Origin of the sequence: Bacillus sp. RC252 (genome assembly GCF_044909215.1) — a bacterium.
In the GTDB taxonomy this organism is placed as follows: domain Bacteria; phylum Bacillota; class Bacilli; order Bacillales; family Bacillaceae_G; genus Bacillus_A; species Bacillus_A mycoides.
Genome location: NZ_JBIYDV010000026.1, coordinates 1 through 57,671 on the forward strand (window position 1 = coordinate 1; position 57,671 = coordinate 57,671).

The window sequence follows — 57,671 nt, forward strand, 5'->3', positions numbered from 1 at the left end:
CGGGTCACCACTTTTGGAGGATTAGCTCAGCTGGGAGAGCACCTGCCTTACAAGCAGGGGGTCGGCGGTTCGATCCCGTCATCCTCCACCATATATTTTTAAATGTCGGAGGGGTAGCGAAGTGGCTAAACGCGGCGGACTGTAAATCCGCTCCTTTGGGTTCGGCAGTTCGAATCTGCCCCCCTCCACCATTTTCTTTAAAATAACCTGAGAGGGTTTATTTTTTTGAAAAGATAACCATACTAGTAAATATTAATGGGCTATAGCCAAGCGGTAAGGCAACGGACTTTGACTCCGTCATGCGCTGGTTCGAATCCAGCTAGCCCAGCCATTTACGAGCCATTAGCTCAGTTGGTAGAGCATCTGACTTTTAATCAGAGGGTCGAAGGTTCGAATCCTTCATGGCTCACCATTTTCGCGGAAGTAGTTCAGTGGTAGAATACAACCTTGCCAAGGTTGGGGTCGCGGGTTCGAATCCCGTCTTCCGCTTAATTACTAAGGGGCCTTAGCTCAGCTGGGAGAGCGCCTGCCTTGCACGCAGGAGGTCAGCGGTTCGATCCCGCTAGGCTCCATATAAATAGGGAAAGCTTACATCAAATGATGTAAGCTTTTTTGTGTTTAAATTTCACTCAAAAAGGAAACTTTTCCGTATATCGTTTAAAATGAAAAAAAGGGATTGAATAAGGGGGGGGATAATTATGAAAGTTGTCATTGCATCGGATTCATATAAAGAAAGCCTGAAAGCTATAGAGGTATGTGAAGCTATTGAAAGGGGCTTTGCAGCAGTTTTTCCTAAAGCAGAGTACGTTAAAGTACCAATTGGAGATGGAGGTGAAGGAACGGTCGAATCTCTTGTTGGTGCTACAATGGGGGAAATTATATCACTTAATGTGACAGGGCCGCTTGGAGAGAGCGTGCAAGCCTATTATGGTATGTCTAAGGATAGGGAGACAGCATTTATTGAAATGGCGGCAGCATCAGGATTACAACACGTTCCAATTGAAAAGAGAAACCCACTTATTACAACTACAAAAGGGACAGGTGAACTGATATTACATGCATTAGATCAAGGAGCTAAACACATTATTTTAGGGCTTGGAGGAAGTGCTACAAATGATGGTGGGGCAGGTATGTTGTCTGCTTTAGGCGTAGAGTTTATTAATAGGAAAGGTGAAGTAATTGAGCCCTCTGGAGGAACATTACATTTGATTACTGCTCTTAACCTTTCTCGTATGGATACACGTTTGAAGGATATAAAGCTAGAAGCAGCATGTGATGTCGACAATCCATTAGTTGGACCAAAGGGAGCGTCTTTTGTATTTGGGAGACAAAAGGGTGCGAATGTAGAGATGATGAAAGAGCTAGACGGGAATTTAAAACATTATGCTAATATACTTAAACAGTACGTATCTTTTGATGTGTCCCTAATACCTGGTACAGGGGCAGCTGGAGGAATGGGAGCGGCTGTCGTTGCAGTACTAAAGGGACAGCTAAGAAAAGGGATTGAAATTGTATTAGATTATACAAATTTTGATAAGTGTATAGAGGGTGCCGATCTTATTGTAACTGGTGAGGGAAGGATAGATGAACAAACAGCTTATGGAAAAGCTCCTGTTGGTGTCGCGAAGCGGGCGAAATGTCGTCATATTCCTGTAATTGCTATTGGTGGATCTGTATCCTCGAATTATACGACTGTTTACGAAAAGGGAATTGATGCAGTGTTTAGTATTACGGCTAGCCCAATGACATTAGAAGAAGCATATAAAGCGGCAGAAGAGAATATCGAAATGACAGCAAAAAATATTGCAGCAGTGTGGAAACTAGCATCAAAAAAACGCTTCTAAATGTAGAAGTGTTTTTTTTATCCAGTTATTTGAGGGTATCTTGTGTAATCCTAGGTGGTGATGGAGAAAAGCACTGATAAAAATATTAGCTGATAGAAAAGTTAGTTGGTTCATTAAGTTAACTTAACTTTATACATAGAATGGTTTAAAAATTGGGATTCTAACGTAAATATAAGTGAATAAAATGTATATCCATGCAGAAAAATGTCGAGTTGAGTCAGACTATATAAAAGATTTAAAATATTTAGTGAAGGCATAAAAGGGGGATACTATCTATGAAAAAAGAAATCTCAGTTATTGGAGTTCCAATGGATTTAGGACAGATGCGTCGTGGGGTTGATATGGGACCAAGCGCGATCCGTTATGCAGGGGTAGTTGAAAGAATTGAACAAATTGGATATGACGTAAAAGATATGGGAGATATATGTATAGAGAGAGAAAAAGAAGTAGATGAAAATACAAAATTACGAAACCTTACTCAAGTTGCAACTGTATGTAACGAACTAGCGACTAAGGTTGATCATAGTATAGAAGAAGGTCGTTTTCCACTTGTATTGGGCGGCGATCATAGTATTGCTATCGGTACGTTAGCTGGTGTGGCGAAACATTATAAAAATTTAGGTGTTATTTGGTATGATGCACACGGTGATTTAAATACAGAAGAGACTTCACCATCTGGAAATATTCACGGTATGTCACTTGCTGCAAGTTTAGGATATGGACATTCTTTACTTGTAGACTTATACGGGTCATATCCAAAGGTGAAGAAAGAGAACGTTGTAATTATCGGTGCACGTGCATTAGATGAAGGAGAAAAGGACTTTATTCGTGAAGAAGGCATTAAAGTATTCTCAATGCATGAAATTGATCGTATGGGTATGACGGCTGTTATGGAAGAAACAATTGCGTATTTATCTCATACTGACGGTGTTCATTTATCATTAGATTTAGATGGGCTTGATCCTCATGACGCACCAGGAGTTGGAACACCTGTAATTGGTGGTCTATCGTATCGTGAAAGCCACCTAGCGATGGAAATGTTAGCAGAAGCTGATATTGTTACATCTGCTGAATTTGTTGAAGTAAATACGATTTTAGATGAGAGAAATAGAACAGCAACAACAGCGGTTGCTTTAATGGGTTCTTTATTCGGTGAAAAACTAAAATAAATGTAAGAAAAGCAACTGAGAAGTTGCTTTTTTTATTTGAAAATAGGCGTATAATAATGACTTATATTATACTGTAGGATAAGAAAGTTTGACATCTTACCAATTTAAGCTAAAGGGGGGCGTTTGTAATTGTCGTTTGGTTCATGTATGGTATAATTAACTAGTTGTTGGAAATACATACAGATAGAGCATAAAATAATATTTCAATATATGGATAGAATTGCTCGTAAGTAGGAGGAAGGGTTAGCATGCCTTTTGAAGATACGACCATTTTGAAATATCTTAGTACGGCATTAGATATTGCTGTTGTATGGTTTATTATATATAAGCTAATTCTTATAATTCGGGGCACGAAGGCTGTGCAACTTTTAAAAGGTATTACAGTTATTATTGTCGTCCGGATGATTAGTATTTTACTTGAATTGCATACGCTATATTGGCTAACGGAACAAGTATTAACGTGGGGATTTTTAGCCGTTATTATTATCTTCCAGCCAGAATTGAGAAGAGCACTTGAGCAGCTAGGACGGGGTAGCTTATTTTCGCGTGTGGGAAATCAGGGGGAAGATGAACCTGAAATTGTTGCAACAGCGATAGCTAAAGCAACGGAATATATGGGAAAACGTAGAATTGGTGCACTAATTACTTTGTCAAAAGAGACTGGGATGGATGATTATGTAGAAACGGGTATTCCGCTAAATGCAAATGTATCATCGGAATTACTCATTAATATTTTTATCCCTAATACCCCTCTTCATGATGGAGCAGTAATTATGCAGGGAAGTACAATTAAAGCAGCAGCATGTTACCTTCCTTTATCAGAAAGCCCATTTATTTCTAAGGAGTTAGGAACTAGGCATCGCGCTGCAATGGGAGTTAGTGAAGTCACCGATAGTATTACAGTAGTTGTGTCGGAAGAAACAGGCCAAATTTCTTTAACGAAAAACGGTGAGTTACATCGTGATTTGAAGACAGAACAGCTAAAGGATATGTTGTTAGCTGAATTTAGTGGGAACGAAAAAACGACTTCTTCGTCTTTATGGAATTGGAGGAGAAAGCGTCATGGATAAGTTAATGGAGAATCATTGGTTTTTAAAAGGAATCTCATTACTATTGGCGTGTATGCTTTTTATGTCAGCAACTTTAACTGAAAAAAATACGACATCGAGTATATTACCTTTCGTAAATGAAACGAAAGAAACATTAACTGATTATCCTATTACCCTTAAGTATGATGAAGAGAAATATATTGTAAGTGGTATTCCAGCAGGTGGAGTCAAGGTGAAGTTGGAAGGCCCAAAATCAGCAGTTGCTACAGCAAAAGCAAAAAAACAATTTGATATATCAGTTGATTTGCGAGATAGTCAAAAAGGAACTTATGAAGTTTCTTTAAAAGCGAACGGGCTTCCAGATGATGTGAAGGGGACAGTTCAGCCAGCAACAATTAAAGTCACTCTTCATGAAAAAGCGAAAAAGTATGTTCATGTAGATTTAAAATTATCAAATGAAGACCAGATGCCAGCAGGTGCTACCATTGAGAAATCAAGTATTAAGCCTGACACTGTTGAAGTAGTTGGAACAAAAGAAGAAATAGAAAGTATTTCATCTGCTAAGGCATATATAGATTTAAAAGGTGTTAATAAAACAGTTACAAAAACAGCAGACGTTACATTATACAATAAAGAAGGAAAACGTTTAAATGTAAAAACAAGTCCATCTAAAATAAGTGTAACGGTGAATGTAGCGACACAAGCTACAGCAAATAATGTCGAAAAAACAGTTCCTTTAACATATTCGAAAAAAGGGAATCTACCAGAAGGTTTAGCTGTTACAAATATTAGTGTTGAACCAAAAGAAGTAACGATAGCAGGTCCAAAAGACATTTTGGATAATATACAATCTATAGAGGGGGTCGAGGTAGATCTTAGTCAATTGACGGATTCTACAACATTCGATGCCTCTGTTTTATTGCCAAAAGGTGTAACAAGTGCAAAACCAAATCAAGTGAAGGTTTCCATAGGGGTACAAAAGGTAAAACAAACGAAAAGTAAAACTATTGATGGTATCCCGATTCAAAAAAGTGGAATTCCGAATGATGTTACTGCGCAGCTACTTTCGCCACAAGATGGAAAGATAAGCGTTGATATTTCAGGAGAAGCAAGTATAGTAGATAAAATAACAGTTGCTCAAATAACAGCGGCGATTAATCTGCAAAATGTATCTCCGGGGACGAAAGATGTTGCTATTCAAGTGAGTGGTCCTGGTAATATTTCGATAGAAGCAAAACAAAAAAGTGCTAAAGTCACAATTGTGAAGAAAGAAAAGCCGGATAAAGAAGTACAGGGTAATATTGAACAACCAGATTCAAAAAACAATCAAGAAAATCAAACTGAAAAACCAAAAAATCCTGAACCTAATCCAGAAAAGGATCAGGAAAAAGATAAAGACAAAGAAAAAGACAAAGAAAAAGAAAATGGCCAAGAAACGAGCCAAGAACCAACAGTAGATAATCAAAAAGAGCACGAAAAAGGAGCGAATAATAATGGGTAAATATTTTGGTACAGACGGAGTACGTGGGGTTGCAAATAAGGAATTAACACCTGAATTAGCTTTTAAAATAGGACGTTTTGGCGGCTATGTATTAACAAAAGATACAGATCGTCCAAAAGTAATTATTGGCCGTGATACACGTGTATCTGGACATATGCTAGAAGGAGCTTTAGTAGCAGGCCTATTATCAACTGGAGCGGAAGTAATGCGCCTTGGTGTTATTTCTACACCAGGTGTGGCTTATTTAACAAAAGCTTTAGGGGCGCAAGCAGGTGTTATGATCTCTGCATCTCATAACCCAGTACAAGATAATGGAATTAAGTTCTTCGGTTCAGATGGATTTAAATTAACAGATGAGCAAGAAGCAGAAATTGAAGCGTTATTAGACAAAGAAGTTGATGAGCTACCACGTCCAACAGGTACTAACCTTGGACAAGTGAGTGATTACTTTGAAGGTGGACAAAAATATTTACAATACATTAAACAAACTGTAGAGGAAGATTTCTCTGGTTTACATATTGCTTTAGATTGTGCACATGGTGCTACATCTTCTTTAGCTCCATATTTATTTGCAGATTTAGAAGCTGATATTTCAACAATGGGAACTTCACCGAACGGTATGAATATTAACGCCGGAGTAGGTTCTACGCATCCAGAAGTATTAGCTGAATTAGTAAAAGAAAAAGGTGCTGACATTGGTCTTGCTTTTGATGGTGACGGAGACCGTTTAATCGCAGTAGACGAAAAAGGAAACATCGTTGATGGCGATCAAATTATGTTTATTTGCGCGAAGTATATGAAAGAAACTGGTCAATTGAAACATAATACAGTTGTTTCAACAGTTATGAGTAACTTAGGTTTCTACAAAGCGCTTGAAGCAAACAATATTACAAGTGATAAAACAGCAGTTGGTGATCGCTACGTAATGGAAGAGATGAAACGTGGTGGATATAACCTGGGCGGAGAACAATCAGGTCATATTATCTTACTTGATTACATTACAACTGGTGATGGAATGTTAAGTGCACTTCAACTTGTAAATATCATGAAAATGACGAAAAAACCATTATCTGAGCTTGCAGGCGAGATGACAAAATTCCCACAATTACTAGTAAATGTTCGTGTAACAGATAAGAAACTAGCACTAGAAAATGAGAAAATTAAAGAAATTATTCGTGTTGTAGAGGAAGAAATGAACGGAGACGGTCGTATTCTTGTTCGTCCATCTGGAACAGAACCACTTATTCGTGTAATGGCAGAAGCACCGACACAAGAAATTTGTGATGGGTATGTACATCGTATTGTAGAAGTTGTGAAAGCTGAAGTTGGCGTTGAATAATTAGCCGATTTTATTTAAAAGGAGCACAAAAAGTGCTCCTTTTTCATATTTTTTATAGACAATGAAAAAAATTTCATTGACGATTTATATTGTTTGTTATACGATGGTCTTGTTCTTTTTCTCAAAGGAAATATTGTAAATTATAAAAGCGCCAGAACTACAAGTAGTGTAGTTGACGAGGTGGAGTTTATCGAGATTTCGGCGGATGACTCCCGGTTGTTCATCACAACCGCAATCTTTTACTTAAAACATTAAGGTGACTTAGTGGACAAAGGTGAAAGTGTGATGAGAGAAGAGGAACGGATGAATACTAGCTGTATAAGTATATACGGACTTTAACCCAATCGAGAGGAAGGTGAAAGCCGTTACAAGCTTACAGGGCTAGCAATATGTAATCCGTTTTTTAGTATAAATAAAAATGGTATCGGACTATGTCGTTACATGTTCGCAGAGCAGTGTAAGCATTTGTAACGGCGACTAAACATGTGTGGAATCGTAGGATTTATTGGAGAGCAAGATGCAAAGGAAATTTTATTAAAAGGTTTAGAAAAGCTAGAATATCGCGGATATGATTCAGCAGGTATTGCAGTACAAGCAGAGAACGGTGTTATTGTATACAAAGAAAAAGGCCGTATTGCAAAACTTCGCGAAGTCGTAGAAGAGAATGTAGCAGCAAGCGTGGGAATCGGTCACACACGCTGGGCTACACACGGTGTTCCAAGCAAATTAAACGCGCATCCGCATCAAAGTACATCAAAACGTTTTACACTAGTTCATAACGGTGTAATTGAAAACTATGAATTAGTGAAAAAAGAATATTTACAAGATGTAACGTTCGTAAGTGAAACAGATACAGAAATTATCGTGCAGCTTATGGAACAACAAGTAAGTACAGGACTAAGTGTAGAAGATGCGTTCCGAAAAACGTTATCTCTTTTACATGGTTCTTACGCAATCGGACTACTTGATGCTGAAAATCCAAACATGATTTATGTTGCTAAAAACAAAAGCCCGCTATTAGTAGGTGCTGGTGATAACTTTAATGTTATTGCAAGCGACGCTATGGCGATGTTACAAGTTACAGATCAATTTATCGAGTTAATGGATAAAGAAATGGTAATCGTAACAAAAGAAAGCATTACAATTAAAAACTTACAAGGTGAAACGATTGAACGTGCACCGTTTACAGCGGAATTAGACGCAAGTGATATTGAAAAAGGAACGTATCCTCATTTCATGCTAAAAGAAATCGACGAGCAACCACTTGTAATCCGTAATATTATTCAAAAGTACCAAGATGAAAATGGCGGAATTGAATTAGATCAAGATATCCGTAACGCAATTTTAGATAGCGATCGCATTTACATCATTGCATGTGGAACAAGTTATCATGCAGGTCTTGTTGGAAAGCAATTCATTGAGAAATTTGCGAAAGTACCAGTTGAAGTACATGTAGCAAGTGAATTCTCTTACAACATGCCATTATTAACAGAAAGACCATTCTTCATTTACATTTCACAAAGTGGTGAAACAGCTGATAGCCGTGCAGTACTTGTGCAAACAAATGAAATGGGTCATAAAGCATTAACAATTACAAACGTACCTGGTTCTACGCTTTCTCGTGAAGCTGATTATACACTTCCTTTATATGCAGGACCAGAAATCGCAGTTGCATCGACGAAAGCATACACAGCACAGCTTGCAGTACTTTCAATCTTAGCGGCTGACATTGCAAAAGCAAAAGGTGAGGTTCTTGATTTCGATTTAACACATGAATTAGGACTTGTAGCAAATGCAATGGTAGTACTTTGTGATCAAAAAGAAGAGATGGACGCATTAGCAAAACAATTTTTAGCAACAACGCGTAACTGCTTCTTCATCGGACGTAGCGTAGACTTCTTCGTAGGTTTAGAAGGTGCGTTAAAACTAAAAGAAATCTCTTACATCCAAGCAGAAGGATTTGCTGGAGGAGAATTAAAACACGGTACAATCGCCTTAATCGAAAACGGTACACCAGTTATCGCCCTTGCTACACAAGAGCACGTAAACCTTGGAATTCGTGGTAACGTGAAAGAAGTAGTAGCACGCGGAGCTAACCCATGTATCATTTCAATGAAAGGCTTAGAAATGGAAGGAGACAGCTTCGTATTACCAGCTGTACACGAAGCACTAGCACCGCTAGTAGCAGTTATTCCATTCCAACTTATCTCATACTACGCAGCGCTTCACCGCGAATGTGACGTTGATAAGCCACGTAACTTAGCTAAATCTGTTACTGTTGAGTAGGAGATTGGTAGAGTAACTAGATTATTGTAAATTTAAAATAAAGTCACGACATTTATAAAAAAGTTGTGAAGCTTTGCCCCTTTGGATATGATTATCTAAAGGGGCATTTTTGTGTCGAAAAAAAAGAACATCTAAAATCGATAAGTGGATTAAAGAGGGGCAAGGAACTGGCAGTGGGATTTAAAAAGTATAAAAACCGGCAGACAACATGAGGTTTTATCGAATTTGGGACGGAACTACTTTTATTTAACTGAATTTTCTGTTGTTTTTTCGGATATTCGTTGATGGAAAAAAACCACTGATTAAAGTTTCACTTTATTGAACAAATTAGATTACTAGACATTACGAGGGGGTTTATTAATGAAGGTGAAAGAAAAAACATATTTAAGTATAGAAGAGATTATTTCATTACCAACCTTATCAAGTACAAACATAAGTGACGATGGCAAAAATGTAGCATTTGTTAAGAAGACAGCTAACTGGAAAGAAAATACATATAGGAATCATATATGGATATATGAAAAAGATAAGGAGCAGAGTTACCCATTAACAACTGGGGATATAGACAGTATACACCCATTATGGTCCCCAGATTCTAGGGATATCGCATACCTTAACCCAGTTGGTGAGGGGGATAATAAGAAAAATCAAATCTTTGTTAAGTCAATAGATGGTTATAGTGAGTTACAAATTACTGATGAGGAAGAAGGGGTCAGTACATTCAAATGGGAGCCTACTGGTAAAGGTTTTTATTATGTTGCACAGTCAAAAGAATGTGAGGAAATAAAGAAACGTAAAGAGCTATATGGGGACTTCCAACATGCAGGTAAGGAACATCGGAATAATTGTTTATATTACATTGAAATAGAAAAAGTGATACAAAATGATAAAGAGGAGCGAGAGGTTAGCGGTGTTTATCAATTAACTGAGGGTAAGGATTTTTATATACATAACTTTGATATTTCAAATGATGGGAAAAAGGTTGTATTTATGGCTACGCCAAGCCTAAGCGATTATATGAATGGTGATCTATACATATTAGATATTGAAGTTGGCAAACTACAAAAAATGAATATAGATAAGTTGTTAGGAGAGAGCGTTTGCTTTTCTCCTGAGGGCAGCAAAATATGTTACTCAGCAAGCATAAGGGAGAAGGAGTACTATAAGACTCATATACAAGACAGTACATTAGAGATATATGATATGAATAATGGAGAGCTAATTCGACCTTTACTAGATTTTGATAGTACGGTTATGCCATTACAGTGGACAGCTAAAGGAATTTTAATTAGATGGCAGGATAAAACGAATTACCTCACTGGCTTGCTATCTGAGGATGGCACTGTAGAAATGTTAAGTGAAAACGTAGATGGCTTTATAATGGATGCTTCTATAACAAGGGATGGAAAACATATATCCTATAATAAAGCTATTACAAATGAAACCTTTGAAATCTATTTAGACGATAAAAAAATAACGAATGAAAATATCTTTTTCGAAGGAAAGCTTAAAAGTAATAGAGAAATAATCTCATGGAAAAGTAGTGATGGTCTTGAAATAGAGGGTGTTTTATCAACTCCAGTAGAGTTTGACGCAAATGGAAAATATCCCTTATTAGTAGTAATCCATGGTGGACCAGCTTGGGCATCCTTTCCGATATTTTCAGACTGTTTTAATGAGAAATATCCGATTGAACAGTTTGTTGAAAAAGGCTTTATCGTTTTAGAGCCAAACTATAGGGGAAGTTCTGGTTATGGTAATGAATTTTTAAAAGCAAACTATAGAAAACAGGGAATTGCTGACTATGATGATGTTATATCTGGAGTGGATAAACTAGTTGAGCAAGGGATGGTAGATAAAGATAGAGTAGGAGTTATGGGATGGAGTAACGGAGGATATATATCAGCCTTCTGTTCTACGTTTAGTAATAGATTTAAAGCTATTTCAGTTGGGGGCGGAATTACTAACTGGAGTACCCATTATGTAAATACAGATATCCCTTACTTTATTAGAATGCATTTAGGAAATACTCCATGGAATGATCCAGATATATATACAAAAACATCGCCAATGACATATATTAAATCAGCCTGTACGCCCACCTTAATCCAACATGGCGAAAAGGATGCAAGAATTCCAACTCTAAACGCATATGAGCTATATCAAGGATTAAGGGATATGGAAGTGGATGCAGAATTAATTATATTTAAAGGAATGGCATATAGTTCTGACCAGCCCGGAATGAATGTGGCTATTATGAAGCAGAATTTGATGTGGTTTTCACACTATATTCTTGGAGAAAGTATGAAAGATTTTAGGGTTTTATAATGGATATCCTCACAGGATACATAAGGATGAAACAGTCTTCATAAGGAGGGCTGTTTTCATATTTAGCTTGTGATTGTAGCTCTTGCTTCTGGTTCATCTGCAAGTATACGTATTATTAGATTTTCAGATAGATAAACGTTATAAGGTAACTTATAACGTTTATATAAATATAAATTACTTCTATAGATAAGTTTGTATTATATCCAATTGTGAATAGTTTAGGTAATCTATTGTATATCAAAAAACCGAAATCTGATTGTAGATTTCGGTTTCACTTTATGTGAGAGAATGATTGTGTTTCTTATTAGCTTATATTTAAAAGATGAACTGTTCTTATGCAGTCTTATTTAATTTATATGCTTCACGGTTATTTTTTTTGAAAAGTTTTGGGAAAACATAACCATCTAATCCAATACGTCCAGCATTATGTCCTGCAACTAAAATGAACATAGTTAAAATAAGCAGGTTTGGGTTTACACTAACAGTTCCGCTTAATAAAAATGAAAGGTTCATTATGATGCCGAAAAATGCAGCTGTTTTTGTTAATCCACCTAAAATCAAACCTAGCCCTACTAAAATTTCTCCCCATTGAACTAAAAAGCTAAATAGGTCTGCGTTTGGAAGAACAAAATGTTGAAGAAAATCTGCCCACCAACCTTGTACTGCAGGGTGGTCACCTGATGCTTGAGCGATAGCTCCTTTTAGAAAACCACTTGCGTCAAAAGATTGTCCAAAAACTTTTCCTATTCCAGCAGCAAGCCATGCATATCCTATGTAAAGTCGTAAAAATAATAATATGAAAGTAGCGCGTTTATCAGTTCTTAAAAAATTGATAACCATTGAAATCCCTCCAATGTATTGTATTTACATGTTTATTATATATCCATTGTGAATAGATTCACAATGGATATAATGTGAACAAAAATTATGATTTTTCATTTGTACATAAAGTATTTGGAAATTTATTTTTTGGAGGATGAACAATAAATGAGGGATGGGAGCTTTCCACTAAAATAGATAGCTCCCATAGTAAATAGATTAATGCACGTTCTTTTAACTAGTTACTATTAGTTTATCTTTTCTTTATTATTTCTCTGGTTTTATATAAGGAACTACTTGCGCAGTAGCTCCTACAGAGGCACCGCGAATAAAGCCTTGGTTTTCTAACGCCTTAAAATTCTCTGTTTTCCCGGTTAGCATGACACCTAAAATTTTCACTTGATCAAAGGGTTTGTTTTTGTTTGATTTTAAAAACTTCTGAATGCCTTCATCATGTCCATCGTCATCGTATTGTTTAAGTGAATCAACGAACTCTTTGTACGCTTCTTCAGGGGACTTATCTGGATTGAATCCGTAAACCGGCATACCAGCAGGCCCTTTACTTTCATCTCCAATTGGTGATGTCATATATAGCCATACAATGTTTAAGGTATCTGGAATTTTTTCTTTAATTTCTTGTAATGTATAGGGTTGATTGAATGAGAGAGCAACTTCTGCAACATAGTTGTTCATTTGTGAAACTTCGCCTAATTCATTTTGGACACCATCATGATATTCTTTAATAGCTGGATTATAAAATGTCGCGAATTTATTTTTAGTTTGTTTATCGTACTCATAGAACTCTGTATCGGACCAATAAAAGCCGGGCGTTAATTCGTTGGTATCAATGTTGGTACGGAGCCAACCATAGGAACTTGTTAATGTGTTCCACGGGACTACATAACCATTAATATTTTTAGAACGATTTGATATAATATTGCCGCCAAACATGGATGAGTTACTCGTTACTTGAGAATCAATTTGCACATTCGGTTCTGCAATTGCGTTATGTAAAAAGAGATGTTCGTGAAGTTTCGTAGAACTTTTCGCTGCGAAGTAATTACCGATCTTATAAAATATAGGGATAAGTATTATTACGACGATAATAGAAGTAATAATGGTTTTGAGTAATTGCTTACGTTTCGCTTTTTTTAACGCATCTTTTAAAGAAGTGTCCATTAAGTTTTTCCTCCTACTGTAGAATGAATTATTTTACGTGCGCGATGTAATTTTTGTTTGACACTGTTTACTTGAATATCTAATATTAGAGCGATTTCTTCATATGAAAAGTTGTAATAGTACTTTAAAAAGAAGGCTTCTTTATATTCTAGTTTTATATCTTTTAATAGATAGAAAATCTCATCTTTATTTAAAACAGCATCCAATTCTCGGTCTGTATATTGTAATTTTGAATAAATCTCTTCAGTTAAATAGATGTTTTGCTGCTCCTTTTTTCTCTTCAAGTCAATGTATTCGTTTAATGCGACTCTGAAAAACCATGGACGTATGTTACTCTCGGTTAGGTCATCTAGCAACGTGTATACTTTATAGAAAGTATTTTGGATGATGTCTTCTGCATCTTCTTTTATAGCCCCTTTCGCTAGTAATAGTTTGAACACTTCCTCTCCTAAACTGATAAGATAGGAGGTCAATATATTTTCTTTTCCCATCACTTTTCCTCCCTACACTTATACAACGGATAGGTAATGATAAATGTATACACTTTAAATTTAAATAAGTTATTAACTATGGTTTATAGTATAGGATACTTCATAAACAGGAATAGATATTTTATTTGTTGGAATATTAAATCCCTAATGTTAAAATGGAATGTGGAGATATATGGAAAGGAGACAAAGACTGGATATGTGTACGAACTTGTAATGATTAGAAACTAGATAGATAAATTTTTCTCTCGTAAGTGAGGGTTTATTTAACTGTCTGTAAATCATTCAAGGATTGCATATTTGGCTTGTACATCCCTTTTGTAAAGATAATGCGTAGGGAAATTTATATCTCTTATATAAAATATGCGTCCTTTAAACTTGGAGGAGTATAGTATGAATCAATTAAAAAATAAAGTAGCTGTGGTTACAGGTGTTAGTCGTCTAGATGGTATTGGAGCAGCGATTTGTAAAGAATTAGCTGAAGCAGGATACGATGTCTTTTTTACGTACTGGACGAATTACGATAAAGAGATGCCTTGGGGCGTTGATCCAAAAGAACAAATACAATTAAAAGAAGAGCTGATAAAGAACGGTGTTGAAGTATCAAGTATGGAGTTAGATTTAACTCGGAATGATGCGCCGGAACAACTTATAAATAAAGTTACTGAACAAATGGGGTACCCTGATATATTAATTAATAACGCAGCATATTCTACGAATAATGATTTCTCTAATTTGACTGCTGAAGAGTTAGATAAACATTATATGGTAAATGTTCGCGGCACTACATTGTTAAGTAGTAAGTTTGCCCAAGGATTTGATAAAAAATCTGGTGGTAGAATTGTGAATATGACGTCGGGACAATTTAAAGGGCCTATGGCTGGAGAATTAGCGTATGCAACGACGAAGGGAGCTATTGACGCTCTCACTAGTACGTTAGCAGCAGAAGTGGCTCATTTAGGGATAACGGTTAATGCGATTAATCCAGGTCCAACTAATACGGGATGGATGACTGAAGAGATAAAGCGCGGGTTAACACCGATGTTTCCTTTTGGCAGAATTGGTGAACCAAAGGATGCAGCAAGGCTTATTAAGTTTTTAGTGAGTGAAGAAGCCGGGTGGATTACAGGACAAGTTATTCATTCAGAAGGTGGATTTAAGAGATAAATTTATAAATAAAAAGAAGGTATCTCATTTTAGTGAGATACCTTCTTTTTAATCTTTCTTCAATCTTCGTGCAACACCATTCCCTAATGACTGTAATCCTTGAACGAGGATAATCAAAATAAAGACTGTTGCATACATTACTTCAGGTTCGTAGCGTAAATGCCCGAATCGATATGCTAAATCACCAAGGCCGCCAGCACCTACAAGTCCAGCCATTGCTGTTGCACCGATTAAGCCGATCGTTGCGATTGTTAATCCAAGTACGAGAGACGGGCGAGCTTCTTTAACCATAACGTGCCAAATGATTTTTAAAGTAGAGACTCCCATTGCTTGATATGCTTCAATGACACCACGGTCCACTTCTAATAAAGCAGTTTCCATTAAACGGGCAATGTAAGGGGCTGTGAAGACAACAAGTGGTACGATAACACCTTGCACGCCAATGGACGTTCCCATTAGAAACTTTGTAAAAGGTAAAATGAAGAATAATAGAATGATAAACGGAAGAGAACGAATGATATTAATAACTGTATTAAGAATAGGATAGATAATTTTATTTTCTCGCTGTCCACCAGGTCTCGTTAAAACAAGTGTGACACCGAGTGGTAATGCAATAAGAATAGAGATAAGTAGTGAAATAGATGTCATTTGAAATGTTTGAATTGTTGCTTCCCATATTACGTTACCCCACTCATCCAAAAAGGACTTGTTTCCCATAATCTGTTCTACCTCCTTCTACGATGATCCCTTGTTCTTGTAAAAATGATAAGGCACGGTGTACTTCACTTTTTTCACCTTGCATATGAACGATCAGTTTTCCATATGCCCCATGTTTTAACTGCGTAATATTGCCTGATAAAATATTAGGATATACGTGGAAACGTTTTGTAGCGACAGCTAACGCTGGTTCTCCTGAAGCGGTTCCTATAAATGAAAGTGTTACGATTTCCCCGGTGCTTTGTAGTTCTTTCTGTACCTCTTCTGGAATTTTAGCTGCAAACGCGCTATTTACAAATTTCTTCGTTGTTACATGTTGTGGATCTGTAAAAATGTCCTTCACTGTTCCACTTTCAACGACAGATCCATGTTCCATTACAGCAACTTGGTCACAAATACGCTGGATGACATTCATTTCGTGTGTAATTAGCAAAATCGTAATTCCGATTTCTTCGTTGATCTTTAATAATAAATCAAGAATAGAATCGGTCGTTTCCGGATCTAATGCGCTCGTTGCTTCATCACTTAATAAAACTTCAGGCTCATGAGATAGTGCGCGAGCGATTGCTACACGTTGTTTTTGACCACCAGATAATTCACTTGGATAGGCATCTTTTTTATTAAAGAGATCAACAATGCGTAAATACTTTTCTACCCTTTTTTCAATTTCATTTTTGGGAAGACCAGATAGACGTAAGGGTAGTGCGATGTTTTCATAAACGGTAACGGTTTTAAGTAAATTGAATCCTTGAAAAATCATGCCGATTTTTTGTCTCGCTTTTGCGAGTTCTTTCGTCGATAAGGTTGTTAAATCTTGTTCGTTTATAATGATATTTCCTGTCGTTGGTTTTTCTAATAAATTTACACAACGAATTAATGTACTTTTACCAGCGCCGCTATATCCGATGATTCCAAATACTTCACCCTTTTTTACTTTAAGGGAAGTTGGTTTAAGGGCCTCAACATTCCCTTTTTTTGTTGAAAATACTTTGGAGATGTTTTTTAATTCAATCATTATAGTCAGCTCCTACCAAGACGGTAAAACAGAACCATCGAATTTTTTCTCAATGAAATCTTTTACTTCTTTAGATTGATAAGCTTTCTTTAATTTATTTACAACAGCATCATCTTTATTTTCAGTACGCACAACGACCCAGTTCACATATGGTGAATCTTTTCCCTCGCGGAAAATAGAATCTTTTGCTGGACTTAATTTTGCACCTAATGCAAAGTTTGTATTAATCGCAGCTGCCTTCACTTCACTTAGCTGCGTTGGTAATTGAGATGCCTCTAATTCAACAATCTTTAAATTTTTCGGATTTTCAATTACATCTTTTGCAGTCGCTTTTTCTGTAGCTTTTGGATCAACTTTTAAAACACCTGCTTTTTCAAATAGCTTTAAAGCACGCAACTCATTTGTTGGGTCATTTGGGACAGCAATTGCGTCACCCTCTTTTAATTCTTTTACATCTTTTAAGTTTTTAGAGTATATACCCATAGGGAATGTTACTGTGGAAAATACTTCAGTTAATTTCATATTACGTTCAGCTTTAAATACGTCTAAATAAGATTTTGTTTGGTAGCTATTTACATCGAGGCTTTTTTCATCTAAAGATACGTTTGGTGCTACATAATCATTAAATACCTTTATATCGATTTGGAGGCCATCTTTTGCTGCAACTTCTTTCACCCTTTCAAAAATTTGTTCATGCGGTCCGCCTGTTACACCAACTGTAATCTTTTTCTCATCTAATGCTTTTACCTCTTTATCAGAATTAGCACCACATGCGCCTAACAATAATACAGCTCCACTTACAATACTTAATAATATCTTTTTCATCTATAATTCCCCCTTAATATACGTTCCAAAATAAAAAGCACCTCTCAAAAATAAGAGAGGTGCCGAATAGACGAAATAGGTTCCTCTCTTATCTTCCAAAACGAAAATCGTTCTGCAGGAATTAGCACCTTAGCTTATACGTTATAAGCTCGGTTGCCGGGCATCATCGGGCCAGTCCCTCCGCCACTCTTGATAAGAGTATGTGTATGTAGTTTTTAAATATGGTACTAATAGTAAATGTTACAAAAAGAATTGTCAATATTATTTTCTGAATATATTTTATTTTAAGGTAATGGAAACATTCCCTTTTTTATGTCCGGTCTCTACGTACGTATGAGCCTCTGAAATTTCTTCTAACGGGTAAGTTTTATCGATAACTGGCTTTAATTTTTCTTCTTCCGTTAGCATTTTTAGTAGAAGCATATCTTCTTTGCTTACTTTTGCCATCGTTCCGTTGACTGATACGTATTTACCGTTAGCTGTTAATGCGCTCTTGCAATAGGATTTTTTAATTTTTCCAACTGCATCGAATATAATATCGTAGCGTTCATCGCGTTTTGTAAAATCTTCTTTCGTATAGTCAATTACGTGATTAGCTCCTAAAGATTGTACTAACTCAAAATTTGAATTGCTACAAACAGCTGTAACAGTCGCACCGAAATATTTAGCAAGTTGCACAGCAGCGGTACCTACTGATCCGGAAGCGCCATATATAAGTACTTGTTGTCCCTTTTTTATGTGCCCTTTTCTCAGAAAATGTAATGCTGAAGTTCCGCCGAAAGGAATAACTGCCGCTTCTTCATACGTCACATTGGTAGGTTTTAATGCTATCAATCCACTTTCATATACGCATGCGTATTCAGCATAACCACCAACGTTAAGTCCTGTTAATGCAAAGATGTAATCTCCTTTTTTGAATTGAGTTACATCCGTTCCTACTTCCTCAATTTCACCAGATAACTCTACACCGAGTATAGGCTTTCTTGGTTTTCTAAAACCTAATACAAATCGCATAGGAATCCAAAATAAAAGAGGACTAGTGAAGCTTCGCATTCTACAATCTCCAGTAGTTACACTTGTTGCGTGAATCTTAACTAATACTTCATTCTTTTTAGGAGTAGGTTTCTCTACATCTTGAAGTTTGAGAACATTAGGCGGCCCATACTTTGTGCAAATAATTGCTTTCATAATGACCTCCTGAATTTAGTTGTTTTTATTTACAACATATTTAAGTATTTCTTTAAACATGTTGTTATTCGAGAAATAAAGTTAAATAGAAATATTAAAAAGTATATAGATTTCAAAGGAAAATAGATGATATCCTTTTGGAAAGGAGGAGAAATTATGAAAAAACTTATTTTAACTTCTAGTATGATCCTTGCAGTTATTTTAGGTGCAGGGTGTAGTAATGAGAAAACAGCAAAGACGGATGAACCGAAAAAAGAATCAGTTCAAAAAGAAAAGGAATTAGCAGCGAAGGATGTTTTCAAGAAAACGAACGAAGCTTTTAAAAACGAAGAAAATGTAACGATGACATATGATGTAGGGATAAAAGCTGAGGGAACAGAGATGGATATATTAAAGGCTAAAATGCAATTAGAGCCAAAGACAAAGAATTCTCGTTCTGAAATGAATATTTCTGGTACAGATGTTGTAGTGTATACTGTGGATGGTAAAGTTGCTGGTGAGGTGAAAAACCCTAATACAGGAGAAGTTATATCTGTACCGGAGGAGCAATTAAATGCTGGCGGAATGAAAGCCACTCAAGATATTATAGATAATTTAGAAGTGCCAGCAGTAGTTTTAGATAAAATGAAGATGGAGAAAAGCGGAGATAAATATAAGCTGACGTTTATATTAAAAGGGCAAGAAACAGAGAGTATGTTAACTAGCATGGATGAAACGCAGAAGAAAATGCTACAAGCACAAAACGCAAAGATAGAAGAAGTGGATGCGGAATATATCATTACAAAAGATTTTAAATATGAATCAGCGAAGATAGATATGATTATGAGTAGTAATGGTAAGGATAAGGCACACATTATTACGAATGCAAAATATACATCGTACGAAAAGTTTGAGCCAATACAGCTGCCAGCAGCAAAGTAACAGTTTTGATGAGGGAGGGACCTAAAATAAAGGGTCTCTCTCTTTTTTGTTAATACCTTCTTCGTAGGAAAGTAGGTACAATATGAAGAGGAAGAACGTTAGAAGGGGAGAGTGCCATTTGAAAAAAAGAAAGATAGCAGTTGTTATTGTAGCGTATACAGTGTTGCTCGCGACATCTATATATACATACAAAGAGCAACTGGATCATCCTATTATGAGTGATGTAGGAAAGTTGCTTCCAACGAAAATTAAACGTGTTGAAAATGCTGAGGATGAAAGTTCATTAAAAAAGTTAGTGCAAGATGCAAAAGTATCTGGAGAGAAGATTTCTATTGCAGGTATGCAACATAGCCAAGGCGGGCAGACATATTATCCTAACGGTACGATGCTTGATATGAAAGGATATAATGAAATATTAGAATTCGATCCGGAGAAGAAGAGGATTAGGGTGCAAAGTGGTGTCACATGGAATGACATTCAAAAGAAAATCAATCCATATGGTCTTGCAGTTCAAGTGATGCAATCTCAAAATATTTTTACTGTTGGTGGTTCATTAAGTGTAAATGTACATGGGCGTGATATTCGTCATGAAGCATTGATTGATACAGTAGAGTCGTTCAGATTGTTAATGGCAGATGGTACGGTGCGTAATGTAAATAGAGAAGAAAATGCTGACTTGTTTCCGTATGTAATTGGAGGATATGGATTATTTGGTGTGATTTTAGATGTGACGCTACAGTTAACAAACGATGAATTGTATGAAACGGACACGAAGGTACTAGATTATAAAGAATACTCTTCATACTTTAAGAATAAAGTGCGAAGGGACGAGAATATACGTATGCATTTAGCACGTATTTCTGTTGCCCCAAATTCATTTTTAAAAGAAATGTATGTGACAGATTATGTACTGGCAGAAGATCAACAGAAGCTGGGAGAGTACAGCAAATTAAAAGAAGAAAATATTATAGCTGCGCCGAAATTCTTACTTGGGTTATCACGTTATAGTGACTGGGGAAAGGGCGCATTTTGGGATATACAAAGAAGTTATTTTGAACGTACAGATGGTAAGTACGAAACTCGAAATAACGTAATGAGATCTGATAGTGCTTTTATGGAATACGATAATCCAAACTTGACCGAAGTTTTACAAGAGTACTTTGTACCGATAGATGGTTTTGCAGAGTATATAGATGATTTGCGAAGTGTTTTAAATGAAGAGGAATTAAACCTTCTTAACATCACAATCCGCTATGTAGAAAAGAATGAGAATGCGGTGCTATCTTATGCGAAAGATGATATGTTTGCGCTTGTGCTTCTAATTAATCAAGGGCGTTCTGAAGATGAAATAAAGAAAACAAAAGTGGTCATTCAAAAGATGATTGATGTTACGTTAAAGCATAATGGAAGTTATTATTTACCGTATTATTCTTATCCGGAAAAGGAGCAACTAAAGAAAGCGTATCCTCGCATAGAAGAATTCCTTCAGAAGAAGAAGGAAGTAGACCCAGAGGAAAGGTTTGTGAATTTATTTTATAAGGAGTATAGCAAATGACATATAGAAGATTTGTAGCCTCACAAAGCATTATTATGATGGCGGGTAGTATGGTATTTCCTTTTTATATACTATTGCTTCGAAATGTAGGAAATAGTTTCTCGCAATTTGGCTGGGCGTACGGCTTATTTGCCTTAACTTCAGCTCTAGTATATCCGTTAGTTGGAAGAATCTCTGATAGGGTAGGTGATAGAAAGTTATTAATTATATACGCATGGTCCATGGCTATATTAATGCTTTTTTTCCCTATTGCAACAGAAGTTTGGCATGTATACATTCTCCAAATTTTAATGGGTATTTTAGGTGCTGTGCAGCGTAATACGGAGAAGACATCGTTAGCACGAAAGGTAGAACAGAAAAAAGCTGGTTATGAGATTGGAAAATATCATGTGTGGACATCGGTTGGAGGAGCAGTAGCAGTTATTGCAACGGGATATTTAGTAGATTTCTTTACGATTGGCACCATTTTTTATATAGCATCTATTTTATATGCAGTGAGTGGAATTGTATTAAGTAGCAAAAAAATATAATCATACCCATTTTTACCTGATTACCCTTTATTTGTTATACTTATGGAGAAGACAAAAGAAAAGGGGACATTGCCTTTGATGAAATTTATAGTTTTAGCTATTCTCACTTTGTTTTTGATTCCATGGACTAGAAGCGGTAATAAAATTCGCGCGGTGGATAAAGGAGGAAATGAGAAAGTTGTAAAGGGTAAGAAATCATCTATTTTAGTTATTCCTGTTTTATTTTGGATAGGTATTGCAATCTATGAATATTTCTGGCTAATTGATGATCGAGCAGATTCTATTCTTACTCATTATTCTGTTGCAGTAGCGATTTTAATTGGGCTTGTTTTATTCTCACAAGAGCAGGTAGGGAAATTAGAAGGTACGTTAAAGGGACTTCTAATGTTTGTTTTACTCGCAAGTTACAGCTATTTTGGTTATTTGCACGATATAGTAATCACGCAAAAAAAATATGATTCTGTTGTGAAGATCGAGAAAGATATTTCAGAGCCATTTACTGAAAATGATCAGCCGTTTACAGTTCCGCCTAAAACAGCGGAAAATAAAATGAAAAAGGTATTTGGGGATATTCCGAAAGTAGCTTATTTTGAGCTAGGGGAATTAACGCCACAAATGGTAAATGGTGAGGCTTTATATGTAGCACCGATTGAAGTTTCAGGCTTTTTTAAAGCACGTAAAGCTGAGACAATTCCAGGGTACGTAACGATGTCAGGTACGAATCCTGATGCGGAAGCGAAACTGCATCTTGGTTATAAAATGAAATATGTGCCGAGCATGTTTTTCGGTAATAAATTAGAACGTGTCGTTCGAAAAGCAGAGCCAGATTTAGTTTTTAAAGGGAAACCAAAATTTGAAGTTGATGATAAAGGGAAACCGTATTATACAATGACGTATGGTGAATTTATTTCAGGAAGATCTGGATTTGAAGTAGAAGGTGTTGTAGTAGTAGACGCACAAACAGGTGAAGTGAAAAGATACGACAAAGGAAAGGCACCTAAATTCGTTGATGGCGTATTAAATCACGAGACTGCATCTACATTAAATACGTATTTCGGTAAATATATTCACGGATTTTGGAATACAAAATTCTCACAAACGGATATGAAGATTCCGACTGAGTGGGGAACGAAAGAAGGAGTTACACCAATCTTCGGTAAGGATGGAACGTTATATTATTTTACTGATTTCACCTCTCCGAAAGAAGGAGTAGATTCTGCACTAGGCTATTCGCTTATTGATGCGCGTACAGGTAAGTTGTATTACTATAACGGAAAAGAAGTAAAGGGAATTATGGATGGTTCGGCTGCTACAGAAGTAGTGGATAATTCCTTTAAGAGAGAGAAATGGCATGGAACAATGCCGGTTATTTATAACGTATATGGTAAACCTTCTTGGATTGTACCGGTTATTGATGACGGCGGATTAGTACGTGCTCATACTGTCATATATGCTTCTAATGCAAAAGTGTTTGCAACAGGTTCAACGCAAAAAGAAGCACTTGAGAATTATAAAAATGCGCTGAGCGGAAGTGGTGACTCATTTAGACCGACTTCAAATGGGAAAGAAGCGCAAAAAGAAGGTACTGTACAACGTGTGTATAAAGAAAAATCAGGTGAAAATACGATTGTGTACGTACTATTAGAAAACGAGCAAAAAGTATTCATGGTACCGGCGAAGAAATTCCCATATGCAATGTTTACAGAAGTAGGAGATCCAATTCAAATCACATATTTAGACACAGGAGAAATGATGGCATCTGTATCTAAATTTACAAATAGTAATTTGAAAAAGTAAAGCGATAGAGATTCTATCGCTTTTTTTACATTATTAAACAGGAAAATACGGTATACTTGACGTATATTTATGTTGTAACTATAATTGTTACGATTGAGTATTTATATGAAAGGGTGAATGGAAAAAGTGAATGGAGTTAATCACGAAGTATATAAACCTGTAAAGACAAACAGGTTATGGATGATTCTTGTATTAGGGACACTTACGGCAATTGGGCCATTATCTATTGATATGTATTTGCCTTCTTTACCAAAGTTAACGGATGATTTACAAACGGGTGCATCCCTCGCGCAGCTTACATTAACTGCTTGTCTGCTTGGGCTTTCAGTAGGACAGTTATTTATTGGTTCAATCAGTGACATTTACGGAAGGCGCAAACCTCTTATTATCGCTCTTATTATTTATGTTGCTTCTTCGTTACTTTGTGCTGTTGCACCATCTATTTGGAGTTTAGTGCTTTTACGTTTCTTACAAGGTGCTTCAGGATCTGCTGGTATTGTTATATCACGTGCAATGGTACGCGATATGTATTCAGGTTCTGAAATGACGAAGTTTTTCTCATTACTTATGTTAGTAAACGGGGCAGCACCTATTTTGGCACCGATTATTGGAGGACAATTATTACAGTTCACATCATGGCGCGGCGTCTTTATCGTGCTTGGAGCAATTAGTGTATTCATGCTAATATCAGCTACTTTCGTATTACGTGAAACATTACCTCCTGAAGAAAGAGAGACAGGTGGATTATCAGGAACGCTGGCAACATACGGAAAGCTTTTGAAAGATCGTTTATTTATGGGATATGCATTATCGCAAGGGTTAGTAACAGCTGCAATGTTTGCTTATATTTCTGGTTCACCGTTCGTGTTGCAAAATATATACGGGGCATCACCACAACAGTTTAGTTTGTTCTTTGCAATTAACGGTATTGGTATTATTATTGCTAGCCAAGTTACTGGCCGCTTAGCGGGGAAAGTTAATGAGAAAACTTTATTTGTTGCTGGTATTATTATTGCGGCTGTTGGCGGTCTATCATTACTACTTACAATCGCACTTGGAATAGGGCTAATCGGTGTTTTATGCTCGCTATTTCTTGTTGTATCAAGTGTTGGGGTTGTATCAACAACCGGCTTCTCGTTAGCGATGAGAAATCAAAAACAAGCAGCAGGAACAGCATCAGCTTTACTAGGTTTATTACAGTTCATTTCAGGAGCACTTGTTGCACCGCTAGTAGGTATTGGTGGAAGTAATACAGCATTACCGATGGGGGTTGTTATAGCTCTTTGTGAAATTGGTGCTGTATTATGTTATCTATTTATGGCTAGAAGAAGTGAGAAGCAGTTTGAACTGCAACAAAATAAAAAGTTAGAAGCTTAATACAAAAGAGCTGATTCAAACATTTCTTTGAATCAGCTCTTTTTTTCATTTCTTTGAAATAACTCATACATATTATTCATGATCGCATCATATAAGAAAGCAAGTTTATCCCATACCCAGCGGTTACTGTCGACCTCTTTCTCCCCGCAATCAATAATATCAGTATGATCTGTAATTCTATATGCCCTCTCAACGATAATAGGAGCAATCTTCGGTATGCGTGGAATTTCTTTTAAGACATCTGCAAAATTTCCAATGTAGACATGACCGATAATCTCGATTGTTAAAGATTTATCGGATATATTTAGCACAGTATGAAATTGATTTATATGTTGTTTCTTTAAATATTGGGCCAGCTTAAATGGAGCATGCTTCTTCTTTAATACGCGGCGAAGGCTCTCTGTATTTTCAATATGAAGTGACTTTTCGCGAATAAGGACGCGAATATCTTCGCCCATAAAGGGTATTGTATTGTACATTGATGATTCTCCTTACAAACTGAACTACGCTTACTTTATGCATATGTAAGTCTAGCATGGTTTGTTCTCTATGTGTGCTTACAGTTTTGTAAGGTGATGTAGTAAAGTGATGCAAAAGTTATTTGCATAAAGTGACGATACTGTGACAAAAATGTTGGTATGTATATTAAGATATCGTCTTAAGTGTAAAAAGTGGGGCGTTCTCGGTATAATAACAAGTGGAGATAAAAGAAACTATAATTAGTAGTAGCTGTAGATAAAAGGAGAATTCGAGATGAAGAAGGTTTTGGGTATTGCTGTAATGGGAAGTATGATCCTTCTAGCAGGATGTAATGGAAATAAAGATACGAAAGAACCGAAAGAAAAGGTAGAGCAATCCACTGAGCAAACAGAAGAAATGAAAGAATACAGCGCAGTACATGAAAAATATGATGCGAAAATAAATAAAGAAATTAATAAGGCGTTACAGTTATTTGAAGTGGCAAAAGAAAAGGGCGGTAAGGAAATAACGAATGCTACATATAAAGAAGATGTGCAAAAGGTAACAACGAGCATGTTAGAAGATATTGATAATATACGTAAAGAAATTCGTGTTCCAAAGTCGAAAGAGCAAGAACATGAGGTATATGTTGGTTTCTTGAATGAATCGGAACAAGCGATGAAAAAATTACAGAAGTTAGCTAAAGAAGAAGATTCATCATTAATTCGTGATATAGAAATTAATTTTGCAACAGCATCGACATACTATAAACGTTTTCAAACAGAAGCGAAAAAATAACCTTGCGTGTGCAAGGTTATTTTTTCTTTTTACCATCTCCGTCTTCATCCTCGGATACTAATATCTTCTGTTCTTCGTGAAATTCTGAAATTGTTTGTCCAGTAATATTATCGAATGGAGTGTAAAAAGAAGTGATGCTTTTCTTTTTAATGAAGAGTTTATAGAAGCCGATGATGACGAGTATGACGATTGTTAATGGCAATCCTATAGTAGCCAGAAGTAGTGGATCCATTTTATAACTCCTTTAAAGTAATTAATTTTATTATAAGCTAAAGTAGTGATTTTAAGAAATAACGCTATTAAAAACTGATTTTTCTAAATATATCCAAATTGATTGACTTTTCATTTTTTCAGAATTATAATTCGAAATATACAATTTGAACCAAATAATAATATAGCAATTTACTTATCCAGAGAGGTAGAGGGACTGGCCCTATGACACCTCAGCAGCGGGTTCTGTAATAGAACACCGTGCTAATTCCAGCAAGCAAGTCTTGAAAGATAAGTGATGGGCATAGTTTTATTAAGCCTTGATCTTATTTTTTAAGATCAAGGCTTTTTGTGTTTTAAGAAGTAGAGAAGGAGTAATGGCAACAAATATGTCAATAAAACAAAGTAAATTCATTTGTTTAGGGGGTTATTGAAGTGTATGTGATTAAAAAACTATCGGTTATGGTATTTACACTATGGGTTATTACGACAGTAACATTTTTGATTATGCATATTATTCCAGGGGATCCATTTTCATCAGATGCGAAGATTTTTCCTGAAGAAGTGATACAAAACATGAGAGCAAAGTATCACCTTGATGAACCGTTATGGAATCAATATGTTGCTTATTTAGATGGCGTAGTGCATTTTGATTTTGGTGAATCCGTTCAATCGACGGGGCAAGGTGTATCAGAAATTATAACGACAGGCTTTGGTCCATCAGCGATTATTGGTTTACAAGCACTTATTATTTCATTGTTAGTTGGAATTGCAGCAGGTACATTTGCCGCGCTATATCATGGGAAAGTGATTGATTATAGTGTGAGCTTGCTTGCGATTCTCGGTATTTCTATTCCTAGTTTTATTTTAGCGCCACTATTTATACAAGTATTCGCCATACAATTTGAATTATTACCAGTGGCGTCTTGGGGAACATTTGAGCATACTGTATTACCTTCCTTCGCATTAGCGCTCGGGCCAATCGCAGTTATTACAAGATTTGTTCGCTCTAATATGATTGAAGTGTTGCAGAGTGATTATATTAAGCTAGCGAGAGCGAAAGGTATACCAATTAAGAAAATCATTATAAGACATGCTCTTCGAAATGCGATTGTTCCAGTACTTACATTTGTTGGCCCATTAATGGCTGGACTTTTAACAGGGACTTTCGTTATTGAAAAAATCTTTTCAATTCCTGGTTTAGGAAAATATTTTGTAGACAGTATTTTCAACCGAGATTATCCGGTGATTATGGGAACAACCATTTTCTATAGTGCGCTATTAATTGTATGTATTTTTATTACAGATATCATTCATCGTATTGTTGATCCGCGCATTCGTTCTATTACGTAAGGAGGGTGATGTTTAAATGGGGGCTTATGACATTAATGACCAGTTATTAACGAATGAAGAGAAAAAAGAATTAACGATAAATAAAGATCAGCAAACGATTAGCCGGAAAAAGGAAGTGTTTCGCAAGTTTATATCAAACCCTATAGCAGTTTTAGGGGCAGTGACGTTATTACTAATTATTGTTTTCTCGCTTATTGGCGAAAGTTTAACGCCATTTACTGCGAGTGAACAAGTAAAAGAAGCAACTAATTTACCGCCTAGTAGTGAGCATTGGTTCGGAACAGACGATTTAGGGAGAGATATTTGGGCGCGTACTTGGGCTGGTGGGAAAATTTCATTAACAGTTGGATTGGTAGCAGCAGCTCTTGATATAGGGCTTGGTGTACTTATCGGTGGCTTTAGTGGATATGTGAGAGGACGTAATCGTCTTGGAACGTTAATTGATGAGTGGATTATAAGAGGGATTGAAGTGTTATACGGTATCCCATATTTATTAATTGTTATTTTACTATTAATCGTTATGAAACCAGGACTTTTTACAATTATTATAGCTCTTGCGTTAACGGGATGGATTGGCATGGCACGTCTCATTCGAGCGCAAGTACTTTCATTGAAACAAAGAGAATTTGTTATTGCAGCAGAGCGATTAGGTACACCTCATATGAAAATTATATACGGACATTTAATTCCAAACTTAACAGGGATTATTATCGTAAATTTATCATTTACAATTCCAGCAGCCATTTTCTCAGAATCATTTTTAAGCTTTATCGGACTTGGAGTACAATCACCAGCGGCAAGTTGGGGCACGATGACGAACGATGCACTTGGGATATTACTAAGCGGAGAATGGTGGCAACTATTCTTCCCGGCAATTATGATTGCATTCATCATGTTCGCATTTAATGCGATTGGTGACGGTTTACAAGATGCAATTGATCCAAAAATCGTAAAACGTAATCGAAAGGAGAAAAAACATGGCACAAATCTTATCTTTAGAAAACGTAACGTTGGCCGTTGAAAAAGAGAATAGTAAGCAAGCAATTGTGAAGCATGTTTCCTTTTCTATTAACGAAGGTGAAATAGTTGCACTTGTCGGAGAAAGTGGTTCAGGGAAAAGTGTTACAGCACAATCAATTATCGGCTTAAATCAAGAATCGATTCATATTGATGATGGAAATATATCTTTCCAATCAAAGGAATTAACGGATTTACAAGAATCAGAATGGAATCAAATTCGCGGGAAAGATATTTCCTTTATCTTTCAAGACCCGCTTTCATCTTTAAATCCGACGATGAGGGTGGGAAGACAAATTACAGAAGTAATTGTGCAGCATGAAAAGAAATCGAAAAAAGAGGCAAAAGAAATTGCAATTAACTTACTAAATGATTTAGGGATACATGAAGCAGAGAAACGCTTTGAACAATACCCGTATCAGTTAAGCGGAGGTATGAGGCAGCGTATTTGTTTAGCAATTGCATTTGCTTGTCACCCGAAGCTCGTTATTGCAGATGAACCTACAACAGCATTAGATGTAACGATTCAAAAGCAAATTATGGAGTTGTTAAAAGAAAGAAAGAAAAAACAAAATACGAGTATTTTATTAATTACACATGATTTGGCACTTGTACGTGAAGTAGCTGACCGAGTAGTAGTTATGTACGGGGGACGTGTTGTTGAAAAAGGAACGATTCAAGAAGTAATTGGCTCACCTAAGCACCCTTACACAAAAAGTTTATTGCAAGCAATTCCGAATATGGATGATTCAGAAAAGGTACTTAGAGCAATTGAGGGAACAACGCCTTCAATTGAAACGTTAAATAGTTTTGGATGCCCGTTTGTGAATCGTTGTCCTGTAGCGATAAAAGAATGTATTCATCGCTTCCCAGAGAGAACAACATATTCTGAGGAGCATAGTTCACATTGCTGGCAGCATAATAAAGCGAAACCAAAAGAGAGGGTGAATGCCTCATGACGACAGATTTAATTACTGTAAAGCAAGTAACGAAAACGTATGGAAGTAAAAATAAAGAAATCGTAGCGTTAAAAGGTATATCACTTTCTATCCCAAAAGGAACAACGCTTGGCATTATTGGAGAAAGTGGTTCTGGAAAGACAACACTTGGTAAGCTCATAGCTGGGATCGAGCGTCCAACGTCTGGTGAAATTGATTATAACGGTCAAGTTGTTCACAAGCTGAAGTCAGCTCATAAGCGGGATTTCTTGCAGAAAGTACAGTTCATTTTTCAAGATTCCACAGCTGCATTAAATCCGCGCTGGAAAGTACGCGATATTGTAACAGAAGGCTATATTTCATTCGGTTTAGGCGATAAAGGATTGAAAGATAAAGTCGCAGGTGATGCACTAGAGCGTGTTGGATTAGATAGACGATATATTGATCGTTATCCCCACGAATTTAGCGGTGGACAACGTCAACGTATTGCCATTGCAAGAGCGCTATTATGTGAGCCAGAAGTATTAATCCTTGATGAACCAATTTCAGCATTAGATGTTTCGCTGCAAATCCAAATTATACATTTGCTGCAAAAGATTCAAAAGGAACAAGGCTATACATATTTATTTATCGCACATGATTTACCGATGGTTCACTATTTATGTGAAAAGGTGGCTGTCTTATACAAAGGAGAACTTGTTGAATTTGGATATACGGACGAAGTATTCCGTAATCCACAACATTCTTATACAAAAACATTATTAGCATCAACACCAAAAATTTCAGGTTAAAGGAGAATGTAGGATGAAGAAGTTTTTATTATTTGTCATTATGACTGTTTTAGCGATCACTTCTGTTGCTTGCGGTAAGAAAGAGACGCAAAAGGCGAGTGCTGGTAAGGGAGACGGGGATCGATTAGTAACGAATATTAGCAGTGATCCGTATACGCTTGATTCTGCCATTGCGACAGATACTACTTCGAGATATGTAATTGGGAACTTATTTTCAAGTTTATATACTGAGGATAACAATGGGAAAATCCATAATGAGTTAGCGGATAAAGAAGAAGTAAATGCTGATGGGACTGAATATACAATTCATCTAAAGAAAGATATTAAATGGTCAGATGGTTCTCCTATTACAGCAAATGATTTTGAGTTTGCATGGAAGCGATTATTAAATCCGAAAACGGGTTCTATGAATGCGACAGAAATGTATTTTATTAAAGGTGCAGAGGCATATAATACTGGAAAAGGTGAAGAGGGACAAGTTGGGATTCAAGTGGTTAATCCTCAAACGTTAAAAGTAACACTTGAATATCCAGTTGCTTCTTTCAAACAAAAGCTAGCAAGTTCATTATTTATTCCATTATCTAAAAAATCAATTGATGATAATAATAAATTAAAAACAGACCCAAAAGAGTTAATTACGAACGGACCATTCACGTTAAAAGAATGGAAGCATAACCAAGCAATTACAGTACAAAAAAATAAAGAATACTATGATAAAAAGGTAACATTAAAAGAAATTGAGTTTCGTATTATTCCAGACTCTAAAACAGCGTATCAATTATTTAAATCAAAAGAATTAGATTTACTAAGTGGTTTACCACAAGAGATGATTGAGAAAGAAAAAGGAAATAAAGAATATAAGCGTGTTGCAGGATTCTCATCTTATATTTATTCGTTTAACGTAGAAAAAGAGCCGTTTACAAATGCAAAAGTACGTAAAGCATTTTCATTAGCGGTTGATCGTAAGTTTATCGTTGAAAAACTGTATAAAAATAATGCACAAGAAGCATATGCTTTTGTTCCAGAAGGGGCAAAAACACAAGGCGGCCGTGATTTCCGTAAAGAAAAAGGCGATTACGTAAAATTTGATCCAGCGGAAGCGAAAAAATTATTAGAAGAAGGCATGAAAGAGCAAGGATGGTCTACATTACCTGAAGTAACATTAAAATTCACTACAGATACACAACATAAAAAAGTAGCAGAAGCAATGCAAGAAATGTTTAAGAAAAACCTTGGTGTAGATATTAAATTAGAAAATAAAGAGTGGAAGAGTTACATCGACACATACAAGCAAAGTGATTTCCAATTAGCTTATATGGGGTGGGGAGGTTCTAACTTAGACCCTAGTGCCCGTTTAGAATTATATGCAGGTGATGGTCCGAGCAACTATGCGAAGTGGTATAATAAAGAATTTGATAATTTAATTAATCAAGCAAAAACAGAACAAGATGAAAATAAACGTTTTGATATATTGCATAAAGCAGAAGACATTATGTTTGATGAAACACCATTGATCCCAATTATTTTCCCAAGTGCTTCGTATTTACAAAAATCATCAGTATCTGGCGTCCAATTCATTATTGGTTCTAGTCCAGAACTAAGATACGTAAAAATTAAAAAATAAAGAAGTAGGCAATCGCCTACTTCTTTATTTTATTTCTTTCTTATATTCTTTTTTCGTTCCATCAGAGAAGATAACTTCTAAAGCGAATTTTTGATAGTCTTTATCAAGTTTGAATACATTTACTACTTGATCAATTACTTCTTGGTCAGGAGTATCTTTATCAAATTTCAACTCTTGTAGAAGTGGGCTTAATTTTGTAATAGCCTCGTCGCCTGTTAATTTTACATCTGCTTTATGGTCTTCAACTTTTGCTTCCATTTTTTTATCGGCTGCTACATTTTTATAATCAGCTTCGTAGTCTTTCTTCGTATCCTGATAGTCCGCTTTTAAATCGAATTCATTGAAGTTTAGCTTTAAATCAGCAGGAGCCTCGTTTTTTGCCTCTTCTGTAGTCTTTTTATTAGAAGTTGTGTCTTCTTTTGCAGGAGCTTTACATCCTGTTAATGCAGGTACTAGCATAAGAGCTAATAAAATTGATAGTAAAATTCTCATTATAAATTCCTCCTTATGTAAATTTGTTCTATACAAGTTTTTCCTAATTTCATGTAATTATGTATGTGATGAAAATAAATTATTTTCTTATAGCTTCAAGGATTAATCCGCAATTTAAATCAAAAAGAATTTGTATGTATATGGTAAATTGAAGTTGTGAGGAGGTACTGAAATACAAAAAGAAGCGAAAGAGAATTATTGACAATTATTAGAAAAGTAATATAATCAAAATGTAAGTGATCCTTGCATGAGGAAGAGAGGACTTTATGGCGCGCTCAAAGACAGCAGAAAAAATCATTCAAGCAGCAGTTGAATTAGTGAAAGAAAAAGGATATAAAGCGGCGACAACGAAGGAAATTGCAATGCGTGCGGGTGTCAATGAAGTAACGATATTTCGCAATTTCAAAAGTAAGAAGGGTGTTATTGAAGCCGCAGTTGCTGAATTTTCATATGTACCACATTTAAAACAGTTTTTGCAAACAGAGATTGTATGGGAATTAGAAACGGATTTGAAAAACTTAGCAAGGCATTATCATAAATTTTTGAATGAAGCAAAAGATATTATCTCTATTGGTATACGTGAGGCTGGGGAATTCCCTGAATTAGACGAGGAAATTGCAAAAATACCACAAGGATTAAAAACGGAATTAATGATTTATTTTGCAAAGATGCAGGAACAGGGCAAGATTATTGATACGAATATTGAAGCACAAGTAATGAATTTTATATGGATCAATTTTGGTTATTTCTTATCTAAATTACGATTTGCAAATCGACTGACAGAAATTGATAATGAGAATTTTATTGAGAATAATATCATCTTATATGCTAGGGAATTGAGACCCTAGTATTTATTTGAAATGAAATGCAAGTGTGTACTTGCTTGCTAATTAGGAGATTGAGAAGATGGATACATTAAAACAGTTTTTAAAACGACCGGGTACGTATGTAGGAATGGTAGTTGCATTATCGTTCCAACTTATTTTCTTTTGTGTGTGGTTAACAGCATACGATGGAGTGGATGAACGGGCCGATCAAATGCGTATTGCGATTGTAAATGGGGATGCAAATATAGGTAGTAAAATGGCGGAAGGTTTACAGAAAAATTTACCGTTTCAAGCAGAAAAAGAAACGTCTATGGAAAAAGCCAAAGAGAAAATGAACAATCATGCATACGATATGATTATTGAAATTCCCGCTTCTTTCTCAAAAGATATAAATGAAGCGGGAAAAACAAATTTAAACTTCCACATTAATCAAGCGAATGCCATGATGGCGAAACAAATGATGGAAGGAGCAGCAAAACAAATTCGAGATAATGTAAATAAGGAGATAGCAAGTTATAAAAAACAAGAGATTGTTGGAAAATTACAAGCTGTAGGATATGAAAATGTAGAAGTGATGAAAGGCTTAACAGAAGATTCAATTGGCTTTACAGTTCATAAAGTAAATGATGCAAAAGGATTTTCCGTTAATATGGTACCACTTATGATTGTATTAGCTTCATTTGTAGGAGCAATGATTATGAGTATGGAATTATCGAAAGTGGCAAAAGAAGTGGAGGGTGGTTGGAGTAATTTCTTATCCCGACAAATAATTAACGGTACAGTATCAATTTTATTTGCATGTATTACAATGGGCCTGATGAAAGGGTTCCACATTGAAGTACAAGAAACGGTATGGAATATATGGATGTTTCAAGCAATCGTCTTTTTTGCATTCCTTTCATTAACGCAAATGTTTATTACCGTCTTTGGAAATGCAGGTATGCTTTTCAACATTATCTCTCTTTCTTTACAACTTGTAAGTTCGGGCGTCATGGTACCACATGCAATGCTTTCTAAAACATATCAAACGATCGGTGAATTATTTCCCGCAACATACGCAGCAAATGGTTATTATACAATAATATTCGGTGGAATTAGTTTAGAGGAAAATATTATTTCATTATTACTTATTATACTAGTTACACAATTGGTAGCGGGAATCACTATAGGTATAAAAGGGATAGTAAAGAGGAGAAGTTCTGTAGTTAAAGAAGCATAAAGTAAAAAAGGTATCCTTCGTGGGATACCTTTTTTACTAGCGTTTATTATTTTGCAACTTCTGTCCACTTGTAGTTAAATTCACCGCCGAAGTCAGTTGTTACAAGTCCTTTAATAAATCCGCGTTGTAGGTAAGAACGACCTTGTTGGTATAAAGGAGCAACAGCACCATCTTGTAATAAGATTTTTTCAGCTTGCTTCATTGCTTCCCAGCGACCTTTTTCATCACCAGCTAAATCAGTTTTTACTTTACGAATAAGCTCGTCGTACTCTTTGTTAGAGTATTTATCGAAGTTATAAGCACTATCTGTTGTGAATAGATCTAAGAATGTAATAGGATCCGCGAAGTCAGGACCCCAGCCATCGATTCCGATTTCGTAATCACCACTTAATAGTAGTTTTAACTGTTGTTTACGTGGTTGAGGTTTTAAAGTCACTGTTAATCCATCTAGATTCTTTTCTAGTTCACCTTTTAAATATTCGCCAGTTTTCTTAGCTAAAGCATTATCACTTGTTAATAGTTCAATTTTTACTTTGTCAGTACCAAGTTCTTGTTTCGCTTTTTTCCAGTTTTCTTTTGCGGATTTCACATCATCTTTGACTAGATTTCCATTCTCTTTACGGAAGTCATTACCGTCTGGACTTTTTGCGAATTTCGCAGGAACCATTCCTTCTGCTGGGATTGCACCGTTATTTAAAATTGTTTCTACGTACGCTTTTTTATTCATTGCTTCGTTAATAGCGAGGCGTGCATGTTGATTTTTTAATACTGCATTTTTCTGATTTAGTCGTAAGAATTGGATACCGACTTCAGCACGTTCCTTGAAGTTGGTATCGTTCTTATACTTATCAACAAACTCCGCAGTTAAAGCAACGCGATCAATTTGTCCTGAATCATATAAGTTAACTTCTGTAGATTTATCTTTAACGACATTGAAGTTGATTTCTTCTAGTTTTACAGTTTTAGCATCCCAATAGTTAGGGTTCTTCTTCAATTGGAAGCTTTGTTCATGTTTCCAGTTATCTAATGTGAAAGCACCATTGTAAATTAAATGATTTGTTTCTAAACCGTATTTATCGCCTTGAGATTTTAAATAGTCTTCATTAATTGGTAAGAATGTTGAGAATGTCGTTAAGTTTAAGAAGTAGGGAACAGGGCGGTCCAGTTGTACTTCTAAAGTTTTATCGTCAAGAGCTTTAACGCCTAATTGATCGATCGCTGCTTCTTTTTGATTTATTTGTTTCGCATTTTTTATATCAAAGAATAAGAATGCATATTCAGCTGCTGTTTCAGGGTTTACGGCACGTTGCCAAGCGAATACAAAGTCTTTTGCTGTTACAGGAGTACCGTTTGACCATTTTGAATCACGCAGGTGGAATGTATATTTTGTTTTATCGGGACTTACGTCAACCGACTCAGCAACACCAGGAATCGGTTTATTATCTTCTCCCATTGCATATAAACCTTCAAAAACATTTCGCATTACGTTCATGGATTCCCCATCCGTTGCTTTTGCAACATCCATTGTTGGAATTTCTGAAGCAAATGATAAGTTAATCGCTTGTTTATCAGGTGCTTTATCATTCGCTTTTGCTCCGCCTGCATTATCTTTATTTCCCCCGCAAGCAGTTAGTAGTAGACTTGCCCCTAAAACAGATGCAACAACAGGTACAACTTTTTTCTTCATTGTTCTTTCCTCCCTAAATGTGTTGTTCGTAACGCCATAATGTCCATGTCTTGAAGTGTAGCTACAGAAGAGAAAACCTATTATAAATATGTGTATATAGGTAATCAGGTGTTCTATATGTATATACATGTTGAACTATAATCTGACGTTATATGTTTCAACTTTGTAGACATTACATTTTGATGGTTAAATATTTCGTCTCTTTGATTATTTAGAATATTAACACTGGAAAGAACTATATGTCAATAATAAAAAGTGGAGTGTTAATTTCTTGGAATAATATATTGAAAAAGTAGATTTCCTCATATTAGGGAATCCGCTTTTAATATATTTTGCTAAAAAAACAATGGGTGTGGGTGGGAACACAATGATCTAAGTTGCATTTTATCCCGCATTAACGGGCAGTAAGATCCTCACCTCAAAATTCAGTGAAAGCAAAGAAGTAAGGGGGGGCAACTGTCCGTAAAAGCCCGATTGGTGAGGGCTGATTAAAGTTTCACTTTATTTTTCGATTTTTGCCCACTTGAAGTTTAACTGGCCTGCAAAGTCTACTTGCACAATTCCTTTTACATAAGAACGTTCTAGATAAGATTCTCCTTTTTGGTAAAGAGGAGCGATAACAGAGTCCTTAAATAAGATTTTTTCTGATGCTAGTAACGCTTCCCAGCGAGCTTTTTCATCACCAGCCAAAGTAGTTTTAACTTTTTCAATTGTGTCATCAAACTCTTTATTAGAGTAATGATCTAAGTTGTAAGGGTTATTCGTCGTAAATAGTTCAAGGAATGTAATTGGATCAGCAAAGTCAGGGCTCCAACCGTCAATTCCAATCTCGTAGTCACCTTTTAATAAGAGTGAAACTTGTTGTTTACGTGGTTGCGGTTTTATATTTACTGTTAAGCCATCTAAATTCTTTTCTAGTTGCCCTTTTAGGAATTCACCAGTTTTCTTCTCAAGGTCACCATCACTTGTTAATAATTCTAATGTTATCTTTTCAGAACCAAGTTCTTTTTTTGCTTTCTTCCATAATTCTTGTGCAGATGTTGTATCAACTTTTGTTAAATCGCCGTTTGCAGTACGGAAGTCTTTTCCATCAGGCCCTTTTGCAAAGTTTTTCGGCACGAGACTAAAGGTTGGTGTAGAGCCATCATTTAATAACGTATTTACAAAGGATTTTCGATCAATTGTTTGATCGATTGCTTGGCGTGCAGAAACGTTTTGAAGTACTTTGTTTTGTTGATTCATACGTAAAAACTGTACGCCTACGTTCGGGCGTTCTTTAAAGTTAGCATCCTTTTTATATTTATCAACGAAGTCAGATGTTAGTTTTATACGGTCTAATTGTTTGGATTCGAATAAATTTACTTCTGTTGATTTTTCTTTCACAACGTTGAAATTGATTTCTTCGAGTTTGACATTATCTTTATCCCAATAGGTAGGGTTTTTCTTAAATTTAAAGCTTTGTTCATGCTTCCAATCGCTTAGTGTAAAAGCTCCGTTGTATAAGATTTTGTTATCTTCTAAAGCGTACTTATCACCTTGTGCTTTAAAGAATTCCTCGTTGATTGGTAGAAATGTTGGGAACGCCGTTAAGCTAATAAAATACGGAACAGGGCGCTCTAATTCTACTTCAAACGTATGGTCATCAACTGCTTTTATACCAAGTTGATCGGCAGGAAGTTCTTTGTTGTTAATTTTTGTTGCATTTTTAATATCAAAGAATAGAAATGCATATTCAGAGGCTGTTGCTGGATCGACAGCTCTTTGCCAAGCGAAGACAAAATCTTTCGCTGTAACAGGAGTGCCGTTTGACCATTTTGAATCTCGTAAATGGAATGTGTATTTCGTTTTATCGCCATTTATTTCATGAGATTTTGCAACGCCAGGGACAGGCTTGTTACCTTCGCCAAGATTATACAAACCTTCAAATACGTTTCTCATTACTTGACCAGAATCAGTATCTGTAGCACGAGCCGTATCCATTGTTCGTATTTCGGTAGGTGAAGATAAGTTTAAAACCTGTTTACTAGGTGCCTCGTCTTTTGCATTTGCTCCGCTCGCTTCGTTTTTATAACTACCGCAACCAGTTAATAAAATACTTACTCCTACAACTGATGCAATACCGGGTACAAACTTCTTTTTCATTTGATTTTCCTCCTAAATAATTAAGTTTGGATGATGATGAGGGAAATGAAAAATAAAAAATCCCTCTTTTCGTATTGAGAAAGAGGGATTTTTACGTACAAGTTATGCACCCGTATATAAACGAAGTCCCTCATTCTATCTTTCAAGCACAAAGCTTGCAGGAAGTGGCACAGTATTCAAAATGAACCTGCTGCCGAGGTTTCAAAGGGCCAGTCCCTCCACCTCTCTTGATACAATGAGTAAACAAATAAATTTTATTAATTTTTGTGTTTCTTTGATAATTCAAAATATTACACCTTAGATAATGAAGTGTCAATCAAATGGAATATAGTTTAAACTTTCAGTTTTATTAAAAATAAAAAAACCACTGCATATGGCAGTGGTTTCCCTACTAGAAGTTAAAGTTATCAGGATCTGGACCAACGCGATGATTTTCATTTAAAGCTTGAATTGCTTTCATATCATCCGAGCTTAATTCAAAGTCAAAGATGTTTGCATTTTCAATAATGCGGTGTTCTTTAATAGACTTAGGGATTGTTACAACTTCATTTTGTAGATCCCAACGTAAAATAACTTGTGCAGTCGATTTATTATATTTCGTAGCGATTTCTTGTAATGTTGGGTGATTAAGTAGCTGCCCCTGCATTAATGGTGACCAAGCTTCAAGCTGGATGTTATGTTCTTTACAGAAGGCATGTAATTCTTCTTGTGCTAAACGTGGGTGGTATTCCACTTGGTTAACCATTGGTTTAATTTCTGCAATTTCAAATACGTCTTGCAAATGGTGAATATGGAAATTACTCACACCGATAGCACGAACACGACCATCTTTATAAAGCTGCTCTAAAGCTTTCCATGATTCAGTGTATTTTCCTTTTACAGGCCAATGTACTAAATATAGATCTAAATATTCTAGACCTAATTTTTCTAATGTAGTTTCAAATGCTTGTAGTGTTGACTCGTAACCTTGATCACTATTCCACACTTTTGAAGTGATGAATAACTCTTCACGAGGAATACCAGATTCTTGAATTGCCTGTCCAACGCCTTCTTCGTTTTTATATATCGCAGCAGTATCGATACTACGGTATCCATTTTTTATAGCTGCTTTTACAGAATCAATTACTTCTGTACCATCTTCAACTTTAAAAACACCCAAGCCGAACCAAGGCATTTTCACGCCGTTATGTAATGTTGTATAGTCGTTTAAACTTGTTAAAGTCATATTAATTCCCCCTAGCTTTTTTATTGGTCGCTTCAACTGCTTGTTGAATGACTTCTGAAAAATTATTTTCATATAGAACTTTTAAGCCTTCAGCCGTTGAACCTCCTGGTGTTGTTACTTGTTCGCGGAGCATAGCTGGATCCTGATTTTGCTGGAGCATAGCGGCAGAGCCAGCAATCATTTGAATGACAAGGTGTTTTGCTGTTTCCTCATCAATACCATAGCTTTTCGTTGCTTCAATTAACCCTTCAGCAAAGTGATAGAGAAAAGCGGGTGCACTACCAGTAACTGCGGTAAGTTGGTGAACTTCCTCTTCGGTACAAAACTGTGAGGTACCGATACCTTTTAAAAGAAGTTGTAACGTTTCTTGATGTGTTTCATCTACAGAATGTCCCGTCGTATATAAGGAGATAGACTTTCCAATTCCAGCAGCTGTATTTGGCATAATCCAAGCAACAGGTGTCCCTTGGGGAAGTCTTTCTTCTAGATAAGATGGTCCGATTCCGGCAGCAACTGTCACGACAAATTGATTAGTTAGAAGAGGGGATAGATCCGCTAATAGCTGTTCATGTGCGACAGGCGGCATTGCTAAAACGATTGTATCTACAGATTTAATATGCTGTTTCCAATCTGTTGTAATCGATAGATCATATTGAGTTTGTAATTGCGTTAGTTTTTCTATGTTACTTCGGTTGGAAACAATAATTTCTTCGATGTATTCTTTACTTGTTGTAAGTAGTCCAGCAAATATAGCTTCTGCCATACGACCGGCACCAATAAATAAAATTCGATGTTTATTAGGCATATCCTTTATTCCTTTCTGATGAGAATATGTTATAAAAAACGATACCATTTTTAAGAGAATTTTGTAAAAAGAAACGGCTTATCGTAAGTGGAATAGATGAGTGGGGAGTTTTACAGGAGAAAATTTATAGTAAGTATAAGAGTTATTTCTTATACTGTTGATAGGGAGTTTATTACATATCTGGGGAGAGATAAATATGGTTAGAAGTCCACTTTTTTTACTCATTTCTAGTATTATTTGCATATTAGTTGGATTCTATATCCGATCAAGTTATATTGAAATTTTCGCATCGGTTATGGGGATTATTAATGTTTGGTTACTTGCAAGGGAAAAGGTATCAAACTTTTTATTTGGGATGATTACAGTTGCGGTATTTCTGTATATTTTCACTACACAAGGCTTATACGCAATGGCAGTATTAGCAGCCTTCCAATTTATATTTAATGTGTACGGTTGGTATTACTGGATTGCGTGTAGTGGGGAGGAGAAGGTAAAACCGACAGTCCGCTTAGATTTGAAAGGATGGATTATTTATATACTTTTTATTTTAGTTGCTTGGATTGGTTGGGGATATTATCAAGTCCGTTATTTAGAATCGACAAGTCCATATTTAGATGCTTTAAACGCTGTATTAGGATTAGTAGCTCAATTTATGCTGAGCCGAAAAATCTTAGAAAATTGGCATTTATGGATTTTGTATAACATAGTTAGCATTGTGATTTATATTTCAACGGGCTTATACGTCATGTTAGTATTAGCTATTATTAATCTATTTTTATGTATCGATGGCTTGCTAGAATGGAAGAAAAACCATAAAGAGCGAGAACGTGTAAATAATTATATTTAGAAAATAATTGTAATCAAAAAACCCCCTGAAGCATATACGTTTCAGGGGGTTTAAATATAGTATAAATTTATGCTTTTGTCATACCAAGCAATACAGCGCCGCCGATAATTAAAACACTACCTAGAGCAATAAAGATCAATTGACGTTTTGTTTTCTTTTCACCTAAGAAGACAATCGCACCGAATGTTGAGATAACGATTCCAGTTTGAGATAATGGGAAGCTTGTCGCTACTCCGACACGTGGTAATGAAAGAAGTAAGAATAAGTTTCCTGTTCCCCAAAGTAAACCAGATACAGCATTACGAATTGCATATTTGTTAAATGGTTTATGTTTAGACGTCAGTACAACCGCACCAACGAACATACCAACTGCCTGTGGTAAAATAGCAGACCAACCATCAATGTTATACCAACGAATAATAATTACATATACAAGATAACCGAAAGTAGAAACAATTAAAGTAAGAAGTCCCTTTTTCAATTGTCCTGGTGGCTGTGCATTTTCTTTATCATCTAGTGATGTGAATACTACACCAACTACGATTAATAGGATTGCAATCGTTCCCAGAACAATCGTTGTAGTAGTAGTCCACTCACGAAAAGCGATAACTCCAAAGATAGAAGTTGCAACAAGTTGCATACCAGTAGAAATAGTTACAGTAGTTGAAACACCTAGTTTTTCAACTGTTTTTAATTGGTTTACTTGTCCTAAAGCCCAGAATAAACCTGAAATAAAGCCAACAATCAAGACTGTCATTGTTAAAGTTGGTTGAGTAAATACATACATAGTTGTTGCGAAGAATAGAGCACCGATTGTCATACCTACCGTTTGGCTATATGCACCACCGCCCATTTTTACGCTTACTAATAAGATGTTTCCCCATGCGATTGCAGGAAGAAGCGCTAATAAAATGTCCATTACAAGACTCCCTTCGGTTTTCTATACCAATATAATTACATATCGTTCTAACGATCGGTAATGCCCCACTAATAGAGTAGAAGATTACCGATCGCTAAAACAGGATGAAGAATTTACGATATAAATGCGTTTTCATTTCTTCATTTTTTGAAACACTTTCATATAATAACAGGAAATTACCTATTTTAGAAAGTGAATTCAAATAAAATGTATATTTAAATAAGGAGAAAAATTCAGTTATTAATCAAATCATTTTATTTTTCGGGAAATAAAAAGCAACTTTTGTCGAAAGTTGCTTTAAGAAGTAGTAATTCTTCTATTAATGAGTTGAATGCATAGTAAGAATAGAAGGGACATACTAATCGTTATGATTACAAGTGTCCAAGCTAGTTGCATATTACTCGCATCAATAGCCATATAAATCGCCGTTGGAATCGTCTGAGTTTTGCCAGGTATATTTCCTGCAAACATTAAAGTTGCACCAAATTCACCGAGTGCGCGAACAAAGCTTAAAATCATACCGCTAAGTAGTGCGGGGAATGCAAGCGGGAGTGTAACATGTAGAAAAACTTGATATTCACTTGCACCAAGATCGCGCGCGCCATCTTCAATTTGTACATTTGCGATAGAAAATCCTGTTTTTGCTGATTGGTACATGAGCGGAAATGCAACGACTGTAGAAGCAATGATAGCAGCAGTAGATGTAAACATAATGGACTGCTGAAATAATGATTCAATCCACTTTCCAATGGGACTGTTATTTCCAAAAATGATAATTAGAAAAAAGCCGATAACAGTTGGTGGAAGCACCATTGGTAATAAGAAAATAGTTTCTAGTAGTACTTTATATCGCCACGAGGAGCGCGCTAATGCTCGTCCAATAATCGTTCCTAAGATCGTAACGATTATTGTGGCGCACGCAGCTACTCGCAAGGATAGAAAGACAGGTGACAAAATTGCATCAAAGCTCATAGCGATTATGGCAGGATTGTAAATCCATATTTCTTAAAGATAGATTGTGCATCTTTTGATTGTAAATACTCATAGAATGAAGTCGCCTCTTTCTTATGCTTAGATTCCTTTATAACACCTAAAGGATAGTGGATTGGCTCATGAGAATTAGCTGCTACCGCTTCTACAATTTTTACCTTTTCTGAAACGAGAGCGTCTGTTTTATATACAATACCAGCATCAACATTACCTGTTTCTACATATGTTAACACTTGGCGAACATCTTTTGTAAATACGATTTTATTTTGAACGTCATTCCAAAGATTTTCATATGTGAGAGAAGCTTTTGCATATTTTCCTGCAGGTACAGATTCGGGTGTACCAAGTGCGATTTTCTTGATTTTCTCATCCTTTAAATCTTGAAATTTTGTAAGAGCACTATCTTTTGGAACGACTAGAACTAGTTCATTTCCAAGAAGGTTTTTCCCTTCTTTTTCATTAATAAATCCTTTTTTAACAAGAGTTTGGAATTTATCCTCTGCTGCAGAGAAGAATAAATCAGCAGGTGCACCTTGCTCAATTTGTTGTTGAAGTGCACCAGAAGCACCGAAGTTAAAAGAAAGTTTAATATTAGGTTCTTTTTCTTTATATTTTGTTTCAATTTCTTTTAGTGCATCTTGTAAGCTTGCAGCAGCGGATATAGTAAGTTCTACTGTTTTTCCTTCTTTGGCAGTTGATTTCTCTTTCTTTTCTCCGCTTGTACATGCAGCACTAAATATAAGAAGAAAAGAAAGTATAAGTGCCCCAATGGATCGTAATGTAAACTTATTCATAAAAAAATCCCCTTTTGTTTTGATATATTTAATTATAACTAATTATAACTAATTATAACTAGTTATAATTGAATATAATTTGAACGGTATAGTTGTTTTTTAAAACTAGGAGAAATATTCTTTTCTTTGTTACAATGAAGGAAGAAAGTGAGGAATCGTCTATGGATCATCATTCCTACACAACGGAAGAAGTAGCAAAGCGATTAAAAGTATCAAAATTAACTGTATACGACCTAATTAAAAAAGGAGAACTTCCTTCTTATAGGGTTGGTAGACAAATGCGCATTGATGCAGCTGATTTAGAACAATATATAAAGCAAATGAAAACAGGGAAGGTACAATTTACTCCTGTAAAGAAGGATGAAATTAGTAGTTCGAATACACGCATCATTAGTGGTCAAGAACTAACGTTAGATATGTTGGCAAAGCATATAGAAAATCGATTGCCAAATTCTAATATATTGAGAGCGTATCAAGGTAGTTTAACGAGTTTAGTGAAGATGTACCAAGGAGAAGGAAGCGTCGTTAGTTTACACTTATTTGATGGTGAAACGGGTACATATAATGTTCCTTACGTAAAACGTATTTTAGTTGGACAACCATATATTATGATGAATTTATTAGCAAGAAATGTTGGGTTTTATGTGCAAAAAGGGAACCCACAAAATATAAAAACATGGGCTGATTTAGCTCAGTCATCTATACGATTTGTAAATCGAGAAAAAGGTTCTGGTATTAGGGTGTTAGTGGATGAGCAATTGCGAATTCAAAAATTAAGTAAAGAAGATATTAACGGGTATGAATGGGAAGAATCGAATCACCTTGGCGTTGCCTCGCAAGTCGCGAATGGAAAAGCTGATGTTGGGGTAGGATCAGAAAAGTTTTCCCAAATTGTGAACGTAGACTTTATTCCAATAATGAAAGAACAGTATGATTTAGTACTTCTGAAGAATAGAGAAAATGAGGAACTTATTGAGGTTATAAAAGAGGTTTTGCAATCTGAAGAGTTTCACAATGAATTAAAAGCAATTGGTGGATATGATATAAGCAAAACAGGCCAAATTATATATGAAACAAACTAAAAAGCTGCTTGTCTATAAGACGAGCAGCCTTTTCTATATATAAAGGGGTTGGGGGAAACAAAGTGTTAAATAAGACTTTGAGCAAGTGTGTAAATGAAAGCTGTAAGAAGAGCTGCTCCACTTGCAAGTTCGATAAAGTGAAACTTTAATCAGTGAGGGCGGGGTATCCCTCGCTGATTATTAGCCCTCACCAATCGGGCTTTTACGGGCAGTTGATCCCAAACCTAACTTCTTTGATTTCGCTGAATTTTGAAGTGGGAGTCTTACTGCCCGTTAATGCGGGATAAAGTCTGATTTGTTGAAGGTAATGTTGTTCATCATAATCTCTCCTTATTTGTTTAATGTAGTTGCAACTGCTTTTGCATCGACAAGTGCGGATAGCACCATGCCCATTGTATTGAAAAATTTGTTTGATTTCATTTTGTTCATCATGTGTATCCGCTCCTTTTCGAATTGTTGTTGCCCTGCTTTCTGTCTTAATTATATGAAATATGGCCGGCTGCAACTATCGAATTAGCTTACGGGAGGATTACACTTTTGTAAGAAAAAAAGACATTCATGTAAGAATGTCTTTTAAAGCATATTGATATGATGGTGCTCTTTAATTGTTTTTAAAAAGCTGCGCATCGAATTGGTCATGTAACTATCTTTACGGCGTATGAAAACAGTTGAAATACTGCCGTATTTCTCCGGAATTGGATGGCAGTGGACTTTACCTGCTGTAGAAAGGTGCTGCACCGCAGACTGGGGGACGAGTGTAATCCCAAGACCGAGCGCTACGCTATTTAATATAGTTTCTAATATGTTAAATTCCATAATTCTTTTTGGTAGCAAACCTTCATCTTTAAGCCATCGTTCAAGCTTGGAACGGTATCCACATCCTTGATTAAAAACGAGTAGGGGCGTCGTAGTAAATTCTTCTATATGAAAAGCTTTATTTTGTGTAACAAGCATTAATTTCTCGGTACTAACATCGTATTGTTCAATTAGTGGATGTTTAATAGGACCTGATATAAAGGCACCATCTAATTGGTGATCGAGCACTTCTCTAATAAGTTCTTCCGTTAGACCAGCTTGTAATGATAAATCGACATTTGGATAGCTTTTGTAGTAAGAAGACAAAATGGTAGGCAATGTACTGACTGTTTCGACTGTACCAATTTTTAATATGCCAGATGGTGTTTCACTATCTAAAAACACTTGTTTTAGCTCTTCAACATCTTGCAAAATTTTATGAACGTAAACGAGCATTTTTCTTCCTTCAGCTGTTAAAGTCATGCCTCGCTTATGACGGTAAAAGAGAGGTGTTTTCAGCTCGTTTTCTAATTGTTTAATACGTGCGGTTACATTTGATTGTACATAATTTAATTCCTTTGCTGCGCCGCTTACACTACCGCGGTCGGCAACGCTCTGGAAGATTTGTAAGTCTCGTAATTCCATTTTATGCTCCTCCTTGATGTTAACTATCATTATAAATGATAGTTAACATCATTTTGAATCATTTTACGTGATATATTTTTTCTTTTACAATTCTCTTTGTGCAAATAGAAAGAAGTGAGGGATTGCGGTGAGAAGAAGTCAAATGATAATAGGTGCGTTGGCATGTTTAGTTGCAAGTATGTCATGGGGGGCAATGTTTCCTGTTGCTGATCATGCACTAGAATACATAGATCCATTTTATTTTTCACTTATTCGCTATGGAGCCGTAGCAATTGTACTGATTGTATTATTGCTAATGAAAGAAGGAAAGAAAGCATTTCGCTTAGAAGGAAGAGGGAAGTTACTCGTCTTTTTTGGAACAATGGCGTTTACCGTATATAATGTATTAATTTTTCTAGGACAAATGTTAATGGGAAAATCAGGTGTGATGGTAGCTTCTATTATGGAGGCGCTTATGCCGATGATTTCAATTTGTATTTTATGGGGATATAAAAATATAAAGCCGAAGAAGTATATGATAACGAGCATGATTATCGCATTTGTAGGAGCTGTATTTGTTATTACAAAAGGTGATATGAGTTTCTTTTTAACATTGAAAGATAACATGTTTTCACTAGCATTTATATTTGTTGGTGTTGTAGGATGGGTTATTTATACGATGGGTGGTCAAACGTGTAGTGATTGGTCTACGTTACGTTATTCTACGTTGACCTGTGTATTTGGTACGGCTGTCACAGGAATTATAACGGTAATCATTACGGCGCTTGGATACGTTTCAGTCCCAAGTATGGGATCGATTTCTATTGTGAAATATGATTTATTATTTATGATGACATTACCAGGTATTGTAGCGCTACTTGCTTGGAACTACGGTGTGAAAATCTTATCATCAATTAATGGTATTTTATTTATTAACTTTGTGCCAATTACTACTTTAGTTATTATGATGATACAAGGATATAAGATAACGACATTTGATGTATTAGGAACATTATTTGTTATTGCAGCGCTTATTCGTAATAATGTTTGTCAGAGAAAAGAAGAAAATATAAATAAACAAATTTTGCAAGAAAAGCAATTGCGTCAAGCTGTTTAATAGGCAACTGGAGGATTTTATATGTTAGAAAGTTTATTGTTTTTCTTTGCTGCTGGAGTTGCCTGCGAGCTTGCAGCAATTAATCGAAACGGTCGTAAAAATATAAAACAACAAGCTGAACTGATACAGCTTTTAAAAGACTTGAAGGAAAGAAAAAATTAAAAAGACGACCGGGCATAGACGGTCGTCTTTTCTATTATTATTTATATAAAGGGGAAAGGGGACACAAAGTTATATAAGCGTAGCAGCGTAAATGAAAGTAGTAAGAAGAATCGAGCCGCTAGCCAGTCCGAAAAAATCTAATTTGTTAAAAGTCATGTTATTCATTATAAATTCTCCTTACTTGTTTAATGTAGAAGCAACAGCTTTTGCATCGATAAGAGCGGAAAATACCATGCCCATTGTATTTAAGAAATTGTTCGTTTTCATTTTGTTCATCATATAGATCCGCTCCTTTTCAAATGGTTGTTGTTACTTTCTAACTTGATTGTATAAGATATTGGGGGGGAGTCACTATCGAATTAGCTTACAAGAAAATTACACTTTTGTAAGAATTGAAATTTAACAATAAATACTTATTTTTATTACCAACTCCTAAAACTTAGTGTTATAATCGTTGTAAGAAAATGATTATACTTCGGATATTCAGAAAGGAACGAAACAAATGTATAAACCAATTACATTTTCGTTGAAATATATATTTAAAATGGCTGGGAAGGTAGAAGTACAAGGGAGAGAGAAATTACCGGAAGATGGCCCTTATGTTGTTGCGTGTACACATACAAGTTTTATGGATGTTTTAATGTTAGCGGCAGGAATGTACCCAACCCAAATTCATTACATGGCAAAAAAAGAATTGTTTGAAGGGAAATTTAAAAATTGGTTTTTTAAAAATGTAAATGCATTCCCTGTAGACCGTGCGAATCCAGGGCCAAGCACATTAAAAATTCCATCACGTTTATTAAAAGAAGGAAAAGTAGTAGGGATTTTCCCGAGTGGGACGAGGTCATCAGAAGACGTTTCACTAAAAGCTGGGGCTGTTACGATTGCAATGCGTTCTAACGTTCCGTTAATACCGGCAGCTTATGTTGGTCCATCAAGTATAAAAGAATTGATAAAAGGAAAAAAAGCGCGATTAGTTTTTGGAGACCCAATTCAAATTGATGCTGAAGAACAAATAGATCGAAAAACGGCTATGAAGATGATGACAGATGAATTAAATGCAAAGTTTGAAGAACTAAAGGAAGTTTTGCAGCCGAATCAAAGCTAAAAAAGACGACCGGGTATAGACGGTCGTCTTTTCTATTATTATTTATATAAAGGGGAAAGGGGACACAAAGTTATAGTGTAGCAGCGTAAATGAAAGCAGTAAGAAGAACCGTGCCGCTAGCTAGTCCTAAAAAATCTAATTTATTAAAAGTGATGTTGTTCATAATGCATTCTCCTTACTTGTTTAATGTAGAAGCAACAGCTTTTGCATCGATAAGAGCGGAAAATACCAAGCTCATTGTATTTAAGAAATTGTTCGTTTTCATTTTGTTCATCATATAGATCCGCTCCTTTTCAAATGGTTGTTGCCCTGTTTCTGACTTAATTATATGAAATGTTGCGGAGAGTCACTATCGAATTAGCTTACAGGAAAATTACACTTTTGTAAGAAAAACGAATGAAAGTGTCATGATGAGAAGATTTGACATATGTTCATGTGATTCATTAAGTTAAAAGTAGAGGTGAGTGTATGGCTAATATTAAAGATATTGCAAAGATGGCTGGGGTTTCAGTTACGACTGTTTCGAGGGTATTAAATGATCATCCATATGTAAGTGAAGAAAAAAGGAAAGTTGTTTTAGAAATAGTTGAGAAATTGAATTACTCGCAAAATGCAAATGCTGTGCATTTATCAAAAGGGAAGACGAATATTGTTGGCGTGATTTTACCTTATATTAATCATCCATCTTTTGATGCGATGGTGGGTGGAATGATGGAAGTTGCGTTAGCTCATAATTACAGGGTGCTTCTTTGTCAAACGAACTACAATAAAAAAGAAGAAATGAAAAGTTTACATATGTTGAAAACAAAGCAACTAGACGGTCTTATCATTTGTTCTCGTGCTAATGAGTGGGAAACTATAGAGCCTTATGCAGCGTATGGGGCGGTTATTGCTTGTGAGGATAATGATATTGAAAGCATATCGAGTGTATATACAGATCATTTTAATGCCTTTCAATTAGGGATGAGTTACCTTATTGAAAAAGGTTATAAGAAGATTGGATATTGTACGGGAAGAAAGTTAGGGCCAAGTAGTAAGAAACGTTTTGATGCTTATAAACAACAGCTACAATTAATAGATGAAGAAGTGATGGAAGATTGGATTTTCACAGAATGCTTTACATTAGAAGATGGTGTAAGAGTTGCACATCAATTCAAGGAGATGGAGAATCCTCCTGAAGCATTAATAGTGGCAGGAGATGAAGTTGCTATTGGGATCATGACAGAAGTTGAAAAATTAGGTATTGAAGTTCCTGAGGATTTAGCGATTATTGGTTTTGATAATCAACCGATTTCTCAAGTTTTACAACTGACAACCATTGACCAAAATTTAAAGGGAATAGGTAAGACGGCTTTTGAAATGTTTTATAGGCAAGTAAGTGATGAGGGTTCTAAACAAGAAAAGATGGAAATTCCATATAAACTTGTGGAACGTTCTACAGTTTAGTCATAATCCGTTATGTGTATAATCACATAACGGATTATTTTTTGAAATGTCTTTGACAGGAAACGCGTTTCATACTTTATAAAAGAGTTACACCGGTCTGTAATAATCCATGGATTCTTTTCAAGTGTTAAAACAATGAATAGAATTTGGAGGGATATGCATGAATGAACTTTTATTAAGTATGAAAAAATATGTAGAGGATGACGAAAAGATTTTAGCGTTTGTCGTAGGGATATTTGAAAAGGATGACTTTACTTTATGTTATCAACATGGGATTTTTGTTGCCACTACTAGACGTCTTCTATTTTACGGGAAATTTCCGTGCTATCCTGCGATATTTGAAGAGTATTCGTATTTGCATATAGATGACATAGATTTCCGTCCATATTTCGAATGTACTTGTAATCGTGAAACCATTAGAGCTAAGTATATTCAGAGTGGGAGTGTGGAGCGCTTTGTCCGTACAGTTAGAGCGAATATGAATAATTAATCACCCCTTTGTTTAAACATAATATCTTGGTCTTTGTGAGGGGAAATGCGGAATAAAAACAACTTCTAAACCTCTAGGAGATAGTGATACAATGTCAAATGGGGGGAGGTATGAACTATGGTTAATCAACGTATAAAGGAAATAACACTAATTACAATTGGTTCATTATTATTCGCAATTGGTATTAATTACTTTGCAATTCCAAACCGTTTATCAGAGGGTGGAATTATTGGTTTAACAGTTGTTACGCACTATTTATTTGATTGGTCACCGGGAATTGTGAATTTTGGTTTGAATGCAATTTTATTAGCTGTAGGTTATAAATTTTTTGATAAGAAAACGATGGTTTACACAATTATAGGTATTGTGGAAACATCTTTGTTTTTATATGTTACAGAACATATCGAATATCAAGTAAATAGTGATACGTTACTAGCAGCTTTATTTGCTGGTGTATTTGTAGGTATCGGATTAGGCTGTATGTTCAAAGCTGGAGGTACATCAGGAGGATCGGCAATTTTAGCTCGACTAGCAAATCAATATTTAGGTTGGAGCGTTGGTAAAGGCGTACTTATTATTGATATCGTTGTAATTGCTGGATCTGTATTTATAATAGGACAAGAAAAGGCAATGTATACACTTGTAGCTGTATTTGTCGGAGCGAAAGTAATTGATTTCATCGTGGAAGGTATGGATACAAAAACAGCTGTTACGATTATTTCGAATCAACCAGACTTAATTCGAGAGACTATTACGAAAAACATGACGCGCGGTGTCACTGTATTAGAAGGACGCGGCGGATATACTGGTAAAAATAAAGAAGTTTTATATATCGTTATTAATAAACAAGAGCTTGTTAAGTTAAAGCAAGTTATTAGTAGAGTTGATGAAGATGCCTTCGTTGTCATTCACGATGTGCGTGATGTACTTGGTGGTGGCTTTAAAGCAAGCTAAAAGGTGAACGAGAAAATTCGTTCATCTTTTTTTATCCCGCATTAACGGGCAGTAGAACTCCCACCTCAAAATTCAGCTGGAGCAAAGAAGTTAGGTGGGAGATCAACTGCCCGTAAACACCCGATTGGTGAGGGCTGATAATCAGTGGGGGGATGAACAAAACCCCCACTGATTAAAGTTTCACTTTATTCTTACAAAAATGTAAGGGTAATGTAATGGGATTGAATGGTAGATTAAATTCCTGCTCTTTAGAATGGATGTATAAGTATCCTGTAGAGGAGGAAGATCAGTATTATGAAGAAAAAAATAATTACTACTGTAATAGCTATGGTAGTGATAGTAGTAGTATTACTACCTACGAAACTTGGACCAGTTATTGATAAATATAATCCGCTTTATACGACGAAAGAATACTATACAATTGTGGATGCGATTGGTCAGCATGTCGGTGATGAATGGTATGAATATGAATTTATTGCATTTGATGAACGTGGAAGAGAACAAAAAATAAAGAAGACTGTTAAGCATATGTTAAAGAGAGATGAGGCATTAAAGGTGTACGCAAAAGGACGCTACGGCGAGGCAATTGAAGAAATTGAAGCTGTAAATATTCCTATTAATGCGAAGAGTAAACTTTTAACGATGAGATAGCGAATTATACCCCTGCCTATTTTTTGTCGAAAATAAAAATACTAGGTAGGGGTATTTTAGGTTCGTGAAAAAGCCTTAGTTCATATGGACTAAGGCTTTTCTTATTATATAAAGGGGAAGGGGGTACATTGTAGTAGCATGAGTGAAAGGTATAAGAAGAGTCGGCTACTAGCAATGTAATTTGGTTATGTGAGTGTTCTTCTTATTTGGCTTACTTTCTAACTTTATTGTACGAAATATAGGTAAGGGAAACTATCGAATTACATTACACATAGCTTACAAATATGTAAGCCTTCTGTAATGTAATTCGATGGTTAAAATATAGTAAATTTCATATAGTGTAACTAGAAAGTCTCACTGTATCACTTTCTGTTTGTAATGTTAATGAAGAATGAAAAACCAACTAATTTTTAATAGCCCTCATCTCTATTTAGATGAGGCTCTTTTTCAAACCTTACAACATTGTAAGGTTTACGTAAGTTAATTCGATAGTAAATTTGTCATATTTTTTGCATAATAGATACAAATAGATAAAAAATAATTAGGGATATATTAAGAAGGGAGAAAACTGGGATGCGTAAAGAAGAAGTAGTGAAGTTTCCAATTAAAGATTTCTGTAGCTACTTTACTGTTGCCGTAGTATGTATTGGATTATTTGATATAATAACAAATTTAATTGTTAACTAATATAGATGATAAAACAAGAAGGAAGACCCTTTCTTGTTTTTTTTATGGGGGCATAAAGATGAAATTGATTGATAGCCATATACATGTTGATCAATATGAGAATGAAGAGAAAAGTAGATTATTTATAGATGTGGAAAACAGTAAAGAGATACAAGGGCTTATTGCAGTATCTATGAATTATCAATCATGTCTAGAAACTTTATCTTTAGCAAAGCGATATCCTTTTGTACATCCAGCAATAGGTTTTCATCCGGAGCAGCCGATTCATAAAGAGGAATGTGAGCAAATTTATAAATTAATTGAAGATCATGTAGAGGAAATCGTTGCGATTGGTGAAGTGGGCTTGCCATATTATTTAAGGAAAGAAGATGAAAATATTGCTATTGATCCATACATAGCGGTGTTAAAAAAGTTTGTGGAACTAGCTAGTAAATACGATTTACCAATTATATTGCATGCGGTTTATGAAGATACTGACACTGTATGTGGTTTACTTGAAGAATATAAAGTTTCGCGTGCACACTTTCATTGGTTTAAAGGAAGTGAAGAGGCAATGAAACGGATGATGAGGAACGGTTATTATATTTCTATCACACCGGATGTTTTACATAAGGAGAAAATTAGAAAAATAGTTTCGTATTATCCGCTTGAATATATGATGGTAGAAACAGATGGGCCGTGGGAATTTCAGAAGGATACGATGACACATCCTTATATGATAAAAGATGTATTACAAGAAATTAGTATAATAAAAAAAATATCAGTAGAGAAAGTTACTGAGCAAATATATGCGAATACGGTGCGATTTTATAAAGTTAGTGAGTCATAAAAAAACACCAAGCATCTCTCTTGGTGTTTTTTTATGACTCTAATTTTTTCGCACGTCTTAATAATAAAAGAAAGACAATTATAATGAACCCAATTATAAGGAAGAACCCATATTGTTTTATATAATCAATTATGTCATTCGCACTTGTTGGTTTTTTAACGTGAATGCCGTCTTTATTAGTAGTAATATGAATATCTTTCATTTTTACTTCATTCGTTTCTTTTTGTAAATCAATCCACTCTATGTTTGGAATACTTTCTAGTTCTTTTAATACTTCTTTTAATGGTTCAACGCCCAAGTAAGGATGATAAAATGCACCGATAATTCCATCAGATAGTTTAGTGATAGATAAAGCACGTTCTTTCATTTTTGCTATAGCTTGTGGCTTACCTTCTTCAATAAAGCCAACAGTTTCAGGAATTAATTTCATCCCATGTAAAAATGACGGTGTACTTATATAAGCCGGTGAGTGCATTGATTTCCAAGTTGTATCGTTTAGTTGTATTTGTCCTACATAAGTTGAAAAATATTGTGATAGTATTTCATATCCTTTTTGAGACATTGTATAGTGCGGAGCTTCAAAGGCAACTGGATATAATTTAGCTTCTACAAGCTCTGTAATCCCTTTTTCAATATGATCTTTAATATATTTTTCTTCGAAGGATTTTCCGTTTTCTACGTATTTATTATAGTCTTCTGTAGAATGAAAATCTTCTTTTGTCTTTGGTTTTTCATGGTTCGGTTGGCGAATTGGTTGATCTGTTTTTACATCCCAAAATTCAAAACCTTCGCCAGTTTCACTATCATAAAACTGATGTGTGTAACCATGCATAACGATAGAGCCACCATTATCTTGCATAAAGTGTAAAACATCGATTAATTCAGAGTTATCCTTTAAATGTACTGTTTTTCCTGTGTCTGGATCTTTGTAAACAGGGATAACCGTAATCATATAAGGGAGCTTTTTCTCTTTTAGTAATTCAGCGATTTCTTTTAATTGCTTTACATCTACAGCTGGATGAACGTCTTCAAGGCGTAAATAAGCTGAAGTTTTATTTGTTTCAGGTTTTTGTCCGAAATAAGAAAATAACATTTCACCGACGTAATGAGACATCCAATCGAAAAGGTTTGGAGTTGCAACATAATAGGATGTTCCTTGCTGAATGATTAACGGATGAGTTCCATCAGCACTCAAGGCGTAAGCAAGAGTTGTTCCTTTTGTTTCAATTTTCTTCATTAAGCGTTCTTCATGTAATTCATTTTTTAACTGGTTAGTCGGATATTCTATAGTGTGAATTCGTATATCGGTTTCTTTCGAGGTAATGAAAGAAAAGCGATTAGATAATTGTTCAACATTTTGTCCTAAAACTAATATGGGACCTGAGAAGTTTTCTAGAAATTGTTTTGCTGCAATAGAAAAATCTTCTTTTTTCTCTCCGATATAAACAATATGTGTATAAGAAGATGATTCAGTACTTTCCTTTACTTCCTTTAAGCTTTTTACTGTTATATTTTTTGTAAAGTGCCCTAACTGAGTATTAAGGATTTGTACATTGTTTGTAATTTTGTTGTCTTCTGTACTATACAAAACGAGTACTTTTGATTTTGATGATGTTTGTGCAGAGGTATGTATAGGAATGAGTAGTAAAATGCTGAAAAAGATTAGTAGAGTTCTTTTCATTTATTTATGCTCCTATTCTATATATAGAATTCAATTTACAATTATATACAAGAAATAAGTTATAGTCCATGTAAGTTACATTTTTGCACGTATTTACCATATGTTTTTTCGCAAAATCGGTCTAAAGCATGATGATAATATGTATAGTAATTTGCTATGATTGAAAGGTAAGAGAATGATAGAGTGTTGGTAATTGTAAAAGGAAGGCTGAAAGGGGACAAATTTCAGCGGAGAAAGAGGTAGAGGTAGTGAAGAAATTCTTTGTAGGATTTTTAGTTGTTCTTGGAGTGTATTTATATTTCCAAGGAAAGTCTGAAGGAATGGGTAAGCTAATGAATGAAACAAGCTATGTTGATTCAGAAGAAGCAAAACAGATGAAACAAATCATTATAGAGGAAGCAAAGAAAGTAAACCTTCCGGAATGGATACCTCTTACAATTGCCGAACATGAAAGTAGGTTAAATCCAAGAAGTGTTGGAGATAACGGAACTTCATTCGGATTGTTTCAATTACACCGCGGTGGTGGGCTTGCGCCAGATCATTTAACTGATGAAGAGCTGAAAGATCCACGTACAAATGCGCAAATTGCAATGCCGCATTTAATGAAAGGTTATAAGCGCGGGGTGCAAAAAGGTTTGACTGATTTTGCATTACTGAAATATATAGCGAATACATCTGGATGGCCAGGGAATTTAGGACCAGAGTGGACGGATAACAATATGAAGTATAACATCGGATTAGAGGATGTATACTATCGAAATAAAGGTGTAATCAAAGAGTAGGTTTTCTATACCTACTCTGTTTTTTTATGAATAATTTCATCCTTTTCTTTCGTGAAATACTGCGCTAGTTGTATTTTCACATCTTCTAGTTTTGTAGAAACTTGCGGTATTTTATATCCTACATACAACGGTGAAACGACAAACCTAGGAACAACTTTACAAATGATTTTCCTGTTTAAGTGATAGAAGAATAAGTTATAACTACTACATCCTTTATGGAAATCTGTCAGTATGTAACGTACAGTTTGCTGAATATAATTGGCCATTTCATCTATAAATGCAATATCTTCAATGATGATATTAAATTCAGTAAAGCCGATAATAGGACGCTCTGAAATGTTGAGTTCAATGCGTTCATTTTTTTGAACAATTACCCCTTGGAAATTTGCTTCCTCAATATTTTCAAGATAGTCTACATGTTTCATTCCGATAATTTGCATATGTGCATGATGCAAACTTCCGCCTGAAAATGGACCATGATTTTTGTATAAAATCACAGAAGTGAATTCTTCATTTTCCTGTAAGTTTAACCAATGGAGAATAGAGAAGCGAATTAGTTTTCTCATATGTTCTTCTGTATATGTTGCGATATGGTCTTCGCAATTATCTGTTTCGATTAGCACGGTTTGAAAGGTATCCTTTAATGTAGGGAATTTATTTTTCAACCAAATAATAGAGCCCTCAGTTGCTAAAATATCCGTTAAATTTTTTCTGTCACAAAAAGGACATGCAGTGTTTCTGTTCCGAATGCTTTCTGGTTTTTGTTTACCGATATCGTTTAAAAAATATAGTTGTTGTGTATCCATTTGTATATGCCCCTTTAAAATATATGTAAAAATCCCGCTTAATACATTCGGGAAAAGGAGAAGGAAATCCTTTAAAGGGAATAGGGAAAAATAAAAGACAAGATATCCTCATTGCAATAGGGTACCTTGTCTTTTATTTTTTCTTTAATAGTGTGTATGGATAATATAGAGCATTTTCATTTTGTTTCTTTTTTCTATTTTTTATTGTGTATAAGGCAATTGCTGT

Annotated in this window: 55 protein-coding genes, 6 tRNA genes, 3 pseudogenes and 3 riboswitches (1 of these 67 running past the window's edge); of the genes and pseudogenes, 40 read left to right on the top strand and 24 right to left on the bottom strand. The window is 35.5% G+C overall.

Features of this window, described 5'->3' with window-relative positions; genetic code table 11:
* Nucleotides 1-15 precede the first annotated feature (15 nt).
* From ABH960_RS26160 to ABH960_RS26230, 15 genes and pseudogenes are all read left to right on the top strand, one after another.
* A tRNA-Val gene (locus ABH960_RS26160) sits at nt 16-91 on the top strand.
* 16 nt (nt 92-107) lie between these two features.
* Nucleotides 108-191, top strand: a tRNA-Tyr gene (locus tag ABH960_RS26165).
* A gap of 65 nt (nt 192-256) precedes the next feature.
* A tRNA-Gln gene (locus ABH960_RS26170) sits at nt 257-331 on the top strand.
* 5 nt (nt 332-336) lie between these two features.
* A tRNA-Lys gene (locus ABH960_RS26175) sits at nt 337-412 on the top strand.
* A 5-nt stretch (nt 413-417) separates the two neighbouring features.
* Nucleotides 418-489 (top strand) — tRNA-Gly (locus tag ABH960_RS26180).
* 10 nt (nt 490-499) lie between these two features.
* Nucleotides 500-572, top strand: a tRNA-Ala gene (locus ABH960_RS26185).
* Between the two features lie 126 nt (nt 573-698).
* The gene (locus ABH960_RS26190) at nt 699-1,844 is read left to right on the top strand and encodes a glycerate kinase (RefSeq protein ID WP_404449309.1); all 1,146 of its coding nucleotides are present in this window, start codon (nt 699-701) and stop codon (nt 1,842-1,844) included.
* Between the two features lie 275 nt (nt 1,845-2,119).
* Nucleotides 2,120-3,013, top strand: coding sequence for an arginase (gene rocF, locus ABH960_RS26195; protein WP_404449311.1), 894 nt, complete (start codon nt 2,120-2,122; stop codon nt 3,011-3,013).
* 248 nt (nt 3,014-3,261) lie between these two features.
* Nucleotides 3,262-4,083 carry a diadenylate cyclase CdaA gene (gene cdaA / locus ABH960_RS26200; protein WP_002091475.1) on the top strand — a complete coding sequence of 274 codons (822 nt, stop codon included), beginning with the start codon at nt 3,262-3,264 and terminating at the stop codon, nt 4,081-4,083.
* Nucleotides 4,076-5,563, top strand: coding sequence for a CdaR family protein (locus ABH960_RS26205; protein ID WP_404449313.1), 1,488 nt, complete (start codon nt 4,076-4,078; stop codon nt 5,561-5,563). The genes cdaA and ABH960_RS26205 overlap by 8 nt, the downstream gene beginning before the upstream one ends.
* The gene (gene glmM / locus ABH960_RS26210; protein ID WP_002139928.1) at nt 5,556-6,902 is read left to right on the top strand and encodes a phosphoglucosamine mutase; all 1,347 of its coding nucleotides are present in this window, start codon (nt 5,556-5,558) and stop codon (nt 6,900-6,902) included. Before ABH960_RS26205 ends, glmM begins: the two co-directional genes overlap by 8 nt.
* A gap of 285 nt (nt 6,903-7,187) precedes the next feature.
* Nucleotides 7,188-7,373 (top strand): annotated as a pseudogene (locus ABH960_RS26215) (hypothetical protein).
* 12 nt (nt 7,374-7,385) lie between these two features.
* Nucleotides 7,386-9,188: a glutamine--fructose-6-phosphate transaminase (isomerizing) gene (glmS, locus tag ABH960_RS26220; protein ID WP_113938308.1), complete on the top strand. Its 1,803-nt coding sequence runs from the start codon at nt 7,386-7,388 to the stop codon at nt 9,186-9,188.
* 109 nt (nt 9,189-9,297) lie between these two features.
* Nucleotides 9,298-9,470 (top strand): annotated as a pseudogene (locus ABH960_RS26225) (TnsA endonuclease N-terminal domain-containing protein); the annotation flags it as partial.
* A 78-nt stretch (nt 9,471-9,548) separates the two neighbouring features.
* Nucleotides 9,549-11,516 (top strand): S9 family peptidase, encoded by a 1,968-nt coding sequence (locus ABH960_RS26230; RefSeq protein WP_404449316.1) that lies wholly within the window; start codon nt 9,549-9,551, stop codon nt 11,514-11,516.
* A gap of 333 nt (nt 11,517-11,849) precedes the next feature.
* Here the strand turns inward: ABH960_RS26230 and ABH960_RS26235 are convergent, their stop codons facing one another.
* From ABH960_RS26235 to ABH960_RS26245, 3 genes are all read right to left on the bottom strand, one after another.
* Entirely contained in the window at nt 11,850-12,356 is a 507-nt protein-coding gene (locus ABH960_RS26235; protein WP_219300662.1) for a DoxX family membrane protein, read from the bottom strand.
* Nucleotides 12,357-12,602: 246 nt separating this feature from the next.
* The gene (locus ABH960_RS26240) at nt 12,603-13,514 is read right to left on the bottom strand and encodes a sigma factor regulator N-terminal domain-containing protein (RefSeq protein WP_372489019.1); all 912 of its coding nucleotides are present in this window, start codon (nt 13,512-13,514) and stop codon (nt 12,603-12,605) included.
* Nucleotides 13,514-14,005 carry an RNA polymerase sigma factor gene (locus ABH960_RS26245; RefSeq protein ID WP_372489020.1) on the bottom strand — a complete coding sequence of 164 codons (492 nt, stop codon included), beginning with the start codon at nt 14,003-14,005 and terminating at the stop codon, nt 13,514-13,516. The genes ABH960_RS26240 and ABH960_RS26245 overlap by 1 nt, the downstream gene beginning before the upstream one ends.
* 360 nt (nt 14,006-14,365) lie before the next feature.
* Between ABH960_RS26245 and ABH960_RS26250 the strand changes: the two genes are divergently transcribed.
* Nucleotides 14,366-15,169: an SDR family oxidoreductase gene (locus ABH960_RS26250; protein WP_404449319.1), complete on the top strand. Its 804-nt coding sequence runs from the start codon at nt 14,366-14,368 to the stop codon at nt 15,167-15,169.
* A 48-nt stretch (nt 15,170-15,217) separates the two neighbouring features.
* Here the strand turns inward: ABH960_RS26250 and ABH960_RS26255 are convergent, their stop codons facing one another.
* From ABH960_RS26255 to ABH960_RS26270, 4 genes are all read right to left on the bottom strand, one after another.
* Complete coding sequence (locus tag ABH960_RS26255; protein WP_002124718.1) at nt 15,218-15,886, bottom strand: methionine ABC transporter permease; 669 nt, start codon at nt 15,884-15,886, stop codon at nt 15,218-15,220.
* A complete protein-coding gene (locus ABH960_RS26260) occupies nt 15,861-16,901 on the bottom strand; it encodes a methionine ABC transporter ATP-binding protein (RefSeq protein ID WP_404449321.1) in 1,041 nt (346 codons plus the stop codon). The genes ABH960_RS26255 and ABH960_RS26260 overlap by 26 nt, the downstream gene beginning before the upstream one ends.
* A gap of 12 nt (nt 16,902-16,913) precedes the next feature.
* Entirely contained in the window at nt 16,914-17,726 is an 813-nt protein-coding gene (locus ABH960_RS26265; protein WP_404449323.1) for a MetQ/NlpA family ABC transporter substrate-binding protein, read from the bottom strand.
* Between the two features lie 85 nt (nt 17,727-17,811).
* Nucleotides 17,812-17,925, bottom strand: a riboswitch (SAM riboswitch).
* A gap of 80 nt (nt 17,926-18,005) precedes the next feature.
* Nucleotides 18,006-18,914, bottom strand: coding sequence for an NAD(P)-dependent alcohol dehydrogenase (locus tag ABH960_RS26270; RefSeq protein ID WP_404449325.1), 909 nt, complete (start codon nt 18,912-18,914; stop codon nt 18,006-18,008).
* A 156-nt stretch (nt 18,915-19,070) separates the two neighbouring features.
* Between ABH960_RS26270 and ABH960_RS26275 the strand changes: the two genes are divergently transcribed.
* The 5 genes from ABH960_RS26275 to ABH960_RS26295 all read left to right on the top strand — a co-directional run bounded on the left by ABH960_RS26275 (nt 19,071) and on the right by ABH960_RS26295 (nt 25,094).
* Nucleotides 19,071-19,835 carry a hypothetical protein gene (locus ABH960_RS26275; protein WP_219375208.1) on the top strand — a complete coding sequence of 255 codons (765 nt, stop codon included), beginning with the start codon at nt 19,071-19,073 and terminating at the stop codon, nt 19,833-19,835.
* A 118-nt stretch (nt 19,836-19,953) separates the two neighbouring features.
* Entirely contained in the window at nt 19,954-21,390 is a 1,437-nt protein-coding gene (locus tag ABH960_RS26280) for an FAD-binding protein (RefSeq protein WP_404449327.1), read from the top strand.
* Nucleotides 21,387-21,920 (top strand): MFS transporter, encoded by a 534-nt coding sequence (locus ABH960_RS26285; protein WP_012260185.1) that lies wholly within the window; start codon nt 21,387-21,389, stop codon nt 21,918-21,920. Before ABH960_RS26280 ends, ABH960_RS26285 begins: the two co-directional genes overlap by 4 nt.
* Nucleotides 21,921-21,998: 78 nt before the next feature.
* A complete protein-coding gene (locus tag ABH960_RS26290) occupies nt 21,999-23,717 on the top strand; it encodes a DUF3981 domain-containing protein (protein ID WP_404449384.1) in 1,719 nt (572 codons plus the stop codon).
* Between the two features lie 117 nt (nt 23,718-23,834).
* Complete coding sequence (locus ABH960_RS26295) at nt 23,835-25,094, top strand: multidrug effflux MFS transporter (protein WP_113938318.1); 1,260 nt, start codon at nt 23,835-23,837, stop codon at nt 25,092-25,094.
* A 32-nt stretch (nt 25,095-25,126) separates the two neighbouring features.
* Here ABH960_RS26295 and ABH960_RS26300 read toward each other — a convergent pair whose 3' ends face one another.
* A complete protein-coding gene (locus tag ABH960_RS26300) occupies nt 25,127-25,573 on the bottom strand; it encodes a hypothetical protein (protein ID WP_002167144.1) in 447 nt (148 codons plus the stop codon).
* A 274-nt stretch (nt 25,574-25,847) separates the two neighbouring features.
* Here ABH960_RS26300 and ABH960_RS26305 point away from each other — a divergent pair, with 274 nt between their 5' ends.
* Entirely contained in the window at nt 25,848-26,351 is a 504-nt protein-coding gene (locus tag ABH960_RS26305; RefSeq protein ID WP_002139912.1) for a hypothetical protein, read from the top strand.
* A gap of 16 nt (nt 26,352-26,367) precedes the next feature.
* Here ABH960_RS26305 and ABH960_RS26310 read toward each other — a convergent pair whose 3' ends face one another.
* The gene (locus ABH960_RS26310; RefSeq protein WP_000371388.1) at nt 26,368-26,583 is read right to left on the bottom strand and encodes a DUF3951 domain-containing protein; all 216 of its coding nucleotides are present in this window, start codon (nt 26,581-26,583) and stop codon (nt 26,368-26,370) included.
* Nucleotides 26,584-26,754: 171 nt separating this feature from the next.
* A riboswitch (SAM riboswitch) is annotated at nt 26,755-26,859 on the top strand.
* Nucleotides 26,860-26,996: 137 nt separating this feature from the next.
* On the opposite strand from ABH960_RS26310, the gene ABH960_RS26315 reads away from it, so the two are divergent.
* Genes ABH960_RS26315 through ABH960_RS26335 form a run of 5 tightly spaced genes read left to right on the top strand, consistent with a single transcriptional unit; the run spans nt 26,997 to nt 32,284 of the window.
* A complete protein-coding gene (locus ABH960_RS26315; protein WP_016095104.1) occupies nt 26,997-27,914 on the top strand; it encodes an ABC transporter permease in 918 nt (305 codons plus the stop codon).
* Nucleotides 27,915-27,930: 16 nt separating this feature from the next.
* Complete coding sequence (locus ABH960_RS26320; protein ID WP_404449331.1) at nt 27,931-28,935, top strand: ABC transporter permease; 1,005 nt, start codon at nt 27,931-27,933, stop codon at nt 28,933-28,935.
* Nucleotides 28,892-29,890 (top strand): ABC transporter ATP-binding protein, encoded by a 999-nt coding sequence (locus ABH960_RS26325; RefSeq protein ID WP_404449333.1) that lies wholly within the window; start codon nt 28,892-28,894, stop codon nt 29,888-29,890. The genes ABH960_RS26320 and ABH960_RS26325 overlap by 44 nt, the downstream gene beginning before the upstream one ends.
* Entirely contained in the window at nt 29,887-30,660 is a 774-nt protein-coding gene (locus tag ABH960_RS26330) for an ABC transporter ATP-binding protein (RefSeq protein ID WP_012260192.1), read from the top strand. The genes ABH960_RS26325 and ABH960_RS26330 overlap by 4 nt, the downstream gene beginning before the upstream one ends.
* Before the next feature lie 13 nt (nt 30,661-30,673).
* On the top strand, nt 30,674-32,284 hold the full coding sequence (locus tag ABH960_RS26335) for a peptide ABC transporter substrate-binding protein (protein ID WP_159147379.1): 1,611 nt from the start codon (nt 30,674-30,676) through the stop codon (nt 32,282-32,284).
* Nucleotides 32,285-32,308: 24 nt separating this feature from the next.
* On the opposite strand, the gene ABH960_RS26340 is transcribed toward ABH960_RS26335, so the two are convergent.
* Nucleotides 32,309-32,776, bottom strand: a complete 468-nt coding sequence (locus ABH960_RS26340) for a YusW family protein (RefSeq protein WP_012260194.1) — start codon at nt 32,774-32,776, stop codon at nt 32,309-32,311.
* A gap of 266 nt (nt 32,777-33,042) precedes the next feature.
* On the opposite strand from ABH960_RS26340, the gene ABH960_RS26345 reads away from it, so the two are divergent.
* Both ABH960_RS26345 and ABH960_RS26350 read left to right on the top strand, forming a co-directional pair.
* Nucleotides 33,043-33,624, top strand: coding sequence for a TetR/AcrR family transcriptional regulator (locus ABH960_RS26345; RefSeq protein ID WP_404449336.1), 582 nt, complete (start codon nt 33,043-33,045; stop codon nt 33,622-33,624).
* Between the two features lie 58 nt (nt 33,625-33,682).
* Entirely contained in the window at nt 33,683-34,822 is a 1,140-nt protein-coding gene (locus ABH960_RS26350; RefSeq protein WP_404449338.1) for a YhgE/Pip domain-containing protein, read from the top strand.
* 46 nt (nt 34,823-34,868) lie between these two features.
* On the opposite strand, the gene ABH960_RS26355 is transcribed toward ABH960_RS26350, so the two are convergent.
* From ABH960_RS26355 to proC, 4 genes are all read right to left on the bottom strand, one after another.
* Nucleotides 34,869-36,509 carry a peptide ABC transporter substrate-binding protein gene (locus ABH960_RS26355; RefSeq protein ID WP_404449340.1) on the bottom strand — a complete coding sequence of 547 codons (1,641 nt, stop codon included), beginning with the start codon at nt 36,507-36,509 and terminating at the stop codon, nt 34,869-34,871.
* A gap of 501 nt (nt 36,510-37,010) precedes the next feature.
* Nucleotides 37,011-38,651 carry a peptide ABC transporter substrate-binding protein gene (locus ABH960_RS26360; protein ID WP_113938329.1) on the bottom strand — a complete coding sequence of 547 codons (1,641 nt, stop codon included), beginning with the start codon at nt 38,649-38,651 and terminating at the stop codon, nt 37,011-37,013.
* 132 nt (nt 38,652-38,783) lie between these two features.
* Nucleotides 38,784-38,888, bottom strand: a riboswitch (SAM riboswitch).
* 154 nt (nt 38,889-39,042) lie between these two features.
* Nucleotides 39,043-39,876 (bottom strand): aldo/keto reductase, encoded by an 834-nt coding sequence (locus ABH960_RS26365; RefSeq protein WP_002063472.1) that lies wholly within the window; start codon nt 39,874-39,876, stop codon nt 39,043-39,045.
* A 1-nt stretch (nt 39,877) separates the two neighbouring features.
* A complete protein-coding gene (proC, locus tag ABH960_RS26370) occupies nt 39,878-40,681 on the bottom strand; it encodes a pyrroline-5-carboxylate reductase (protein ID WP_002091431.1) in 804 nt (267 codons plus the stop codon).
* Between the two features lie 196 nt (nt 40,682-40,877).
* On the opposite strand from proC, the gene pnuC reads away from it, so the two are divergent.
* Nucleotides 40,878-41,528 (top strand): nicotinamide riboside transporter PnuC, encoded by a 651-nt coding sequence (gene pnuC / locus ABH960_RS26375; protein WP_404449343.1) that lies wholly within the window; start codon nt 40,878-40,880, stop codon nt 41,526-41,528.
* A gap of 67 nt (nt 41,529-41,595) precedes the next feature.
* On the opposite strand, the gene ABH960_RS26380 is transcribed toward pnuC, so the two are convergent.
* The 3 genes from ABH960_RS26380 to modA form a co-directional block, all read right to left on the bottom strand.
* The gene (locus ABH960_RS26380; RefSeq protein WP_002009926.1) at nt 41,596-42,447 is read right to left on the bottom strand and encodes a GRP family sugar transporter; all 852 of its coding nucleotides are present in this window, start codon (nt 42,445-42,447) and stop codon (nt 41,596-41,598) included.
* 297 nt (nt 42,448-42,744) lie between these two features.
* Nucleotides 42,745-43,419, bottom strand: coding sequence for a molybdate ABC transporter permease subunit (gene modB / locus ABH960_RS26385; protein WP_002029397.1), 675 nt, complete (start codon nt 43,417-43,419; stop codon nt 42,745-42,747).
* Between the two features lie 5 nt (nt 43,420-43,424).
* On the bottom strand, nt 43,425-44,231 hold the full coding sequence (gene modA / locus ABH960_RS26390) for a molybdate ABC transporter substrate-binding protein (RefSeq protein WP_404449346.1): 807 nt from the start codon (nt 44,229-44,231) through the stop codon (nt 43,425-43,427).
* Nucleotides 44,232-44,365: 134 nt separating this feature from the next.
* Here modA and ABH960_RS26395 point away from each other — a divergent pair, with 134 nt between their 5' ends.
* Nucleotides 44,366-45,313: a substrate-binding domain-containing protein gene (locus ABH960_RS26395; protein ID WP_404449348.1), complete on the top strand. Its 948-nt coding sequence runs from the start codon at nt 44,366-44,368 to the stop codon at nt 45,311-45,313.
* 65 nt (nt 45,314-45,378) lie between these two features.
* Here the strand turns inward: ABH960_RS26395 and ABH960_RS26400 are convergent.
* Nucleotides 45,379-45,459 (bottom strand): annotated as a pseudogene (locus ABH960_RS26400) (DUF3948 family protein); the annotation flags it as partial.
* Nucleotides 45,460-45,886: 427 nt separating this feature from the next.
* Nucleotides 45,887-46,753, bottom strand: coding sequence for a LysR family transcriptional regulator (locus ABH960_RS26405; RefSeq protein WP_002063480.1), 867 nt, complete (start codon nt 46,751-46,753; stop codon nt 45,887-45,889).
* Between the two features lie 127 nt (nt 46,754-46,880).
* Between ABH960_RS26405 and ABH960_RS26410 the strand changes: the two genes are divergently transcribed.
* Complete coding sequence (locus ABH960_RS26410) at nt 46,881-47,849, top strand: DMT family transporter (RefSeq protein ID WP_404449350.1); 969 nt, start codon at nt 46,881-46,883, stop codon at nt 47,847-47,849.
* A 21-nt stretch (nt 47,850-47,870) separates the two neighbouring features.
* The gene (locus ABH960_RS26415) at nt 47,871-48,011 is read left to right on the top strand and encodes a YrzO family protein (RefSeq protein ID WP_002063481.1); all 141 of its coding nucleotides are present in this window, start codon (nt 47,871-47,873) and stop codon (nt 48,009-48,011) included.
* A 69-nt stretch (nt 48,012-48,080) separates the two neighbouring features.
* Here the strand turns inward: ABH960_RS26415 and ABH960_RS26420 are convergent, their stop codons facing one another.
* Nucleotides 48,081-48,176: a DUF3948 family protein gene (locus tag ABH960_RS26420; RefSeq protein WP_404449352.1), complete on the bottom strand. Its 96-nt coding sequence runs from the start codon at nt 48,174-48,176 to the stop codon at nt 48,081-48,083.
* A gap of 337 nt (nt 48,177-48,513) precedes the next feature.
* Between ABH960_RS26420 and ABH960_RS26425 the strand changes: the two genes are divergently transcribed.
* Nucleotides 48,514-49,119 carry a lysophospholipid acyltransferase family protein gene (locus ABH960_RS26425; protein ID WP_002063482.1) on the top strand — a complete coding sequence of 202 codons (606 nt, stop codon included), beginning with the start codon at nt 48,514-48,516 and terminating at the stop codon, nt 49,117-49,119.
* A 70-nt stretch (nt 49,120-49,189) separates the two neighbouring features.
* On the opposite strand, the gene ABH960_RS26430 is transcribed toward ABH960_RS26425, so the two are convergent.
* On the bottom strand, nt 49,190-49,282 hold the full coding sequence (locus ABH960_RS26430) for a DUF3948 family protein (RefSeq protein ID WP_012260201.1): 93 nt from the start codon (nt 49,280-49,282) through the stop codon (nt 49,190-49,192).
* A 305-nt stretch (nt 49,283-49,587) separates the two neighbouring features.
* On the opposite strand from ABH960_RS26430, the gene ABH960_RS26435 reads away from it, so the two are divergent.
* From ABH960_RS26435 to ABH960_RS26455, 5 genes are all read left to right on the top strand, one after another.
* Nucleotides 49,588-50,565 carry a LacI family DNA-binding transcriptional regulator gene (locus tag ABH960_RS26435; protein ID WP_404449355.1) on the top strand — a complete coding sequence of 326 codons (978 nt, stop codon included), beginning with the start codon at nt 49,588-49,590 and terminating at the stop codon, nt 50,563-50,565.
* Between the two features lie 160 nt (nt 50,566-50,725).
* On the top strand, nt 50,726-51,055 hold the full coding sequence (locus tag ABH960_RS26440; protein WP_404449357.1) for a PH domain-containing protein: 330 nt from the start codon (nt 50,726-50,728) through the stop codon (nt 51,053-51,055).
* A 117-nt stretch (nt 51,056-51,172) separates the two neighbouring features.
* Nucleotides 51,173-52,009, top strand: coding sequence for a YitT family protein (locus ABH960_RS26445; RefSeq protein ID WP_404449359.1), 837 nt, complete (start codon nt 51,173-51,175; stop codon nt 52,007-52,009).
* Between the two features lie 294 nt (nt 52,010-52,303).
* On the top strand, nt 52,304-52,660 hold the full coding sequence (locus tag ABH960_RS26450; RefSeq protein ID WP_002029403.1) for a YxeA family protein: 357 nt from the start codon (nt 52,304-52,306) through the stop codon (nt 52,658-52,660).
* Nucleotides 52,661-53,405: 745 nt separating this feature from the next.
* Nucleotides 53,406-54,176, top strand: a complete 771-nt coding sequence (locus ABH960_RS26455) for a TatD family hydrolase (protein ID WP_404449361.1) — start codon at nt 53,406-53,408, stop codon at nt 54,174-54,176.
* 31 nt (nt 54,177-54,207) lie between these two features.
* Here the strand turns inward: ABH960_RS26455 and ABH960_RS26460 are convergent, their stop codons facing one another.
* Nucleotides 54,208-55,857, bottom strand: coding sequence for a DUF2334 domain-containing protein (locus ABH960_RS26460; protein WP_404449363.1), 1,650 nt, complete (start codon nt 55,855-55,857; stop codon nt 54,208-54,210).
* A gap of 248 nt (nt 55,858-56,105) precedes the next feature.
* On the opposite strand from ABH960_RS26460, the gene ABH960_RS26465 reads away from it, so the two are divergent.
* Nucleotides 56,106-56,639 (top strand): transglycosylase SLT domain-containing protein, encoded by a 534-nt coding sequence (locus ABH960_RS26465; RefSeq protein ID WP_000713256.1) that lies wholly within the window; start codon nt 56,106-56,108, stop codon nt 56,637-56,639.
* Between the two features lie 11 nt (nt 56,640-56,650).
* Here ABH960_RS26465 and ABH960_RS26470 read toward each other — a convergent pair whose 3' ends face one another.
* Nucleotides 56,651-57,445, bottom strand: a complete 795-nt coding sequence (locus ABH960_RS26470) for a DUF4931 domain-containing protein (RefSeq protein ID WP_404449365.1) — start codon at nt 57,443-57,445, stop codon at nt 56,651-56,653.
* Nucleotides 57,446-57,578: 133 nt separating this feature from the next.
* Nucleotides 57,579-57,671, bottom strand: the 3' portion of a protein-coding gene (locus ABH960_RS26475; RefSeq protein WP_002029408.1) for a hypothetical protein. It continues 36 nt past the right edge of the window; the window shows 93 of its 129 coding nt (coding positions 37-129); the start codon falls outside the window, past its right edge — the gene reads right to left on this strand; its stop codon occupies nt 57,579-57,581.

Bases quoted from the DNA above. Each gene is read 5' to 3' on its own strand.
- ABH960_RS26190 (WP_404449309.1), top strand. From the start codon at position 699: ATGAAAGTTGTCATTGCATCGGATTCATATAAAGAAAGCCTGAAAGCT.
- rocF (WP_404449311.1), top strand. From the start codon at position 2,120: ATGAAAAAAGAAATCTCAGTTATTGGAGTTCCAATGGATTTAGGACAG.
- cdaA (WP_002091475.1), top strand. From the start codon at position 3,262: ATGCCTTTTGAAGATACGACCATTTTGAAATATCTTAGTACGGCATTA.
- ABH960_RS26205 (WP_404449313.1), top strand. From the start codon at position 4,076: ATGGATAAGTTAATGGAGAATCATTGGTTTTTAAAAGGAATCTCATTA.
- glmM (WP_002139928.1), top strand. From the start codon at position 5,556: ATGGGTAAATATTTTGGTACAGACGGAGTACGTGGGGTTGCAAATAAG.
- glmS (WP_113938308.1), top strand. From the start codon at position 7,386: ATGTGTGGAATCGTAGGATTTATTGGAGAGCAAGATGCAAAGGAAATT.
- ABH960_RS26230 (WP_404449316.1), top strand. From the start codon at position 9,549: ATGAAGGTGAAAGAAAAAACATATTTAAGTATAGAAGAGATTATTTCA.
- ABH960_RS26235 (WP_219300662.1), bottom strand. From the start codon at position 12,356: ATGGTTATCAATTTTTTAAGAACTGATAAACGCGCTACTTTCATATTA.
- ABH960_RS26240 (WP_372489019.1), bottom strand. From the start codon at position 13,514: ATGGACACTTCTTTAAAAGATGCGTTAAAAAAAGCGAAACGTAAGCAA.
- ABH960_RS26245 (WP_372489020.1), bottom strand. From the start codon at position 14,005: ATGGGAAAAGAAAATATATTGACCTCCTATCTTATCAGTTTAGGAGAG.
- ABH960_RS26250 (WP_404449319.1), top strand. From the start codon at position 14,366: ATGCGTCCTTTAAACTTGGAGGAGTATAGTATGAATCAATTAAAAAAT.
- ABH960_RS26255 (WP_002124718.1), bottom strand. From the start codon at position 15,886: ATGGGAAACAAGTCCTTTTTGGATGAGTGGGGTAACGTAATATGGGAA.
- ABH960_RS26260 (WP_404449321.1), bottom strand. From the start codon at position 16,901: ATGATTGAATTAAAAAACATCTCCAAAGTATTTTCAACAAAAAAAGGG.
- ABH960_RS26265 (WP_404449323.1), bottom strand. From the start codon at position 17,726: ATGAAAAAGATATTATTAAGTATTGTAAGTGGAGCTGTATTATTGTTA.
- ABH960_RS26270 (WP_404449325.1), bottom strand. From the start codon at position 18,914: ATGAAAGCAATTATTTGCACAAAGTATGGGCCGCCTAATGTTCTCAAA.
- ABH960_RS26275 (WP_219375208.1), top strand. From the start codon at position 19,071: ATGAAAAAACTTATTTTAACTTCTAGTATGATCCTTGCAGTTATTTTA.
- ABH960_RS26285 (WP_012260185.1), top strand. From the start codon at position 21,387: ATGACATATAGAAGATTTGTAGCCTCACAAAGCATTATTATGATGGCG.
- ABH960_RS26290 (WP_404449384.1), top strand. From the start codon at position 21,999: ATGAAATTTATAGTTTTAGCTATTCTCACTTTGTTTTTGATTCCATGG.
- ABH960_RS26295 (WP_113938318.1), top strand. From the start codon at position 23,835: ATGGAAAAAGTGAATGGAGTTAATCACGAAGTATATAAACCTGTAAAG.
- ABH960_RS26300 (WP_002167144.1), bottom strand. From the start codon at position 25,573: ATGTACAATACAATACCCTTTATGGGCGAAGATATTCGCGTCCTTATT.
- ABH960_RS26305 (WP_002139912.1), top strand. From the start codon at position 25,848: ATGAAGAAGGTTTTGGGTATTGCTGTAATGGGAAGTATGATCCTTCTA.
- ABH960_RS26310 (WP_000371388.1), bottom strand. From the start codon at position 26,583: ATGGATCCACTACTTCTGGCTACTATAGGATTGCCATTAACAATCGTC.
- ABH960_RS26320 (WP_404449331.1), top strand. From the start codon at position 27,931: ATGGGGGCTTATGACATTAATGACCAGTTATTAACGAATGAAGAGAAA.
- ABH960_RS26325 (WP_404449333.1), top strand. From the start codon at position 28,892: ATGGCACAAATCTTATCTTTAGAAAACGTAACGTTGGCCGTTGAAAAA.
- ABH960_RS26330 (WP_012260192.1), top strand. From the start codon at position 29,887: ATGACGACAGATTTAATTACTGTAAAGCAAGTAACGAAAACGTATGGA.
- ABH960_RS26335 (WP_159147379.1), top strand. From the start codon at position 30,674: ATGAAGAAGTTTTTATTATTTGTCATTATGACTGTTTTAGCGATCACT.
- ABH960_RS26340 (WP_012260194.1), bottom strand. From the start codon at position 32,776: ATGAGAATTTTACTATCAATTTTATTAGCTCTTATGCTAGTACCTGCA.
- ABH960_RS26345 (WP_404449336.1), top strand. From the start codon at position 33,043: ATGGCGCGCTCAAAGACAGCAGAAAAAATCATTCAAGCAGCAGTTGAA.
- ABH960_RS26350 (WP_404449338.1), top strand. From the start codon at position 33,683: ATGGATACATTAAAACAGTTTTTAAAACGACCGGGTACGTATGTAGGA.
- ABH960_RS26355 (WP_404449340.1), bottom strand. From the start codon at position 36,509: ATGAAGAAAAAAGTTGTACCTGTTGTTGCATCTGTTTTAGGGGCAAGT.
- ABH960_RS26360 (WP_113938329.1), bottom strand. From the start codon at position 38,651: ATGAAAAAGAAGTTTGTACCCGGTATTGCATCAGTTGTAGGAGTAAGT.
- ABH960_RS26365 (WP_002063472.1), bottom strand. From the start codon at position 39,876: ATGACTTTAACAAGTTTAAACGACTATACAACATTACATAACGGCGTG.
- proC (WP_002091431.1), bottom strand. From the start codon at position 40,681: ATGCCTAATAAACATCGAATTTTATTTATTGGTGCCGGTCGTATGGCA.
- pnuC (WP_404449343.1), top strand. From the start codon at position 40,878: ATGGTTAGAAGTCCACTTTTTTTACTCATTTCTAGTATTATTTGCATA.
- ABH960_RS26380 (WP_002009926.1), bottom strand. From the start codon at position 42,447: ATGGACATTTTATTAGCGCTTCTTCCTGCAATCGCATGGGGAAACATC.
- modB (WP_002029397.1), bottom strand. From the start codon at position 43,419: ATGAGCTTTGATGCAATTTTGTCACCTGTCTTTCTATCCTTGCGAGTA.
- modA (WP_404449346.1), bottom strand. From the start codon at position 44,231: ATGAATAAGTTTACATTACGATCCATTGGGGCACTTATACTTTCTTTT.
- ABH960_RS26395 (WP_404449348.1), top strand. From the start codon at position 44,366: ATGAAGGAAGAAAGTGAGGAATCGTCTATGGATCATCATTCCTACACA.
- ABH960_RS26405 (WP_002063480.1), bottom strand. From the start codon at position 46,753: ATGGAATTACGAGACTTACAAATCTTCCAGAGCGTTGCCGACCGCGGT.
- ABH960_RS26415 (WP_002063481.1), top strand. From the start codon at position 47,871: ATGTTAGAAAGTTTATTGTTTTTCTTTGCTGCTGGAGTTGCCTGCGAG.
- ABH960_RS26420 (WP_404449352.1), bottom strand. From the start codon at position 48,176: ATGAATAACATGACTTTTAACAAATTAGATTTTTTCGGACTGGCTAGC.
- ABH960_RS26425 (WP_002063482.1), top strand. From the start codon at position 48,514: ATGTATAAACCAATTACATTTTCGTTGAAATATATATTTAAAATGGCT.
- ABH960_RS26430 (WP_012260201.1), bottom strand. From the start codon at position 49,282: ATGAACAACATCACTTTTAATAAATTAGATTTTTTAGGACTAGCTAGC.
- ABH960_RS26435 (WP_404449355.1), top strand. From the start codon at position 49,588: ATGGCTAATATTAAAGATATTGCAAAGATGGCTGGGGTTTCAGTTACG.
- ABH960_RS26440 (WP_404449357.1), top strand. From the start codon at position 50,726: ATGAATGAACTTTTATTAAGTATGAAAAAATATGTAGAGGATGACGAA.
- ABH960_RS26445 (WP_404449359.1), top strand. From the start codon at position 51,173: ATGGTTAATCAACGTATAAAGGAAATAACACTAATTACAATTGGTTCA.
- ABH960_RS26450 (WP_002029403.1), top strand. From the start codon at position 52,304: ATGAAGAAAAAAATAATTACTACTGTAATAGCTATGGTAGTGATAGTA.
- ABH960_RS26455 (WP_404449361.1), top strand. From the start codon at position 53,406: ATGAAATTGATTGATAGCCATATACATGTTGATCAATATGAGAATGAA.
- ABH960_RS26460 (WP_404449363.1), bottom strand. From the start codon at position 55,857: ATGAAAAGAACTCTACTAATCTTTTTCAGCATTTTACTACTCATTCCT.
- ABH960_RS26470 (WP_404449365.1), bottom strand. From the start codon at position 57,445: ATGGATACACAACAACTATATTTTTTAAACGATATCGGTAAACAAAAA.